This is a genomic window from Sphingobacterium sp. HJSM2_6, from assembly GCF_049316305.1.
In the GTDB taxonomy this organism is placed as follows: domain Bacteria; phylum Bacteroidota; class Bacteroidia; order Sphingobacteriales; family Sphingobacteriaceae; genus Sphingobacterium.
In genome coordinates, this window is record NZ_JBMOXB010000003.1 from 115,344 (window position 1) to 173,014 (window position 57,671).

Genomic DNA, 57,671 nt, shown 5'->3' on the forward strand with positions numbered 1-57,671 from the left:
CACTTTAGAAACTAATCCTTTAACCCCGAACATATCAAATAAATTCAGTATAAAATAATTAAGATCTTCTTCTGTTAAGATTTCAAAACTATTATAAAATTTAAAATGACCATTAATAAATAAAAAGAGGTCTGTAGAATGCTCATTGACAAGCACGCCTAACACTTCCCCTTGCAATGGAATATGTGGTCTAGCTAATTGGAAGTTTAGTTTAAACTCAGGAATAAATTGAGCTTCAGGGAATAAAGACCTCCACTGCTGTTCCAAAAGTGCATCGTATTGAAATAAAGCCTTAATTCCTAAAAAATCAATAGAGGTAACTTTGGCTGGTAAAACCGGATTACTCATAAAGTCCTGGTATTCAATTAGGTCATCAGCATTGTATAATTCATCGGGTATAAATGTCAGGTTTTGATAGGGAATACTGATGTATACTTGCTGAAAAGGAAGACTTAATAATTTTAAAGCGGCATCGGAAGGATTCGCTTGATCATAATTCATATACAGCAAGACTTGTTTATCCTCTGATAATACATAAATGATGTCATTTTGGTAACTAGCCTTGATAACTAACTTGTACTGAGCGATATAGTGTAAATGAAATTGTGTTGATGTAAAATCCATGCTTTGCAGATGCTTTTATGACAAAATTAGTTTTAAAAATTGGATTGACCAACCTTTTGGATAACTTTGAATTGTGCAGGTTAAAAATATACTATTACAACAGTTTTCTCACCAGGCTACCAAACAACAGGAAGAAGTTTTTGGTCTATTATCTGATTTTCTGCTTACATTTTCGCACTTTTCCTGTTTTATATTGAAAGGTTATGCGGGTACCGGAAAAACAACGATCATTGCTGCTTTAGTCAATAGTTTAGGTCGATTGCAAAAAAAAACGGTCTTGCTAGCTCCTACAGGAAGAGCTGCTAAAGTAATGAGCTCCTATTCAGGAAGGAAAGCAATGACCATACATAAAAAAATATACCGCAAGAAAAATGCGGCTAGTATAGACCTGCAATTTAGCTTAGCTGATAATACACATGAAAACACCTTATTCATTATCGATGAATCATCTATGGTAAGTAATGAAGGGCATAGCATGTTTTCTCATGGACTCTTACAAGACTTAATAACCTATGTCCAGTCGGGGGAAAATTGTTGTTTAATGTTTGTAGGAGATATTGCGCAATTACCTCCCGTGGGTATGGAAGAGAGTCCAGCATTGAATCCCGAATATATAGCGCAAGAGTTTGGTTTAGATGTTGCTCATTACGAATTGACTGATGTTGTAAGACAGGATAAGGGTTCGGGGATATTATTTAATGCGACCAAAATCCGAAATGAAATCCGATTGGATGAAGATTTTTCGGAATACAGTTATCCGCAATTTAAGACGAATGGCTTTAAAGACATCTATCGAATGAATGGCGACCGTTTAATAGAAGGTTTACATTATGCCTACGATAAGTATGGTATACAGCAAGCTATGGTCATTTGTCGATCGAACAAATCTGCAAATTTATACAATAAACATATTCGAAATCAAATATTATTTAGAGAGGAAGAAATCACTGGAGGAGATCTGATCATGGTAGTTCGAAACAACTATTTCTGGCTACAAGATAATGATGAGAAAAGTCAAGGCTTTATTGCCAATGGCGATATGGCGGTGATCAAAAAAGTAAGTAATGTTCATGAAATGCACGGATTTCGTTATGCAGACTTGTATTTAGAATTTATGGATAATAATGAGGGTGATGCCATTCGTTGCCGAGTCTTATTGGATAGTTTATATGTGGATGCACCTAACCTGCCGTATGAACAACAAAAACAGCTCTACGAAAGTATTTCAAAGGATTATGAAGATATTCCTGACCGGAAGCATCGGCAAGAGGCGATCAAGAAAGATCCTTATTACAATGCCCTTCAAATAAAATTTGCCTACGCGATCACTTGTCATAAAGCTCAGGGTGGTCAATGGCCCCTAGTTTTTGTAGATCAAGGCTATATGACTGATGAAATGCTCAATACAGAATTTATGCGTTGGCTGTATACCGCCATCACTCGAGCGACCAAAGAATTGTTTTTAGTTAATTTTAGCGAAAAGTTCTACGAAGGCTAATCCTATCAAAAATAATACAGAAACAATTTTCAAAATTATACGGAATAGGATACTTTCGTGTGAACTAATTTAATTAATAACAATTACATGAGACATGTTATTTTAAGCATTACCATTTTATTTTCGGTAATGGCATTTGCTCAAGAAAAAGGCACATTAGCAAAGCCAAACTATGCCCTTGCAGCAAAATTTTCTCCAAGTAAATTGGGAAACATGATTTATTCTACCGAAGTAAATCCCAATTGGATAAATTATAGTGACCGTTTTTGGTATGAATATCGTACATCAGCTGGAAGAAAATGGTATGTAGTAGACCCTAAGCTTCGCAAAAAAGAAGAAATATTTGACCATACAGATATTGCTGCTAAAATAACTAAGTATGTTAAAAATCCTTTTGATGCCCAACATTTAGAAATTAGGAATATCAATTTCCAGAAGGATGAGAATTTGGTTCGATTTGAGGTGCAAAGCACGAAAGATACCCTCAAATCTAAAGAGGAAATTCATAAACTAACAAATAAAAGCGATACGCTGAAAAAGAAGTTATTCTATTTCGAGTATAATCGATTGAATAAGGATTTAAAAGAGTTAAGCGACAGTACCAAGGAAAAAAGCAAACCTTTTTGGGCCAATTTCAACCCGGATACGAGCAGAGTATATTTTGCGAAAAATTACAATTTATACTGGATGGATTATCCAAATTACTTGAAAGCACAAAAAGATGAGAAAGACAGTACGATTGTAGAACATCAAATTACTACTGATGGCGTACAATATTTTGCTTGGGGCGGGGATGAATATAGTGTCACATCTGGGGATATTAAAACAGAACAAGAAGAGAAGAAAAAAAGAAAACCAGTCTGGTTAAATTGGTCACCAAATGGCCAATATTTTACGCTTACCCGCAAGGATAACAGAACTTTAAATCCATTATGGGTAATTAATAATGTAGGTGGTAAAAGACCGAGTTTAGAAACTTACAAATACCTAATGCCTGGAGAAGTCGATTCTACCGAAGTGGGTTTATATATTTTTCAAGTGAGCGATTTGAAACCAAGGCAAATCCCTGTAGCTGCATTTAAAAATCAAACGATCAGTTTATGGTCAAAAGACCGCAGTAAGGAAAATTATAAAGGAAAGCATTATATAAATTATTGGTTAGGAAATGACCAAGAATTCTATATTGCAAGATCCAGTCGTGATCTTAAGAAAATAGACATTCTATCGGTTTCCATAAATGGTGAAGTAAAGACACTGGTCGAGGAACGCTCTAATGTCTATCTGGATGTCAAAAAACCTTATTTCTTAAAAAACAGCAACCAATTCATTCATTGGTCACAACGTGATGGATGGGGCCATTTTTATCTTTATGATAAACAAGGTAAATTAATTAACCAAATTACAAAAGGTGCTTATCATTGTGATGATTTGAGTACCTTCCACGAAAGTACAGGAACGCTATTTTTCAAAGCAAATGGAGTAGATTCTCAAATTGACCCCTATTACACCTATTATTATTCGATTAATAAAAATGGTCAAGGGCTAAAGAATTTAAGTCCAGGAAATTTTGATCATCAAGTTATTTCAAGTGAAAGTGGTGATTTTTATATAGACAATTTCTCTAGAGTAAACACAGCTCCAATAAGCAATCTATACAATGCAGCAGGTCAGTTGATTCTGAAATTGGAGGAAGCTGATTTATCACAACTATTTGCTGCTGGATATAAATTTCCAGAACCCTTTAAAGTAAAAGCTGGAGATGGGATTACAGACCTTTATGGCGTGATGTATAAGCCTTTTGACTTTGACTCGACGAAGACCTACCCTATTGTTGAATATGTTTACCCAGGACCTCAAACAGAAGCGGTAAACAAAAGTTTTGGCCGAAGTATGGATCGGATAGATCGTTTAGCACAAATGGGTTTTATCGTAATCTCTGTGGGTAATCGTGGAGGTCATCCTTCTCGTTCTAAATGGTACCATACCTATGGCTATGGAAATTTACGTGACTATGGTCTGGAAGACAAAAAGGTTGCAGCAGAGCAATTAGCGAATATTCATCCCTATATAGATATCAATCGAGTAGGAATTACGGGGCACTCCGGTGGCGGGTTTATGTCTACAGCAGCCATGCTTGTATATCCAGACTTCTTTAAAGTGGCTGTATCTGGTGCGGGAAACCATGAAAACAACATTTATAACAGGTGGTGGAGTGAAAGACATCATGGGGTAAATGAAATGGTTAGCAGCAAAGGAGACACAACCTTTAACTATCAAATAGACCGTAATTCGGACTTGGCTAAAAATTTAAAAGGAAAACTATTGATTGTCACGGGAGATATTGATAATAACGTGCATCCTGCAAATTCAATTCGTATGGTAGATGCCTTAATAAAAGCAAATAAACGATTTGATTTTGTGTTGCTTCCAGGTCAACGCCATGGATTTGGGGATATGACAGAATATTTCTTCTGGAAAATGGCCGACTACTTCAGTGAGCACTTATTGGGTGAATCTAAACGGGATGAAGTGGATATGGTAGAAATAAATCGGGAACGTCCAGTCAAGCGTTAATGAAATTAAATCAAGAAAAAACTAACCAAGAGGCACTATTAACATCTAGTGCCTCTGATTTTAATACCAAACTTTTGGAGTTGGTGTCGCTAAATGAATTGTTAGCCTGGAGTCTTCAGGAAGAAAATCCACGATTGGCATTTCGTAGTTCTTGGGCATTAGAACACCTATTATTGAAAAATGTACAGCTATTTGATGGTATTCATGCGCAGGTTATTGATGGATACAATAATTTAAAAAATTGGAGTGCCCTTAGAAGTTATAGTAAATTGCTCATGTGGTTATGCTCCAAAAAGAACCAGCAGTATACCCTATCCGATGTACAAGAAATAGCCCTAATCGAAAAATCATTCTTTCTATTGGATCAACCCAACTGCCCAGTAGCTGTGAAGGTCAATGTCATGGATATTTTGCACCTCCAGATCGAGAAGCACGATTGGATACGTAATGAATTGAAATTATTGATTGAATTGGAATTGGAAAAAGGAGCCACCCCTGCTTTGAGAAGCAGAGGAGCTTATATTTTAAAACGTATACTTAAGGCCTAAGTAAGTAAAGTTATACATATCATTGTATTTACTGGTAGGTTCTCCAGTATCAATATCGATCGGATTATAACCATCTAAATCCTCTCCTCTAGAGAAATTAAATTGACTATTTGCAACAAAACTGAAATACCCATTTCTATAATAGCTGGAATACTTATTCAGTGGAATGGATATTCCGACATTCGCAACAGGTAGTAACCAATCATTTCCTCCATCTACAGGTCCATTCATCGCACCTTCTGGAAAGGTCCGAGTGACAGAATTCCCTTGGTTATTGGTATATGTAAATGTATTGCCACGAACGACATCACTATAATTATTGAAAATACCACCAAAGCCTACTCCGACATATAAACCATTTAACACAAATTTCTCAAATCCACTTTCTCTAAATAGCATTCGCTCGTTAATAAAAAAACGATATGGATATACCGTTAGATTAACCATACCAGCAATATAAGGTCTATTGATCACGCCTCTAGGATCCCATCCGGCTTCTAGTGGATTATTTTCTCCTACAGCTCTCAATTGGCCAATTTGCCCTTCTAGGCCTGCATAAAGTCCTTTATACACGCGATAATCTGCCTTTAAGACTGTTCCCCAACCTAAGTTATTATCGTGTCTAATATCACCATAAAGTAACGTGACACCAGCACCAGCTGTAATATCTATTTTTTGTGCTGTATTTCCCATGGCATCCACTGGAGGACAACGGAGCATTTGTGCTTCTACCAAAAACGGTAGACAAAATAGTGTTAGATTGCAGATTTTTTTTGAAAGCATAATTAAAACAATGTATTTCCTTTAATATGATGTATTTTTCCCAAGTGTTTGTATGCAAATTCAGTACATTCTCTTCCTCGCGAGGTGCGCATTAAAAAACCTTCTTGAATTAAAAAAGGCTCATAAACTTCCTCAATCGTGCCTTCATCTTCACCTACTGCAGTAGCAATAGTCTTCAATCCCACAGGCCCACCTTTAAACTTATCAATAATTGTGCTCAAAATTTTATTATCCATTTCGTCCAAGCCATTTTCATCGACATTCAATGCATTTAAGGCAAATTGAGCGATGGCAATATCTATTGTACCATTGCCTTTTATTTGGGCAAAATCTCGTGTTCTACGTAATAAAGCATTAGCTATTCGGGGGGTTCCTCTACTCCTTCTCGCAATTTCATAAGCACCTTCTTCGGAAATTGGCACTTTTAAAATGGTGGAAGACCGCATAACAATATCAGTAAGCAATTTAGAATCGTAATATTGCAGTCTGGAATTGATCCCAAAACGTGCTCGTAATGGTGCTGTCAATAAGCCTGATCGAGTGGTGGCCCCTACTAAAGTAAATGGACTTAATGAAATTTGTACAGACCTTGCATTAGGGCCTGTCTCTAACATGATATCTATTTTAAAGTCCTCCATTGCTGAGTAGAGATATTCTTCCACCAAAGGACTTAAACGGTGTATCTCATCAATAAATAAGATATCACCCTCATCTAGATTCGTCAACAGTCCGGCAAGATCTCCAGGTTTATCTAAAACGGGTCCTGATGTAATTTTTATTCCAACCCCCATCTCATTCGCGATGATATGGGATAAGGTGGTTTTTCCTAGTCCTGGAGGGCCATGCAATAACACATGGTCTAATGCTTCTCCGCGTAATTTGGCTGCTTTAACAAAAATGGATAGGTTTTCTAGTATTTTCGCTTGACCAGTAAAATCTTCAAATGTTTGAGGGCGTAACACACGCTCCAAATCTTTTTCAGTCTGGCTCAATCGTTCAGGATTAGGATCTAGGTTTTCGTTCATCGCATCAAATACTATTAGTATAAACTTCTTTTTATGTTATTTATTGTATTTCTTGAAAAGACTGGAAATTTTCATTTGAATCACTCCAAAGAAGGCCTCTTTGAAAATCTTGGTGCTCATCTTGGAGGTTCCTAAGGTGCGATCTGTAAAAATGATAGGTACTTCAACCACATTAAAGCCATATTGAATAGCGGTAAATTTCATTTCAATCTGGAAAGCATATCCTACAAACTTAATTTGATGTAATGGAATGGTTTCTAAAACTTGCCTTTTGAAACAAACAAATCCTGCAGTAGCATCTTGGATATTAATTCTAGTGATTAAGCGTACATAAGCAGAAGCAAAATAGGACATTAACACGCGATTCATAGGCCAATTTACTACATTGACACCTTTAATGTATCTTGAGCCTATGGCCATATCTGCTCCATCTTGTAAACAAGCTTCACGTAATCGAATTAAATCATCGGGATTATGGCTAAAATCTGCATCCATTTCAAATATAAACTGATAGGAATGATTTAAAGCCCAACGAAATCCATGTATATAGGCAGTTCCTAAGCCTAATTTTCCGGAACGTTCTTCTATAAATAAGCAATCTGCAAATTCACCTTGTTGAAGCTGCTTAACAATTGCAGCGGTTCCATCTGGGGATCCATCATCTACGATTAGAATATGAAAGCTGATCGATAAACTAAACACCTTCCGAATGATGGCTTCTATATTTTCCTTTTCATTATATGTAGGAATAATTACTAAACTATCTGACACAGTATAAATTTTGAATCGTAAAGTTAGCAATTTAACATGAATCCTTAGAAAGTATGGATTCAATAATCGACGATCTCTTGGAATTCCCAAGAAGAATAATTCAGTTTGGCTGAAAAACAAAACTGAGCTTAATCGATGATCAAGCTCAGCTTCAATGAAGTTATCCTACACTTAGTTTACTCCATGCATTAATTTTTTGATGAATGGTGATATTGCTATTAATAATAATCCAGCAATTAAGGAATATATACCTAATTGTTTATAACCTTCGGTATATGTGATTAATTTTTCAACAAGCGTATCTCCTTCTCTAGCCTCCGCCATATTTGCACCAATTAATCCAGCGACGTATTGGCCATAAGCACTGGCTAAAAACCATAATCCCATCATAATTCCTTGCAACCTAGCTGGAGATAACTTGGTCATAATCGATAAGCCAATAGGCGACAAACATAACTCACCAACTGTAATAATCAATAAGGCTAAAGTAAATATATCTAAAGAAGTGATTCCCTCTATTGCAAAAAATCGAGTTGCGAATAAAGCATAAAAACCTAAGCCTAAAAATATAAATCCTAAACCAAACTTGATGATGGTGTTAGGTTCTATTTTACGTTTAGCTAACCATAGCCAAAAGAGTCCAAATAATGGTGCTAATATGATAATGAAAAAAGCTCCGCCTGAATTATTAACTCCATTAGGATCCAAAGTTAATGTTCCGCCTAATACAGAATCATTTAAATTCTTCGCTGCGAAAATACTCAATGAACCTCCACTCTGCTCGTAAATACCCCAAAATATGATGGAGAATAAAATAAATACTAAAGCAGCGATTAATTTATGCCTTTCCTTTTTCTCTACTTTAGACATTTCGTAGAATAAGTAGATTAAGGTCAATGGACCTATACTGTACATGAAATAATCGGTGTATTCGGTTTTAGAAACCATGATTTGTATAACAGGAATTAACAAAATGGTCCCGACATAGACTGCATATTCTGCCCATTTTGGCAATGCTTTGGTTTTAATAATGGCATCAGGATGACCTGGCTGTAATCCAATAGGACCCAATTCATGTTTTGTAAAATGGAAATTGATTAAACTAATAAGCATACCTACAGCTGCTAATCCAAATGCTACATTCCAACGGTAAGCTTCATCAATCACTGAACTCAACATATATCCTTTTCCTATGGCAACACAGATATAACCGCCTAAGAAGGCACCCAGATTTATTCCCGCATAGAAAAGGGAAAAACCAGCATCTCGACGATTATCCCCATCCTTGTATAACTCCCCTACCATAGTGGATATATTAGGCTTGAAGAAACCTGTACCGATAATGATAAATGCCAAGCCGAAAAAGAAAAATTGATGGGTGTCGATCGCTAATAACAATGACCCTACGATCATCAATAGAGCCCCGAAAAATAAAGATTTTCGGAAACCTAAAATTTTATCCGCAAATAATCCTCCGATAAATGTAAAGGCATAAACGAATGCTTGAGTTGCACCATATTGCAAGTTTGCTTCTTTCTCTCCAAAATTTAACTGTGTGATCATGAAGAAGACTAACATGCCTCTCATTCCATAAAAACAAAACCTTTCCCACATCTCGGAGAAAAACAATCTCCAAATTTGTTTTGGATATTTACCTTGAAAATTCTGAATAGCTTCGAGTGATTTTTGTGAATCCATTGTCCTGATTAATAATTATTCAATTGATTTTGAGGGGTTAAGAAAAAGATGTTTACTACTATTACAGCATGTATTTTTGAAGCTACATTAAACACATCCAACATCCTACCCATATTTATTTAATTTGAGACGCAAAATTAATAATTAACAATAAATATTAAAATATCGTTTTGGTTTTAACCAAAATAATTGACTTAATAATTGAATAGTATTCAAATTAAGCCTTAAATACAAAAATAAAAGCCGCTCTAAAGGTTAGAGCGGCTTTCAAATGTTTTAAAAATATATTAATTTATTCCATGCATCATTTTTTTCAATTTGCCATTAAACAATAGCAATAACAAGGCAACGGCAATAGGTAAAGCTGCAATGATTAAGAAAAAGGTTGACATTGAATATTCTTCTACGATTTTATCAATATAAGACCCCGTTTTACCAGCTAAGAAATTGGCGATGGCTGAAGCTGTGAACCATAAACCAAATAGTAGGCCAGCAAACTTTTTAGGCGACAACTTACTTACATATGATAGTCCAACTGGGGATACGCAAAGTTCACCAGTAGTATGGAAGAAGTAAGCTAATATTAACCATACCATACTCACCGTTGCTGTTTTTGCACCCTGAGGTATAGTTGATGATCCATAGGCTAAAGCTAAAAACCCTACAGCCACTAAAATTAAACCAAAGGCAAATTTAACTGGTCCAGAAGGATTCCATACTTTTTCCCACATCTTACTAAAAGCTGATGCTAGGGTAATGATAAAGAATGAATTTAAAATTTGAAACCAAGAAACGGTTACCTCTGTTTGTTCTAAATTAAATTCACGATTTACTTTCCAAATCCCTAAAACCCATATGATTGCAAAAGATACTGCTGTAGCAATAATAGTTAAAGGATATTTACTATAAATTTTTTGCGATAATTTAAACAGAACCCACGTTACAATGATAATGGGGAAAATGGTCAAAATTGCATCAACCCATTTGAATATTTCTCCTGAATTTCCTGACAATAACCTTTGCGTATAATCTTTGGCAAAAATAGTCATCGACCCTCCAGCTTGCTCAAATGCAAAGAAAAAGAAAATACTAGAGATCATTAATACAGCCACAACAATCAAACGGTCCTTAACCACATTCGGAGGTGTTTTATCTTCCTCAACTATAGAATGTAAATTTTCTTCATCCTTATGCACCGTACCAGGCTTTTCACCAATAATTCCAAATATTTTTTGACCAAAATAGAATTGAATCATACCGAAAAACATAAACACTCCGGCTAATCCAAATCCATAATGCCATCCAATTTTCTCCCCGATGTATCCACAAAGCAACATTCCTAAAAATGCTCCTGAATTAATACCCATATAGAAAATAGTATATCCTGCATCTTTTTTGGTACTAGAATCTGGGTATAATTGTCCAACCATCGAAGATATATTTGGTTTAAACATACCATTACCAAGAATCATTAATACCAATCCTATATAAAAAAACATTTTAGACGATTCCTCAAAGGCCATAGACGCATGACCTAAAGTCATAATTAAGGCACCAATAAGAATAGCTTTGCGATAACCTGTTAATTTATCAGCAATGAAACCTCCTATTAATGGTGTAAGGTAAACTAATCCTGTATACCATCCATATAATTCCATGGCTTCTTTATTGCTCCATCCCCAACCGTTTTTGGTAACTTCAGTAATTAGGAATACGGTTAATAAGGCCCGCATACCATAATAACTAAAACGTTCCCACATTTCGGTGAAGAAGAGGACAAATAAGCTGGCTGGATGTCCCATCACCATTTTATCGTCTATACCTTGCTTGGCAAGATGCTGGACTAGTTCTCCATTATTCTCTTGGTTCATTCTAATAGCTATTTATGTTAATTTGATATTAATTTCAAAACAATATTCTATTCAATCAGCAAATAAACAAATTTTTATTCAAAAATTATAGCTCATTAAAAACCGCTATCCTTTTTGATATCTTTCCTATTCGGTGATAAAAACCGATCTTCATCTCCTCTTACAGGATTTAATACTTCAATATTTGACTGAAAAATAAGGCGTCCATCTTCAATACGATAAGCATCATAAGATAAATCTGGCCCATAATATTTATAATTGGATTTTAATTTAGGATCAGCGGGTACCAAATGGTCAAATTCAATCCGCTTCAACTGGTTGTTATATTGCAAATACATACTCGCTTGCCTGGTATAACTAAATATTTTCCTCGCTAATTTTAAGTCTTCTGTAAAGATATTTTTACCTAAGGAAATATTATTGTTAGCTCCGATAGTTAATATTTCTATAACTTTTTGCGAATAATCGGCATGATGTCCTTTCCAGCCTAAAAGCAGGTAGGTATTATTACTTAATTTTTGAATTGCATAATATTGTGCCCCATACCAAAAAGTTGGTTGCGAAATTTCTGATTGAGGATCTTTAAATTCAAAGGTTTTATCCAATAACGGATACAGTTTTAAAGACCCGTCATCGGTTTTGATCTGAATGGATCCATAATATAGGTAGGAACCATCATCAAGGGGAACATTCCATGAAAATATTCGAAAATTATTATCCGGAGAATTTAATATTGAAATCATGGAGAGTTTCTTCAACGGATATCCAAAGGAATTCTTTTCTTTTAAAAGATGCACTAAGGATTTGACAAACTGAAAATTCTTTTGGATTCTTTCAGGTTCTGATATACGAGAGAAGATAGCCTTTCCTACAACAGAAAGACTATCTTCTAAAGTATTTATTTTAGAATTATTGGATTGGGCAACACTAAACGTACTGCTGATTACCAATAATAAAAAGGTATAAATAAGGTTTTTAAACACGCTTATTTAAATTTCTCCAACAATGCTTTCGATAATTTAATACCTTCGTCTTCACTCAATTTATCACCTTCAAATTCGATACCGATATATCCGGTGTATCCAGATGATTTAACAATATCCATCATTTTCTTATAGTCGATTCCTGTATCATAGCCTTGCTCATCAAAGAAATGAGCTTTTGCACTAACACCCTTAGCGTAAGGCATTAAATCTTTCACGCCTTGGTAACGATCATACTCATAGAAATTGCCGAAATCTGGCAAACTTCCACAATTTGGATGATTTACGGTTTTCAACACATCTGATAACCAATCTCCGTGGGAAGAAATTCCACCATGATTCTCTACAATAACACTAATCTTGCCCTTTTTACCATATTCTGCTAAGGAAGAAAGACTTTTAACCACTTGTTGCTTCACCTCATCCTTAGTTCCTGTTCCCGCTGCATTTACACGTATTGCATGACAGCCTAAGAAATTAGCCGCATCAATCCATTTATGGTGATTTTCGATAGCTTTCAAACGCTTGCTTTCATCCGCGTCGCCTAAATTACCTTCGCCATCAATCATGATTAATACATTTTTTACACCATTATCTTTTGCTCGATTTTTCAAATCCTTTAAATAAGTCATATCCTGAACTTTATCTTTAAAGAACTGATTTACATATTCAACGCCGTAGATACCGAAGTTTTTAGCCGTATATTCAGGGAAATCAATGTTTTTCAAATCTCCTTTAAATATTTTTTTATGTAAAGACCATTCCGCCAAAGAAATTTTGAACCATTCTTTTTTAGCTGCAAATAATTCCATAGATGGAGTCACAGCTAGTCCAGCTGATATCAATCCTAAATTTTTTAAAAATTCTCTTCTTGCATTCATATTAGTGACTATTATTTTTTTTAAATATTGGCCCATCCTGATGTTAACACATCAACCAAATGGATTGTTTTTATAGGTAACTGGTGCTTATCAATATAAGCTTGCAATTGCAATAAGCAGGATGAATCTGTAGAAATAATGTAATCAGCTTTTACAGCTAAAGCATTTTTAACCTTTTGTTCAGCCATAGCTGCAGAAATTCCTTCAAACTTTACAGCAAAAGTCCCTCCAAATCCGCAACAGGTTTCCTGGTCTCTCATCGGCAGTAATTCCAGACCTCCTACATGACTCAATAAACGTCTTGGTTCATCTTTAATTTGGCACTCCCGCAATGCTGAACATGAATCATGATATACCGCATTTCCGACTAATTCTGCTCCAAAATATTCTTTTTCAAGAACATTCACCAAGAAATCACTTATTTCAAAAATATTTTTTTGGATTGATCGGCAGCGATTATGCTCCATGGAATTTGTAAATAAATCATCGTAACCATTTCGCACCATACCAATACAGGATGCTGAAGGGGCTACAATAGGAAACTCATCTTGATAGTCATTCAGGAATTTTAACCCTATTGATTTTGCCTCATCCCAAAAACCTGCATTATATGCGGGCTGACCACAACATGTTTGCTCTGCATTATAAATCACCTCACATCCAGCACGTTCTAATAATTTGACCGTATTAAAAGCTGTTTCTGGATAAAGTTGATCTATAAAACAGGGAATAAATAATTCTACTTTATTCATCAATGATTTATTGAATAATCTGTAATTTATTAAATTTTAGTACACGAAACAACAATAAAAATCCTATAAAAAAGAAAACTGCCAAAAATAAAGCCGAATATCGAATATTATGTGTGATTTGCTCTATGATTCCAAAACTAAATAACCCGATGACAATAGCAACCTTTTCTGCAACATCATAAAAGCTGAAAAATGAAGTCGTATCTTCAATATCTGCAGGAATTAATTTTGAATAGGTAGATCGTGATAACGATTGGATCCCCCCCATTAATAAGCCTACACAGAAAGCCATGATATAAAAATGATATTCATTGCTCATAAAATACGATGAAATACAGATCATAATCCAAAAGAAAACCACCACCAGCAACACTTTAATATTTCCGAAGCGTTTAGCAAACAGAGACATGATAAATGCTCCTGCAATGGCAACAATTTGAATTAATAAAATGGAAGCTATTAATTTATCAGCTCCTAACTGTAGCTCCTTTTGACCAAAAGCTGCAGCTACGATAACCAAGGTTTGAATGCCCATCGCATAAAAAAAATAGGCCGGTAAAAAACGTTTGATGGCCTCAATCTTTTTAATGTGGGATAATACCGTATTGAATTCCAATTGTACTTTTTTGAAAAAAGGCAATTCTTGTTTTCCCAAACTAGGCTTATTTCGCGGAAGATAGCGAAAAGGGATTTGGGAAAAGGATATCCACCACACCCCTACCAATAAAAAGGAAAATCTTGCTGGGAATGAAGGATCTTCAATTCCGAACCATTCAGGTTTAAATATGAAAACGAAACAGATGATTTGTAGAGTCACACAACCGATATAACCGTAGGCGAATCCTTGTGCGCTGACACGGTCTTGTTGATCAGGGGTAGCGATTATTGGTAAATACGAATTATTAAAAGCTACTCCACCAATATACCCCATTGCGGCAATTGCAAAACAGAATATACCCCATTCCAAAGTATCCAGTTTAAAGAAAAACAACCCCATACATGCGGTTGCTCCTAAATAGGTAAAAAGTTTCATAAAAAACTTCCGTTTACCCGCAGCATCGGAATACGCAGATATAAAAGGTAATCCTATTGCCATTAACAAATATGAAATCGAAAGTGCAAAATTAGAAAGTGCGGTATTTACAATCTCATACCCAAAAAATGAAACCGTATCGCCAGTTTCCGCATTCCGTGTAATCGTAGTATAATAAACCGGGAAAATTGTAGAATTGATCACTAAATTATATGCGGAATTTGCCCAATCAAACATGGACCATGAGCGTATCAAACGCTTATCGTTCTTTTTAAAAATCTTCATAAAATATACTTACACGAATATAATAATTCTTACGAACGGATGAGGATTAAAAATTCTCGTAAATATAGGTGACTATTCGTACCATCTCCTTGCGAACTGGGTTAGCACTCCCTAAAAAATTATTATTTAAAAAAGAATATGCAAATCGCTTATTTTTCTTCGTCAAAATATAGCCGCTTTGACAATGCACACTATTAATAGTACCAGTCTTGGACCAAACAAACGCTTTTCCTTCTGGAGCATGAAAAATGTTTTTTAAAGTTCCCTCTAAACCTCCAGCAGGAAATAATCTTAATTTGGCAGCTTCGTCACCTACTTCATTTTGAACCAATAATAACAGTTCGACCATGCTTCTTGGAGTAACTTTATTATATACGGATAATCCACTACCATCACGCAATTCAATGGAATCTTGAAAGTTACGGTAAAAATTATCTTTCATGTATTTCCTTAAATCACCTGTATTGAAAGAGCCAAAATGCATAAAAGAGGCAACCATATTCAATTGTTCCGCCAAGAAATTATCACTCGGCAACATCATCTCCCTTACGACATCCTTGGTCGCTGTAGAATAAATATAATTTACCTCTTTAGGCAAACTATCCCTAGTCCAGAATACTTCTCTTTTTAACGTATCTTGTAACAAGCTAATCAATAGGGAATCGCTCGTTTTAAAAGGCTTTTCATTGACATATTGAGCTGGTAAAGGGAAATTATTTATTTCAAAATTATTGTTATCTAAAGGCCTATGAATCCTATACCTCGTGATCGTATCTGTCAAATATTTTACATATTTTTCAAAATACAAAGGCTCCAATCGTAAGCTTCCTTCAACTTCTTTAAACTGAACTACATTTCCATAAATAGGAAATTGGCTTAATTCAGGTTGATAATAAAACTCATAATCTTCAATCGACCAACCATCCCTATAAGATGGTTCCTGAGTTGGTTGAAAAGCTAAATATAATTTCTTGTTGCTATTTTTTAAAAAATCCAAGACCTTGCTATTTCCTAATCGACTATGTAGAAAGGTAGGATCTCCGGTCCCCCAAAACAGTAAAGAATCTCCACGTTCAATATAAGCGATCCCAGGAATTGAATCTCCAATTAATTTTAATGAGGTTAAGGTTGTAAATACTTTTGTATTGGAAGCTGGAGTAAAATGTTTATCCTCATTGATACCATAAACGTACTTTTGTTCATCGATATCAAATAAACTAAATCCAAAATAGTGTTTCTTTAGAACTTCGGAACTTTGTATTTGTTCCGTAATAGAACTAAAATCTTGTGCTGATAAGCTGAAACTTACATACAGCAAAAGAAAAGTGAGAAGGTTTTTCATAAAGTATATTTCAAAATAGCCATTCTATTTTGGTAGTATCAATCCCTATAGCAACTCGAAAAAACAATAATAAAGCAAACTGATGTTTTACTTTATTTTCATCACATATTTCAAACCACCAATAAGTTGTTTTTGGAAATTAATTTCATCAAAAGATTCTTTGGTGTGTCCAAGTCCTGTATAAAACATACGAAAAGTTTCAAACTCTTGATACCATGCTATGGGGTGAAATTCTCCCATCTTCCCATCTTTATAGGTCTTCTCATCCAGATTCATAAGTACATGTATTCCTGGCTTCACATCCTTGAAGTCATACCATTCATCTTTATGAATCCAAATGTCTTTCAAATGTTTAGTGGCAGGATGTTTACGATTTTTCACTTGTAAATGCGCGTCTTGAACCGCTGGATGACTCGCAAAATATGCTCCAATAACATTATGATACCAAGGCCATTCATATTCGGTATCTGTAGCTGCATGAATCCCCATAAATCCTTTTCCAGATTCAATAAATTTCTCAAAAGAAACTTTCTGTTCCTTATTTAAGATGGTTCCTGTAGTACTAAAAAATATTACAGCTTGAAATTGATATAAAGAATCAGATCTAAATACATCCGCATCTTCGGTATGAAAAGAGGATATACCCTCTTTAGTAAATATCTCCTTTAGAACATTAACTCCTTTTTCAATATTATCATGCCTAAATCCAGTCGTTTTTGTAAATATTAACACCTTCTTTGGAGCCTTATTGGCATATACCACTTGGGTGGTTGCAACTAGAAAACTAAACAAGAAAATCAAACCTAAGAATTTCTTCATTGGATAAATTATTTAATCAAATCGTTGTAATAATCTAAACTTTCAATAATGACATCCTCATCCACAAATTTATTAAAGTCACAAACCCCTATGCTCCTTAATAAAGCAAAGCCAACCTTATTATCCTCATTTTTCTTGTCATTTTTCATCAATTCAATTAACTGAGGATAAATACTTTGGAGGATAGGATATGAAGGATAAATGGACATCAAATAAGTGACGACCTTCTGCAACTCTACATCGTCAAAATTATTCAATTTCTTCGATATAAAACCTTCGCAAATCATACCGATAGCGATAGCTTCACCATGTAAAAGTGGATTTTGATCATGTAAAAGGGAATAACCTTCTATAGCATGACCGATAGTATGTCCAAAGTTTAAAATTTTTCTTAATCCCTTTTCAAACGGATCTGTGGTAATTACCTCATTTTTTATGGCAACTGATTGATATACTAAATCACTTGGTAAATTAGGTAATTCAATTTGAAGACATTTGTCGAATAAACTGCCATCCTTAATCAAACCATGTTTGATAACTTCAGCAAAACCAGACCTCAATTGTTTATCATCCAAGGTTTCTAAAAATCGATTGGAAATAAACACGGCTTGGGGCTGAGTAAATGTTCCTATAATATTTTTTACATGATCCAAGTCGATTCCAGTCTTTCCTCCTACCGATGCATCAACTTGGGATAGTAAGGTTGTAGGAACATGGATAAAGTCTATACCTCGCTTGAAAGTAGCAGCGGCAAAACCACCTAAATCCGTTACCACACCACCACCCAAATTTAACATAAGTGCTTTTCGGTCTGCTCCAAAATCGAGCATGGTCTTCCATACTCCAATACAAAAATCAATGTTTTTATTTTCTTCTCCTGGATCAATTTCAATAATATCGTAATCTACAATATCTGGAATGCAGGCTTGTAATTGGGGAAGGCAAAGATCGTTTGTATTTCTATCTACTAAGATAAGTAACTGGGAATAATCGTGGTCTATAAGAAATGATTGCAATTCATTTAACTCATCATCAAATATAACTTCGTATCCTAAACTTTTAATTTTTTTCATAATGATTTTACAGCTTAAAGATAGCGTTTTTTTTTGATTGTAATTCTTTTCGATTTACAGAATAACTTCATTGATTTTCTACTTACTACGCTTTAAGTACTTATCTTAAGCTTAAATCACGGTTACTTGATTTCCATCAAATTCAACGATATCACCAACTTTCACTTTTAATCGCTTTCGAAAATCGACAGTACCATTGTATTTAACATATCCTTCGGCTACTACTTCTTGAGCCATCGCACCATGTTCCACCCAGTTCATTACTTTCAATAATTGTATGAGTTGAATATATTCTCCTTTTAATGTAAACGTTTGCATAAACAAATTTAATCTATTCTGACGATTTCATTTATAAATATTTGACATTATATATAATTAATAACTAATTTTGTCAACTTAATTTTAAACATGATGGATATAACATCGCCCGTAACGTTAGATTTTAACAACACAGAAATTGCCTTTAAAAATAAAAGTGACAAGGATTTAAATAAAGCTTATTGGCTTTTCAAAATGGTTTCAAGTAATGCGCTTATAAAAATTGGAACACCTATCACAGAATTTTCTCTAAACATTGGTTTACCAATTCAAGGAATCATAAAAAATACAATCTACAAACAATTTTGTGGGGGTGAAAGTATACAAGATTGCTCTTCAGCAATTCAAGAATTAGGTAAAGGTAAAGTAACTACGATCCTGGACTATTCCGTAGAAGGGGAAGAATCTGAAGCTAGTTTCGATGCCACCTGTCAAGAAATATTAAATACTGTAGAAAGTGCTAAAAACAATTCCTTAATATCATTCTGCGTATTCAAACCAACTGGATTAGGAAGATTCGACTTATTCGCAAAAATTGATGCCAAAGAAGCCTTAACAGATCTTGAAAAAGAAGAATACCGAAGGGTATGGAATCGTTGCGATTTAATCTGTAAAGCTTGTTTCAATGCAGATATTAGGGTACTTATTGATGCTGAACATTCCTGGATACAAGAAACCATCGATGATATTGCTAGAGAGATGATGGAAAAATACAATTCCAACAAACCTATTGTTTATAATACCTACCAATTGTATCGCGCAGATAAGTTAGCCTCTCTTAAAGCAGATTTCGCCTATGCGCAAAACCAAAACTTTCACTTAGGGGCTAAAATCGTTCGTGGAGCCTATATGGAAATTGAGAGAGAAAGAGCTTTAAAATTAGGATACCCATCACCGATCCAAAAAGATAAACCATCCTCAGACGAAGATTACAATTTAGCAATCAATTTTTGCTTAGATCATATTGATCAGATAGGCCTAATGGCTGGAACCCATAATGAACAGAGCTGTCGTATTTTGGCTGAAGAACTGGAATCTAGAAATATCCCACATAATCATCCCAATATATTCTTCGCTCAATTATTAGGAATGTCTGATAATTTATCATTTAATCTAGCATCTGCAGGATATAATGTCGCTAAATACATGCCTTATGGCCCTGTAAAAGCTGTTATGCCCTACTTATTCCGACGCGCTCAAGAAAACACCTCTGTAGCTGGTCAAACAGGGCGAGAATTGGGCTTAATTATGAAAGAACTAAAAAGAAGAAAATCAAATCGATAAAAAGATATACAAAGTCTCCTTTTTCAGGAGACTTTTTTATTTTTGCCCAATGACTCCATTCGAATTTCAAAAATATCAGAAACTAAACTCACTAGTCCCTTCCTTCAAAGCATTATTATTTGATGTGGATGGCACACTAGCCGATAATATTCATGCGCACAAAGCTGCATATGTGGCTGTATCCAAAGAATATGGAATCGTTTTAGATCCTGATTTAATTGATGAAACGGCAGGTTGGCCCACGGTAGCCGTTGCTGATGAAATCTCCGTGCGTTACGGAGTCCCATTAAATCGTGAAGAATTCGCAAAAAGAAAATCTACTATTTTTATCGAACAGTTTATTGCTGAAACCCAACCTATTCACTATGTCAAACAAATCCTGTTGGATCATCAACATTCCCATAAAATAGGAATTGTATCCGGCGGATCTAGATCAACCCTAAATATCACCTTACAAGTTATTGGTGTACAAGACTGCTATGAAACCCTAGTTTGTGCTGGAGACACCCCTGAAGGAAAACCTTCCCCGCAACCCTTTTTACTTGCGGCAGATATGCTTCAAATCCATCCCAAAGATTGTTTAGTATTTGAAGATGGTGACCCTGGTGTTCAGGGTGCAATTTCAGCTGGTATGTCTTGGGTAAGAATTGATCAAATCTAACTTCAATTAAAAGTTTGTAATTATTCGAATACCGCCATGAGTATAATTCATATCTGCTGCTCTAAAATTACCAACAGGCAATTTCATATAGGGTTCTACGGATAATGACATGGTTTTGTTTACTTTCACTTCTTTACCTAAAGAGAAATTAACGAATCCTCCAAACCCTGAAGTTTTAATGTTTTTTTCAGACGTTTTGATTGATTTACTAACCGGTTTAATCTCTAATTCTTGGTTCAATCCATTACTTGGTAAGCCACCAGGAAATACTTCAGCATTGCTATTGTCAAAATAATGAATCATTCGGTCTTGATCTAATACCATGGCATAGGTAAGTCCTGATGTCGCATAAAAGCCCGATCTAGATGTTAATTTAAATTCTAGGGGTACTTCTAAAGACTGAATGTTACCTGTCACTGCATTCATATTTGGTAAAATCAATGCGTTTGTAGAAGCCCGTTGGATAAGACCATTTGTAACCACTTCCTGAATTGCGTCATTACTTAGCTCCACATGGCTCGCTTCATTAGATATTGGATCTTTTAATTTTCCAACTTCATATTTATTGAAAGACAAACCAGTTCGAACACTTAAGTGTTTATTTAATTTATATCCTAGCAACAACCCTCCACCAAAATTAAACTTATCGTTTGTGTTATTTGGGGCAACAAACATCCCCAAATCAAAATGCTCATTAAATTGAAATTTCTTATTGCTTAATTCTAAATCCTTCTTACCTACCTGCGCTAAGGTATTTTCTTGAGATAAGGCTAAACTATATGTAGACTTTACCTCTTTTGGATAATTTATATTAAGATTTTTAGATTCGATTAGGGCTATTTGTTTTATTGTTTGCAAAGGATGATAAGCCCTTACCATAGGCCTTTCCATAGCTGTATTTGCTCCTACAGAAGAATTTAAAGCATAACTTTCAGACAGCACTGAAATAGTACGGTTTTCCGTCAATGCAGCTGCTTGCGAACTTTCATCTTGAAAACCAATTCGTGTATCTTGCTCATGAGAACCTTCCCCTATCCTACCTTCAAGAAGGGGTAATGACTTGTTCTCCTCCATTGATTGGTTATTTTTTTCCTTGGAGCCTAATGTTGCATAAACAGGAACATCATTATCCTTTTGAAATTGTTGAATTCCAAAAAACGCAATAATTAGTACAGCAGCAGCACTAGCAATCCAATAAAAGGGCCTACTGCTCTTTTTTTGATCCACATGATGCTGCTGATGAAATTTCTCCCATGCACCATCCTTATAAGGTAGCTCTTCAACTTCCTTAAGGTGATCAACAATATAAGTGATTAACTCTTTTTTATTTTCTTTATCCATGTTCTATTGAATCATGATTGTATTCTTTCTAAATTAATTTGACGCTCATATAATTTGCGCAACTTTTGTTTTGCCCTTGTTAAATACGTCCTAGAAGTACTCTCAGGAATTTCTAATGTTTTAGAAATTTCATCATGAGAATATCCTTCGATTTCATACATATTAAATATGGTACGTTGAATTTCAGGCAATTCCCTTATCATAGCTATAATATCTTGATATTCTAAGCTACTATCGTTTGCTACTGAACAATGAATCAGTTCTGTGCTGGATAGATCGTCTATCCTATACAATTGCTTACGGACGCGTAAAGCGTCTATGGAGGTATTTACAGCAATCCTTCCAATCCAAGAACGAAACATTTTTTCCAATATTTCTGCATTTTCATGTACAGAAAAACTCGATAATTTATTAAAAATCTTGACAAAACACTCATTCGTTAGTTCTTCTGCCTCCATTTCATTTCGCATATATCGAATTACAATGGCCATTATATACCCGTAATATTTTTTATAGATAAAAGCTTTACTTTTCTCAGAATTCGACATAGAACATTGCTCCAAAGCAGTTTGCAAACTCAATGGAACTTGGTTCTTAAGATATTTATTAAATATTCCCACCTATGTCTTTACCTAATCTTTTTGCTTTAATCCTTATGATAGGTGAATTCGTTTACAACCATACATTTATTCATTTTATGCATTATTATCTTAAACGAGTATGCCTTTAGAAATGCTACAATTCAACTAAAATAATGACTAACATCATTAAATGTTTCAAAGTTATTTTGGTAAATTTAACAAACTCTAAATGAATAGCTATGAGAACTATCCTTTTTCCCACTGACTTTTCTGAAATTGCTAATAATGCTTTTGTTTATGCATTAAATATTGCAAAATCTATCGACGCAAAAATCTATGTCCTTTATAGTTTTCTAGAACCCGTATTATCTGCTACACATGCAGGACAACCTGAGTTATTAGGAGAGGTCTATCAATCTATTGAATTAGATCAATTTGAAGTCTTTAGAAAAAAAAGTCAAAGACTTCATGAAATTGCCGAACATGAAAACTTAAACGATGTAGAATTGATTTTTCTGTTTGAAGAAGGTCCCCTCCCATTTGTTGTTCAACGCTTGGTAAAAACCGAAAAATTTAATCTCATTGTGATGGGGACACATGGTGAATCAGGATTTCTATCAAAAGTTATCGGAACCAACACCGTAGATGTCATTAAGAATGTGCAAAATCCAGTCTTAGCGATTCCACCTCATGCCAAATTTCAAGGTCTTAATAAAGCAGCTTTTACTACCTTATTTAGAGATAAAGATAAATCTGCTCTCAAAGAAATGATTATGATGGCTAATGCAACAGGCTCCAAAATAGATTGTGTCCATGTTCTAAAAAATGAAACAGTAAATCAGGTTTTATTGCATACTGAAGCTTGGAAGCATGAATTTCCCAATGAAGAAATCAATTATGTCCTCTTAGATGAGGTAGAGAGTGTCGAAAACACCATCACGACCTATTTACTTGAAAACAATATTGATATTTTTGCAGTTGTTAAAAGGAATCGAAATTGGTTTGATCGATTATTTACAAATAGTGTAAGTAATAACCTAGCATTTCATTCAAAAGTGCCTATTTTAGTATTTCACGAAGAAAAATAAGGAATGTTGCAGGTAATCAAAAAACTAGAAGCATTGAACCGTTTAAATGAAAAAGCGGATAAATTTACCGAGTTAAATGACGAAAAATTCATCCATCACGGCGTATTATTTTTTATTCCTTTAGAACGCTTCGAAGTAAAAGTTTTGATTCCAGCGCCATACCATAAACAACTTTTTAGTCAAGGAAATCCGACTTATAAACAAATATTATCCCATAAAGAAGCGATGCTTCTGAAATAATTTTAAATTAAATGAATAAAAAAAATGCGACTTATTGTCGCATTTTTCATGAATTACAATTTTCTTCTTTTATAGATTCTACTCAATCCATCACTTATCAAAAAACTTACTATTGTGCCAGCACTTGCCATCGCTATAGTACTGACTATATCTGCCCAAGTGTAGGTAGCCCCTATTGTACAAAGTGTACCACCGATGGCGGCTATTTTCCCATTAGCTGGCCAAATCATGTTGATTGTTTTTTGTTTTGGAATTGATTTCTCGTTTTTCATCCAACTCTAACATATTTTTAATCATGGTCAAACTCATCGACACATAGGTTTTTAGTTTAGATAATTTTTGAGATATTGGAATAGGAGCATTCAATAGCATCTCCAAAAGCTCTATTAATTTCAAAATATTCTTTTTTTTCATAAAATAATCATTTTTATTAATGTAAAACAGACCCTATAAACCTGAATGCATACAACTATTGATTACCTCCAAACAAGTTTTTCTTTGCTGTATCAGGCTTGATAATTTTCTGTATAGACGCTTGTATGCTTGAGCGGATTGAAGAACTTGGTAATCCTCATTTTCGATTCGAAAATATTCACCGGTAAGCAAACATCCTTTGGTATCCAAATGTGTATTTCCAATATGAAAGAAAACCATAGAGAAATTAGGAACTCCACAAATCTCAACCATTCCATAATGATTTTTCCCTATTTTATTCCTATAATTTAAATTCATTCCAGCATCTACATTCAACGTCATTTCATAAATCCCATTTGGAATACATGTTCTCCCTGCTAGTTTAAGCGTTCGAATGGAATCTTCAAGAATGTAACAGAAAAACAATTGATCTATATATAAATGAGATAAGGTACTGTTTTTCCCTTCATACACGCGAATTAACTGAAGCATTATCTTTAAAAATTATTGAAGGGGCTATTAGCCCCTTCATCGTTTAAAATAATTTGGTAGATCCAAGAAATTGCGTTTTCGAAGCTTGTTTATTCTGTTTATTATAAGTAAATGCCCAAGTAACAACCTCCAATCCACTCAAATCTTTTGGAACTTGATATTCCACCAATTGATCTTGCCTTTTACTTGTATTCAAGAATTGAACCTCCTCGTTTTCAACAACGTAAATAATTAAAATCACCTGATCGTTACCTTGCCCGAAGAGTCCGCCATTTGTAAATTCCCAGGACAATTTTATAACACCGTCTGCATAAATTAACTTCGCTTGTTTTAAGGTAGCCAATGAACCTTTACTCAATTGTACTTCCTTAAAATCAACGCCAAATGTTGGAAATCGTCCAGTTATGGAATGTTGAATAAAATAACTACAAGCTTCATTCATAGGAGTTTCCGAAGCCTTTGCTGTCTTAGGAAAACCTAATTCCAAAACTGGTTTTACTTTTTTTAGAAATCCTACAGCTAAACCAAACTTAGCTCGTTGTTCCAATTGACTTAAACTTGGAATTCTGCTCACTTTTTTTGGAAGAGATCTGATATATTGAATTCCTCGCCAATTACCGCCTACTACATTACCAACTTTTCCACTAAAACCTCCTAAAATACCTTTTGAAATAATTGCCATTTTTTTTATTTTTTTAAATTAAACCTTCAGCCTGCATGCTAGGCTATTGTTGATATCGAGAACTAAACTATTGAACAAAAAAACAAGCTTATAAATTTGATTGAATTTGGAAGATATTGACAGTGTGTAATAGCAATTGACCTATAAAAATTTAAGAACTATTTAATTTTACTGCCTATAAATCGCATAAAAAAACCTAAGACTTGCTTAGGCTTTTTTTAATACTATTTATTGAAAATTAAAATAAAAAATGGAGCGTCTAGTAGATTATATAGAACTTATGTAATGATTTGAAGGTTCCCCGCCTACCTCCAGTTGACTAACAACAAATGTACATCCAGCCAACGGTTCTTCTGAAAATTCCTTTTCAGTATACCCTATACTTGCCGTAGTAATGAATAAATCTTTGAAATCCTTGCCTCCAAATGCGCAAGAGGTCACTAATTTTGATGGTACTTTAATTTCTCCAACTACCATCCTTTTTTTAGGATCGATTTTAATAACTTTTCCACCTCCCCATAAAGCAACCCAAAGCATACCTTGCTGATCGATTGTCATTCCGTCTGGAATACCATCTGTAGCAGGAACTAATAGAACCAGTTTTTTATTACTGATTAAGCCAAGTTGTTCATCAAAATCAAATTCGACAATGGATCTTGTAGAAGTATCGATATAATACATTTTCTGATAATCAGCAGTCCAGGCTATCCCGTTGGAACATGAGACATCCGCTAACATTTTTGAAAATTTACCTGAATGATCAAGTTTATACAATGCTGCTGCTTCTTTTACCCCATTTTCATTTAAAGTACCTGCCCAAAACCTACCTTTCCGATCACATTTACCATCATTAAATCGATTATGAACTAATTGTTCTTCTGGATTTCCAATAAAATGAATTTCACAGGATGGAATTTCTATGGTAGCAAATCCTTTTTCTGTTGCTGCAATAAATCCCGTATCGGATCTCTTAGCGATTGCTCCTATACGAACTGGAAATGAATAGGTGGTATGGACTTCTGTTTGGAAATCCCACTGATGAATCTCTGCTAGCTGAATATCTACCCAATATAATATGGATTTATCCTCATCCCATAGCGGTCCTTCTCCTAAAAGGTTTCGATGGGTCCCTAGTGGTTTACTTATAAATTCTTTTTCCATAAGTATCAATTATGCAAAGGCAATGTAAAATCCAATAACCACGATGTTAATAATGGCCCAATATATTACAGGATTTCTTAATCCTTTCTGCATATACCTTTCTTCTGGAAGTAACTTCATACTTTCCTTCGTCCAAATTAAGCCCACAAGCTCTTCATCAGATTTCGGTTTTGTCAATAAACTGACTATGGTACAGGTCGCCATACAGGTCCAAAATACAATTCCTGCTCGATTCATATAAGGTATAGAAGGAAATAAATACTCTAATGTTAAAGACAATGGAATTGTTAATATCCCTGCCACTAAAGCCCCTTTATTGGTAGTTCTCTTCCATAAAATCCCCATTAAAAACATGGTCGCAATTCCTGGGGTAAAATACCCGTATGCTTTCATTAAGAATAGAAATATAGGCTTATTAGAATGATTAATTAATAATGCAGTACATACCATACCTACTATAACAACAACAACACCTACAATTTTTCCGAATCTAACCGATTCTTTATCGGTAGCATCTTGTTTAATATAAGGTAAATAAACATCCATGGTTAAAATGGTTGTACAAGAATTTATGGCTCCTGATAAATGAGACATGATTGCTGCAATTAGTCCAGCCATCACTAAACCCACTAATCCTGGTGGCAATAAGTTTTCTACTAATGTAGCAAACAGTAAATCGGGTTTTTCTAGATCTGGAAACAACTTTGTCGCCACTAATGCCGGCATCACAATTAAAAATGGAACTAGAAATTTAAGATATCCAGCAAAAATAACCCCCATTCGAGCATGCCATTCATTTTTTGCCGCTAATACCCGTTGCACTACGAATTGGTTAGTTGCAAAATAAAAAATACTAACACACAAGGAACCTCCTAAATACATCGTCCATGGAAAATCAGGATCGTTTGCTGGCAATAATATATCCCAATTTTTGGACGTTTCTAAGACAGCTGGAAGACCTCCTGAAGCAGAAATCGTGACATACGACAATATGAGCATACCTGCTAATAGAACAACTAATTGCAACATCTCTGTCCATACCACCGCGCGCAATCCACCAAAAATAGTATATAATCCCGTTGCAACAGCTAAGACTACCACGCTGGTGAAAATGGGGATACCTAATAAGGAATGAAGAGATAATGCACCTAAAAATAACACCGAACCTATTTCTACAAATACATAGGTTAGTACGACTAAAATAGAATAAACGGTTCTTGCCGAACCATCGAATCTTTTCTTTAAGAATTCAGGCATGGTGAAAAAACCATTCCTTAAATAAAATGGCAGAAATATCCATAGTAATGCATTCAAACCTAATAAAATTGCCCCCCATTCTGAAACGACTGCAATAAAACCCCTATTATAGGCTACACCCATCGCACCTACCAAATGATGGCTACTTATATTTGCAGCGATGATACTTCCCCCAATCATCCACCAGGATAATTTATCTCCTGCCAAAAAATAATCCCTTTTTGTTTTCTTCCCTTCACGAGAAGCGTACATTCCTAATGCAAAAACTAGCAATAAATAAAAACTAAATATGCTAATATCTAAAACCGTAAGATCTAAATTCATAATAAAATTATAGGTTATAATTTGTGAAATTCAAGGAACCTCAACTATTTGATGGATAAACCTCCATCCATCAGTAACGTTGTACCAGTAATATGTTTATTCGTTGGATGACTTAAGTATACGATTTGGTCTGCCACCTCCTCTGCAGATATGACTGTTCTTGTTGGGACACGCTCCCTCGCTTTATCTTTTAGCTCTGGCTTTTCTTGCCAAAATTTCCCTGTCAGGCCAGCATCAACATATCCTGGAGCTATACTATTTACTATAATATTCTTTGGAGCCAATTCTAAAGCCATACATTTACATAACATAGTCAATGCTGCTTTACTTACCGAATAGGCAGGCATATGTAAATGCACATTTGTTGAAGCCCAGCTATTCACAAATACGACATACCCCCCCAAATTTTTATTTAACATGCTTTCCGTTGCCATTTGAGAAAGAAAAAATGAACCATTAAGATTCACTTGCATCTCATTCTCCCAATCTTCTGGACTTAATTGATATAAAGATTTCAAACTAGCGATAGCTGCATTACAAATAATAATTTGTGGAATAGAAAGTTGCTGTTCCACTTGATTCAGCCACTCCCTTACCTGTTCACTACTTCTTACATCTACTTGTTGGTAATGAACATGAACACCTAAACTGCTTAACGCTTTGGTTTTTTCTTGTACAATTGCTGACTGCTCCTCAAGCACATCTCCTATCGCTATATTAGCTCCTTGTACAGCAAAACGCATAGCTGTGGCATAACCAATATCCCCCATTCCCCCACTTATGATTACCACTTGATCTTTAAATATCTTCTCCATCCTATTTTATACTTGTTTGGCCAATACTATTTCCTTTTGTTCTGTTAATTTTGAAGATCTTTTTAAAGCTTCAAGTGCAACTCCCACATCCACGGCACCCATTCCTGCCGGGGTATAGACTATAATTTCCTCATCATTTTCTCGAGCTGGAATTTTACCTGCCATGACCTCACAGATATCACCAAATACATCTTCATCTTCACATTGTACTCCAGACATCATTCTTACTCGTTTAGTAGCGCATTCTTTATCATCCATATATAGCTTATCTGCTGCTTGGACAAATTCAGGATCTATATCGGCAAAACAAGAAATCGTACTTATATAATCTCCTGGCTTAGCCCATGCTACTTTCATTAAAGGAATCTGTGCTGTAGTAGTCAACAGAATTATATCAGACTCTCTTACTGCCTTTTCAACTGAATCGTACGCCAAAACAAGGGATTGAAGGTTTTCAGGTAATTTCATTTTCAGCTGATTTATCGCTTCAGGATTTATATCCACTAATCTAATTTCTTCGAAATCAAAATACGTACAGGTGGCTATTAAATTGGTTAAGCCTTCTGCTCCACAGCCAACCAAGGTTATAATTTTTGAATTTTTACGAGCAAATAGCTTGGCTCCAATTGCACTAGATGCTCCTGTTCGTATATGGGTTATCCAAGTTCCATCTACGATGGCTATAGGTAAACCTGTTATGGCATCATTAAGTAAAATTACACCCATCGTTACTGGCAAATTCCGTTGAATATTCTCAGATGTTACGTTTACCCACTTTATACCTACTATATCTTCGTATTTCAAAAATGCAGGCATGCTGTTTATCCAATGCATACCAGGCAATGATTTCTCTTGTAACGGTAATGATTCTTTTGCGGGTGAATAGATTTCACCATTCCCAAAGCGTTTAAAAACTTCCTCGGTGATGCTCAATATAGATTCAAGGTCTAGCAATTCGGCTACGTCCTCTTTAGATAGTACTTTTAATGATATTTGTGACATGGATGTTTAGGTTTTTTTTGAGTTATATAAGAAAGTTTTGAAGCTCTTTCTTTGTGGTTTCAATTAAATGTTCGAGAGAACCTTTTAGAAATGGACTGTTGATTACAGAATAAATCTGTTCATCGTAATATTCTTCATTAGCAATATATCCTCCAGGACCATTAACAAAATTTACTACAGCAATTTTATAATTAGGAAAACTTTTTCGTAATTCTTCTTGATATTTGGAATATGCTTCGAAAGATTGTCCAATAAAAATGAATTCTCCTATGACACAAATCCATACAGAAATTTCAATATGGCTTTGCTGATAATACATAGCTGAACTACCTTTTAATCGATTTAATTTTTCAATCTCATTTCTATCAGATGAAGCTTGTATCTTAAGTTCCAGTTCTTGAACTGATGGATATACCTTTATCGGTAATAAAACTTGAAATACCTTACTATGGACATGGTTAAGATTAATGGATTCTCTGGCTTTCCAGATTCCTAATGGTGCTCCAGATTCTTTTACCCCTTCAAAATAAAGTTTATGCGAACTTTGGGGCATATTCATGAGCACAGCTAATGCTGCATAACCTAATTGCTTTCCATGGCGCTCTACAATTTGAAGATCTCCAGTATATTGTTCTATAGGGGAAAGATCACCAGATGCACCTTGTAAAAACAAACAGGGCACCTTTAATTCTTCTTCTATTAATTTCCGCATTGGACCGATGAAATCCGGCGATAATAATTCATTCTCCCAAGCTAATGTAGTAGGATGACAGGCATAATTAATAATCAAACTTTTCAGTTGGCCTTTCAAATTACTGAGTCTTCCGACCAATATGGTTTTATCCGCATCCATTTCAGGATTGTATCCCACGACATACCTTGCTTCTTTTTGGTAATATAAATCTCTATTTCGAGCAAGAGAACAATCCCCGTACATCCAATCGATTATGGCATCCTCAGCTGTCACTAATGACTGCTTTATGGCTGTAATTGCCACTTGTTTCAATTGTGCCAAATAGGGCAATATGTATTCTCCCCCAGGTTTATTTTTGTTTTCCGACCAAATAGATGGTCCAGAATGCGTATGAGACAAACAACCAAAGATTTGATTAACAGGTATGCCTAATGCAGCTGCAATTCCTCCCCTAAAATTCATTTCGTCCTCTTTGCTTTTCCACCATCCAAGATCCATCCCTAAAAAAATGATAGGACTTGCATCCTTTCTAGATTGAATAGTCATGCAAGTTAACTCCAAAGGCATGTGTATGCCTTTGGAATTATCTTTAGTTGATGCACCCCAATTCCTAGAGTATATACCTAAGTCAGGAGTAATATCGGCTTTTGAAATTCCAATTACTCCACGTATTGTAGTCATGGAACGATTCGTATTTAACTCATTCATGGATAGCATATAATCGGTAAATCAGAATTATAATTTAAAAAACGGAACTTTCATTCGTTCTCCATTCTTCAAAGCAGATTGATGGGCTATAGTCCCTGGTACACTCATGTTTAAAGCCATTGCCACATCAACTAAAGGTTTTCTATTTTCCAAAATAGACGTAATGAACTCATTGGTTAGACGACCATGGGATCCTCCATGACTTCCTGCTTCCATACCTGGAGGTAGAGATGGACGTACAATATTTGGAAATTCTTTCATTGTACCTGTATACTTATCATAGTATGCCCCCTGTTGTCCTCTCACCGTTCCGCCCTCTCTTCCAGGTCCATAAGAATCAAAACTAATACAAGTCGTATTTACACCTCCTTTGTCGGTAGTAAATTGAGCTAAATGAGTTCTAAATGGATTTTTATACCGATTATTTTGCGGCTTACTATGTTCAATGATACTTTTTACACCTAAGCAAGAAACATCGGTAAAATGTCCATTGGTAACTCCTACATAATATGCAGTTGCATGGGTTGGGTACCATATTGGAGGTAATCCTTTTCTCCACTCCCCATAAGAAGGAGTGATTTTTTCACCTGTATAATGATAATAAGAATTTTCAGAATAGATAATTTCTCCAAATCCTCCAGCTCTATAAATTTGACGCATTGCCCACAATGGTTCATGGTACATCGATGTTTCAAACATCATATATACTTTACCACTTTTCTTCACAGTATCAAACAAATCGTATGCTTCTTCTACAGATCCAAAAATTGCAGGTACAGCTACTCCTACATGTTTTCCTTTTTTCAAAGCCATCATCGCATGTTTCGCATGGCTAGGTGCGTCGGTCGCAATCCATACCGCTTCAATCGAATCATCTTCTAATAATTTTTCTAATGAATCATATGTCTTACTACAACCAACTCGCTTGGCTAAATTATCTCTACGTTCTGGAATTAAATCACTAACCGCCACTATTTCTACATTTGGATGATTTTGAAATCCAAAACTGGAACCAAAATTAGAGGCCCCCTCCCCAATGATACCTACCTTAATTCTGCGATCAGATACCGCAACCCAGTCTTTATGGGTCATTGCTGAAGCTGCCTCTTTTTCAAATCCAGGTACTATTGCTGGTTTTGCTTGGCCTTGACCTGCAGCACTCATATTTTTACTTGTAGAACAACTCGCAGAAAAAATACTTATGGCTGGGATCGCAATTCCCATAGTTCTTAAAAATGATCTTCTGTCCACCGCGGACCCCTCATTATTTAACCCTGAATCGTTCGATTTTAATTGGCTTTGTGCTAAATCATTATCTTGCTTTTTCATATAAATAGATTTATTAATTTCTTATAAATTAGACCATAATTGCATTTTTTGAATGCAGATATATTGAACATTTCCCCAAATAGCTAATGTTTTTATCCGGATATATCGGTAGGAAGGCGTGCCTTCTTCAAAAATAAAATCTTCCCCTGCATTAATGTAATCTCTATCGGCTTGAGAAGTTTGGGTTAATGGTAAACCTGAAGGCTTTTTAGAGTTAAACGTTCCTATTTTGTTCCAGCTTTCCCATGTTCCATCTGGGTTTGGATCATTGCTACCATATACTTCAAACTGCTTCAGATTACCTAGATCATAAAGAAATCCTGCGCGATGCCAAATCTTCATTTTTGACAAACTTGCTGTCACCCCTAAATCAAAAGTAAACCATTGAGGTATAGGCGATAAGTTTGGAATTGTCAAAAATAGATTGGAATTTGTCGTAATATCATCATTCCACATTTTCCTCATATGGGCAGCAAGACTCACATGACCTTGGTAAGTATCAGTAGGCAATTGTACCTCCGAAAATTTATCCCAATCAAGTAACTCATCTACTTCTGGAATTAATGACTCCGTTTCCGAATAAAGCGTATCAACTGCATCAATTTTAGGCAAAAACGAAGATCTAAATCGAATTTCAGTATTCGGTTTATACCCTGTTAAAATAGCATTGTTTTCTGCTCTATTTAATCGAGTAGTATCAATATTTCCTTCATTATTCGTAAACCATATTTCAGTATTAATCATCACAGGAGATGATTCTCCCAACCAGTTTAATTGTAAATCCCCTTTTGTGTAGATTATACCTCTGATACTACGATTATGAACTTGCTGTTTAAATCGATTGCCATAAGCATTGCCAAAAGCTTGTACGGGTATCGAAGTATGATTGTTCTGATCCTTTGTAACAATGATAAAGGCATGGCTAGATTCCGATAAATTTGGAATAAAAACCTCCCAAGAAGTCAATTTGCTGGGATGGCTTACCACTAGAGAATCCTTTTTTTGATTCCAATATATGGTTGCTCCATTCACTAATGGATCATTTATCTCCCAAAATAATTTAACACGATTTTCGCCAGAGTAAACTTTTACACTATCCGCTTTTCCAGCATAATGACGAATCTTGCTGTCTACAAATTCTTTGTAAAAATGATCTTGTTTGGTACACGATATCTGGAAAAGCATAAATAAGATACTTATCTTAAATAGGCTATTATAATTTATATACTTTTTCATAAGATTATCCATGACTTAATTATTCTACTTCCTCGCCCCAAACCTTCATCATTTGAATGGAGATATATTGCACACCTCCCCAAACTTCCAACGTTTTCAATCTTAAATATCGATAAGGCTGATTGTCCAATCCAAAAACAAATTCTTCCCCAGCTCTGATGTATTCGTTATCTTCATTTGAGAGCTGTCCTCTTGGTAAACCAGAAGGTTTCTTCGATTCAAAAGATCCTATTAGATTCCAACTTTCCCAAGATCCGTCAGCTGCAGGATCATTACTTCCATACAATTCAAAGCGTTTTAAATTACCTCCTTCAAAGAAAAATGTGTTTCTATGCCAAATTCTCATCCTTGATAATTTTACTTTTTTCGACATATCAAAGGTGAACCATTGCGGTATTGGTGATGCATTAGGTAAAGTCAAGAATAAATTATCGCGATTGGTTATATCATCATTCCACATTCTATGCATCGGGGTATTGATGAGGTTATGGCCAATATAAGTATCTGTAGGAAGCCTAACTTCTAAAAATTTACTGCGATCTATTTCTTTTTCAAATAATGGCTTTAAATCTAAGAATAAAGTGTCACTACGATTTTCAAATTTATCACGAACATAAATACCAAATTTGGTGTTTTTAGCTTCATAGCCTCTTATTGAAAATTGAATGTCCTTTTGTTTGGTATAGTGAGCGTTTTCCGCTAATGGCTTTCCATCCGCTCCAACTTCAAATACAGAAAACATAAAATCATTTCCTCCATCATTCAAAGCATTGATAGTCAAACCTCCCCAATCTTCAAAAACTTGAATCGTACTAAACGTAGTCATGTAAGGCGGAGGCAAAGGGTTTACGGAAATTTTCAAAGGCGCTGATCGTTGCTCGTCCTTCCCGACCACATATAAGTTCACCTCATACTCTTGATCCTTATAAAATCCGTCTAACATTAATTCTTGTTTATAGACAGAGGATCTTGCTTCTCTCCTTACCCCTGGTTTGGGCTCATATTCTGCCAAAACATAAAATGCACCCTCATCCGGTAAATCGTACGTCAGCACGGCAACACCATTCTTATTTTCAATTTGTACATTTTTTAAAGGTTCAGGTTTTATTCCACCAACTAACGGTTGGTGCATATCTTCCTTACATGCTTGTAGGAAAACGGTAGTGGTTATCACATATCCAATCCACAAGATTGAAAATAGATATTTTTTAGTTTTAATATAGCTATTCATTGGATTACCATATTTTTGTTACCAACCTGGAGCTTGCTCCAAGTTTCCATTAATTTGTAAAGTACTCTCACTTAGGGGCCATAAATAATCTTTCTGTGTAAACTCTTGAGAAAAGATTACTCGATCTTTATAATAAGATATAGCCTCTGACTGATCCAAACTCCAACCGATAATATCTGAATTCAGCTCATCAACCGCAGTTTTCCATCTTCTTAAATCCCAAAATCTATGCGATTCGAACATTAGTTCTATCGTACGTTCGCGGTGTATAATGTCACGTAATCCATCTTTACTAGTATATTTTGTAGGATTTTTGGAGTAATTAGTCCAAGACTCTTGAACTGTTGGAAGTGCTGCACGGGCTCTCACTTTATTGATGTAGGTATAAACCTCTTCGGAAGGTCCTGAAGCTTCATTTAATGCTTCTGAGTACAACAAATATAAGTCTGCCAAGCGTAAAACAGGCCAAGGATACCAGGTTTGTGTATAGCCTGTTGCTGTAACAACATTCTCATAATGAACCATCTTTTTAGGCCAGTATCCTGTCGGACTATGAAATTCTCGATCTATAACGCCCGCTGCTTGATTGGCTTTACCCATCAAATAAAAGGCATCATTATCATTTGTCCTGCCTTGACCAAACCAAATTCCGCCATCAAAACCAATACTCGAATAAAATCTATTTTCTCGGTTGAAATGCAATTTTGCGGTAGTATACCCTTCTTTAATATTATATTTATCAGATGCTGTAGCTACTTGAAGATCATTTCTTCCTTCATAATCCCATTCCTTATCTTCATTAATTGGCACACCATGATCACTGTAATACATTTCAATCATTTTCTTTGGAGGACCATATCTTCCTGAAAGGTTATAATGACCATTTGCTGGATCCCAAGACCTAGGCGTGTAAATCACTTGCGATAAGGTATTATTCGGATCTCCCCATAGCAACTCCGAATTCCAACGCTTGGTTACACTCAATCGAAGTGCGAGTTGGATTTTAGTCGTATCCGATAAACTTGCTTGACCTACTGCATTAACCTGACTAGGATCTAATAAAGCTAATCCATTTTGCTGTGCAAAATCAATAGCCTCTTTTGCTGCATTTGCCGCCTTTTGCCATTTCTCTACACTGTAGTTTTGATTAAAATACGGTTTGCCATCTTTATCTATAAATTGTGCGTAATCCGTGTTCCCATTATAAAAAGGACTAGCAGCTGTAACTAATATTTTAGCCTTCATGGCCATCGCTGCAGCACGAGTAATACGCCCCATCTCCGTCGCTTCATTATAAATAATTTCTGGAAGTCCTTCAATCGCTTCATTCATGAGCTCCTCCATATAAGCGAAAGCATCATCCACTGGTTCTCTCCGAACACGAACTTCTTCTAATCCTGCATCGATAGGTATGTTTTCTCGCATGATAGGTACTGGCCCATACCGAAGAACTAACCAATATAAAAAATACGCTTTCAAGAATTTTACCTCTGCAGTCCAACGAATTAATTCGTGCGGTTCTATATCCGGTACTTTTCCTACATTTTCTAAAAAAATATTGCATTCCCGAAGACACACAAATAAATTCCTTCCACCTCGTGAACCTGTCCAATAATCTTGAAATGGACTTACTACATTTTGTTCTCCTCTTGAAATTCGCCAGGCCTCATTGGTATTATAAGGATAAACCCCCCACAATTCATCACCTAAATTTGTTGCATTACCTGTTCCATCCCCATGTCTAGGCAATAAGGAATATATGGTAAATAAATAACGCTCAGCTACATTACGCATAGCAAAAGCTTGATCTATGGTAGGTACGTTATCTGGTATTACATCCATAAATTTATTACAACTTATCGATGATAAAAGAAATACACTCATTAGTGCAATTCTAATTTTTTTCATACTTTTCATAATTAATAAGCTAATTGAACACCAAAATTAAATACTCGTTGTACAGGATAACCCAAGCCATTTCCTGCCATTTCTATATCCCATAATTTAAATTTACTCCAGGATAATAGATTCGTACCACTTGCATAAAACCTTACTTTACCAAGTTTAACTCGTTCAATTAGTTTATTTGGTAATGAATAGCCAATTTCAGCTTGTTTCAAACGAAGAAATGTTCCATCACGCATAAACCAGGTACTCGTTTGCAAATTATTATTCACATAATTTTCACTTAACCTTGGCCATAAAGCATAGATATCTTGATTAGATTCTGACCAATGACTATCAGCATAAGCTTGTAATAATTGATTTTGCATCAATTTTCCAGAATTCTCTCCGGAATAATAGGAATAACTTTCAAATGGTGCTGTTGCAGTAGGATCCATCCAAAATGATGATCTTGCTGATCCTTGAAAAAAGATGGATGCATCAAAACTCTTAATTCCGTATGAAAATCCAAACCCATAAATAACCTCAGGAATCGTAGGATAACCTATTGGAACACGATCCATATTGGTAATTTGACCATCATTGTTTACGTCAAGATATTTGATATCTCCACCTCGAACTTCTCCAAAATTTTGTACAGGAGAATTGTAAACATCTTCATCATCTATAAATAACCGCTCCGCAATAAATCCTCTATTAACACTTAATGGATATCCTGCTCGGTACAACCAAGGTTCCTTATATTGTGGTTCTTCATACACCTCATATTTACTCGTAGCATATGTAAAATTAACACGTGCTTGAAGCCAAGAACCATTCGAAAAAGTTTGGGTGTGGTCTATAGAAGCATCAACACCTTTTCCTGAAGCCTCACCAATATTAGCAGAAATCCCAGCAGCCAAACCCATAGATGATGGAATACTTGATCGAGCCATTAAGATATTTGTTCGTCGTTCCTTAAATAAATCTACTTGAATATTGGTTTTATTAAACAAACCCATTTCAATTGCTAAATTATATTTCTTGGATGTTTCCCAACTAATATCTGGATTGGCATAGCGTGTTAAAACTATTCCATTATGTGAGTAATTTCGATCTGTTCCAAAGGATGCTCCACGATCTCCAGAATTCATATTCACATTCGATAAATAGAAAAATCGATCTGCATCTCCTCCAATTGCATCGTTTCCTACTAAACCATAAGTTCCGCGTATTCTTAAGTTAGAAACTGTTTCTTTGATTGGAGCCCAAAATTTTTCATTGGAAACACTCCAAGCTAAACCAAAAGATGGGAAAAATCCGAATCGATGACTTTTATGAAACCGTTCAGAGCCATTATAACCAAAATTAAATTCAGCAAAATATCGACTATCATAAGAATAAGTGGTTCTTCCAGATAGACCAACATTTCTAAAAGGCAACGATAAAAGCAAATTTCCAGCATTACCCTGTAATTTATTACGAATAATAAATACCATTAAACCACTTAAATTATGTTTTGAATTAAAGGTCCTGTTATAATTCAATGCTGATTCCATATAAAATAAGGAACTTAATGTTTTTGCACCTTCACTATAATTTAAATATTCTGTTCCAGTATCTTCATTGATTAAATTATAGATATAGTCTGAAGGTCCATTTGGACCAATCCCTTGGTATGAATAGTAAAATGGAATATATTGTCTGGTAACATCAAAGTAGGAATTTCTAGTAGTATTGGCCATCGTCCTAAAGGACAATCCTTCGGTGATTTTTGATAAATCCTGACGAAGTTCTAATTGGGCTAGCATCATTGACCTAGAATATTCCTTATATCCTTTTACCATATCTGCATAAGGATTGAGGTAAAGTTGACTTCCACGATCTTCTGAATTTCCAAAAAGAATATGATTGATATAAGGGTACCGATCTCCAGTAGGATAAAATGGTGAAAACATTACTGGGTTTGTCCTCATAATATCTCGATACACTTGTTGGCCACCATTAATTGGACCTATGTAATCATCAAAAGATCCATTCAACCTTACCCACAATTGCGTGGAGGTAGTTAAATTAATATTTACATTTGCACGCAGGGTATACGTTTTCAGATCAACATTATTGTTAAAGTTACTTTTTCCATTAACTTTCAACACCCCATTATCTCTGCTAAATGCTCCAGAAACAAAATATTGAGCTACCTTACCACCTCCCGTGACACTGAGGTTTGCTCGTTGATTCATAGTTACATCTTTTAATAACTCCGATTGCCAATCTGTCGTCGGATATTTCATATCTCCCGATCCAATAACTGTATTGTCAATTTTTTCAAAGGAATAAGGCGTTATCCCTAAAGGATCCCTTGTCAAAACCGCTTCATTATGCAATTTCATATAAGTAATAGGATCTGCTAATTCAACATTACGCGTTGGAGACGAAAAAGAATTTTCCATTCTAAAATTTAATTTCGCAGGTCCTTCTTTACCTTGTTTAGTCGTCACTAAAATAACCCCATTCGCTCCTCGCGCTCCATAAATCGCTGTTGCTGTGGCATCCTTCATGATAGAAAAACTCTCAATATCATCCACTTGTAACCTAGCCAAATCGGTAGTAGTCACTTCCACATTATCTATTAAAATAAGCGGATCAACTTTATATCCGAAGGTTGTTACACCTCGAATAAAAAAATCAGCATTGTCTAAACCTGGTTCTCCACTTCGTTGGTACGCAATCATCCCTGCAACTCGGCCTGCCAGAGCCGTAGTCAAGTTACTAGATGGAACTTTCAACTCAGATGGTTTTACAGAAACCACTGACCCAATCATATCCGTCCTTTTTTGTTTACCAAATCCTACCACAACAAAATCATCCAATGTGTTTACTGATTCTATGAGCTTAACATTGAGCACACTTCCCTCAGGTAAACTGAGTTCTTGCGTTATAAACCCAATTAAACTAAAGGATATAATTGCATTACTTGGGACCTCCAAGGAATAACGGCCATTCAAATCAGTCGTTGTCCCGATTGATGATTTATCTTTTACGGATACAGTTACTCCTGCTAATGCAGTACCTAAAGAGTCGCTGACCAAGCCCGTAATGACACGTTGCTGATCCAATTCTTTAACTGAACCAATATGTGTTGGCCATTTTTCTTCAACTGCCAAAGCCCTTTCTCCCCAAAGGCTAGACAGTAGCCAAATAACTATAGCAACAGGTATTGCTAATGATTTAGGCTTTATCTTTTGCAGATAATTAATTTTCTCATTCATAATTTCATTTTATATTTTGGTTATTTTATGAGGGTAGTACCTTACTAGAAAGTATAATTGGTCTTAAGTCCTAGTTTGGTTTTTAAAGGTTATCCGATCATTTCTTGAAGGACAATTTTGGTTTTTGCTAAAGTTTCGGCTATATCATCTTCCGTATGTGCATATGAAATACTCCCCTGTTTCACCGGTAAAGGGAAATTAAATATGCCTTTTTGAATCAATCGTTTCCTATATTCCTTATCAAAATTCATGTTATTATTTTTAGCCAAATCATGAAAATCTTTAGGTTGATGATCCATAAAATAAGTGCAGAATGCGGATTTCATTCTTGACACATAAAACGGAATACCATATGGAGATAAGATATTGTTTAATCCTTCCTCCATCATTTTCCCAAGTTTGTCTACATGATTATATACATCATAACTTGGATCAGCTAGCTTCTTTAGGGTAGCAATAGCTGCAATGGTATTTAAAGGATGGGCATTGAAAGTGCCTGCAATTAGCACTCGTTTTGATTTTTCCGGATGAACAAATAAATCCATCAATTCTTTTTTACCAGCGATGACACCTAATGGATACCCATTGGCAACGGCTTTTCCGAAGGTACTGATGTCGGGTTGAATCCCGCAGATACTCTGATAACCTCCTATTGCATGGCGAAATCCAGATTTTACCTCATCAAAGATGAGTAGAAACCCATCCCGATCGGCACGATCTCGCAAACCTTGTAAGTAACCATCCAAGGGTAGTACAATACCAATATTCTGCAAAATAGGTTCAAGTATAATACATGCAATCGGGTACTTTGTCAATAAAAAGTCGATAGATTCTAAATCATTAAAATTTACTATATGCACTAATTTCTTGGTTGAATCTGGAACACCAGCGGATAATCCGTCGTAGGGATATTCTCCTGGGCTAACGCGTTCACCTACATCTTTCAGATCACTTATTACATTCGCTGCAACTTCATTAAACCAGCCATTATAGCCCCCTTGAATAATAATAACATGATCTCGCTCCGTAGCAGCTCGCGCCAATCTAATTGCATGATAGGTTGCTTCTGATCCCGATGTAGTGATTTGAATTTTTTCAGCAAATGGAACCGCTTTACAAAATAACTCCGCAAATTCTCCTTCTAATTCTGTTGGTCCAGCTCCCATTAATAACATATCTTCGTTCAAAGAATGTTTTACAGCTTCATTAACTTGCTCATCATTATGACCTAAGAATGCAGCTGCAAATCCTGCTTGATAATCGATATACTCATTCCCATCGATATCCCAAACACGGCTTCCCTTTCCTTTCACAAAGCATATATTAGGATCTGATTTTCTATTCAAAGAAACTACCCCACCCGGAATATAGATTTCATTATTTTTTAGTATTTCATTGGATTTATTCAAATAGTACATATGAAATTGATTATTATTTAAATTTAGGTTGTATTCAAAATTAAAGTAATTTTGTATACAATTATAACCAATTTTTATATACAATAAAAATATTTTTAAAATTTATATCTATACTGATATTAGAATTAAAACATACTAATCAAGAGCAAAAAACCACTTTAAAGACTGCTGTATACAAAAATTGGGTATTTTTAATACATTAAATCACAATTAATTAGCTAAATTTTATAAAATAAAATAAAAAAATAAGAGCCCAAGATGTTTAAATCTTGGGCTCTTATAAAAATTTTAGTATCTGATAGAATCGAAAAAAATTAAAAACTAATACTCCTCTATGATAGACTCCAATTCACCTCTTAATAAATGAGCAGACAATTTTGTTTCTGCTAAGGATGTGTTTTTTGCACGAATTGCCTCCAACACCTCTCGATGCTCTTTATCCGTGGTTTCATAATCATCCATTTGCGAACTGGATCTTCCTAGTTTAAAATGAAATAATGGAATATTACTCAGTACATAAATATTCTTTAATTTCTGATTACCAGCTATATCGAACAGCGTTTCATGAAATTTCACATCCGCTTCACAAGCTCCTCCGAAATATCCTTCTCGAACCATGGCCGTAAATGCATCACAAATTTTCTCTAATTTTTCTAAATCCGCTTGAGTTATTTTTTCACAAACTAAACGTAATGCCCCTAATTCCAACACTTCCCTGAGCTCACGCAACTCATGCAAATCCTCGACACCCATGGTTTTCACAAAATACCCACCTCGTTCACCTTTTTCCAACAAAGTTTCTCCTAACAACCTATTCAGTGCTTCTCGAACAGCAACTCGGCTTACATTCATTTTTTTTGCCCATAAATCTTCTTTCAACCTCCCACCTGCCGGTAATTGATTAGACAATATTTTACTCCGTATTTCTGTATACACTTTATCCGATAACGAATCTTCCTTCATAGTTAACAAATTAATGATAATCAACTCTAATTAAACAATAGGCTACTTTAATTGAGAAATAATTGTAAACAAAAATACAATTTATAATTTCAATTTTTGAACTAAAGGTAAAATACGCTCATTCCAAATAAAAAAAACAGGCCAATAAATTGACCTGTTTCGGTTTTACCCCCTATGATTAACCACAAATCATAAGTAATATTTGTTCCAATCCCTACCAATCACCCACGCTTCCATCTTTATAAAACGTTCGTTGCAATACTTCTTGTTTAAATGGATGTTTTAAAATTTCTTTCTCATTGATTTCAATTCCTAGTCCTGGTCTCGTATTCGGTAATACAGTCCTTCCCTGCTTTTTGATTTCATAATATTCATCGACAACATCTTGTCTCCATGGCACATCATTATGCACACTTTCACAAATAATATAGGAACTTGTCGAAAACCCAACCGCTAAAGAAGCGGCCGTACTGACTGGTCCTTGCGGATTATGTGGTGCAATGGAAACCCGATAAGCATCTGCTAAAGCTGCTATTTTCTTCGTTTCCGTAATCCCACCACAATGAGTAATATCAGGTTGAATAACACTAACTGCCCTTTTTTCTAATAAATCACGGAATGCATGTATGCCTACCAAACGTTCACCCGAAGCAATAGGAGTTGATACCGATCGTTGAATTAAAGCAATATCCTCGGCGGACTCCGGCCAACAAGGTTCTTCAAAGAAATACAAACCATAAGGTTCTAATGCTTTGGCAAATTGCATTCCCATTCGTGGACTTGGTCTGGCATGACAATCGACCATGATATCGATATGATCTCCAACCGCTTCCCGCATGGCACGAACACAAGATTCTGCATATTTTATAGGCTGCAATCCTTCTAAAGGCATGGTTTCAGGCACTGCCATCGATTTAAATGCTGTAAAACCCTCTTCCACCGCCTGTATGGCCAATTCGCCAAACCTACTCGCATCACTACAGTCTGTTTCATAAAAATCCTCCATCTTACCTCCCCCTAAATGACAATATAACCGCACATAATCACGTACTTTTCCACCCATCAACTCATAAGATGGTACATTATGAATCTTGCCAGCAATGTCCCACAATGCGATGTCTATCCCACTAATTGCTGTACCACGTACGATATTATCACCATGCCAAAAATGTTGCCTGTACATCATTTGCCATAAATGTTCGATACGTCTCGGATCTTCACCGATAAGTAATTGTGTCAAATCTTCTACGGCTCCTACCACAGAACGAGTATGCCATTCTAAAGTCGCCTCTCCCCAGCCCCACAATCCCGGTTGATCGGTCAGCACTTTCACAAAAATCCAATTTCGCATACGCGCATGGCAGACAAAAGTTTCAATAGCTGTAATTTTCATGTAGATTATTTAGGTTAACAATTTCATTGATTTAATGAAAGCAAACCTATAAAAAACTACAAATAGTCAAATTAAATGAATTAATAACTTATTAAACTATTTTAATCAAATTCAAACCAAACCGTATGAATGATTTAACCTAACACCTTACAAAATGATCCAACTATAGCTGAAAACAAAGCAATTCTTACCCTTATTATTCCACTGTGAATAACAAATTCACTATTTTACTAGCCCCATTCGACATTTTATATTTTGGAGCAACTATTCCATTACAGGAGCTTCATTAACTATTTATTAAGTTATTGCATTTACTAAAGAAAAACCGCTAATCCATTTTCAAGATCAGCGGTTTTATTTATTAATTTTTGGTTTCTAACAAACAAATTCACTCCATTAGGTAGCAAGCGCATCCCCCATCAATGGATCTGTGACACTGCTTTTTCCATTCTCTTGATGTCCTGCATAGGAATATTGAATTCCATTTTCTTCACAGGAAATCATAAACTCATACCATCCGTTACTACTAACTAGCGTATAGTTTACAGAGCCTTTTTTTCCACTTGAAATAATTTCACCTTTACGCTTATAAGATGGATCAGTAATTTGAATTGATTTCGAATATTTAGCCGTTTTTATAATGAGTCCTTTTTTTGGATTATTTACCTGCACAGAAACGTCTAATACCTCCTGTGCCAAGGATCCTTTAAATCGCCTATAAAATCCATTTGGTCCATATACGCGAATATCAAAATCAGCATGATTAAACAATGAAAATGGCCATTCATAGTACAATTCTTCCTTAGCCCTCACACCGAAGTTCCAAGTTTTCCATTCATGCTTGCCTTCTAAATTTTTCGTCCATGCATTTGCATATAGGGGTATACCAACACGCTTTTGACTTGCCAAATTACCTTTCAAATCGCAAACCAATCGAATCAATTGTTTTGAATTATCCACTTCTATATTAACATCCAAATCATAAGGTAAAGCACAGGCCAGCTTCGTTCCCTTCTCTTGCAAGTTTAAACCAGTTGAAATATTAGTTTGACCTAACTTTTTTTTCAGTTCTTCGATAGTGGCATAAGACTTAAAATTTCCTGGAAGCTCTTTCTGTCGCGATGAAAAAATCCTATCGACATAAGCATCCCTTTTCACAAATTCTAATTCAGGTTTTTTCAAATCAGGAATAGGCCGAAATACGGAGGTCAAATCGCCACAGACCAACCTACGCCATTCCGATATATTGGACTCATTCACGTCCTTTTTATATTTTTTCTGAATAAAATGTTCCAAAAATTGGAGCGTTGACGTATGGTCAAAAACCTCCGAATTTACCCAACCGCCCTTACTCCATGGAGATGCTATAACCAAAGGAACGCGATAACCTAAACCTATTGGGCTATCAATAGTTGCGGCAGGGTTTCCTGATCGCTTTTTTTCTTGTTCATTGGTTACGTAATCATCCTGTGTATCTACGCTTTTTGGAACTTTTCCTGATTCTTTTCTACTACTTAAGGGTGGAACAAATGGAGACACATGATCAAAATAGCCATCATTTTCGTCATATGTTAACACAAAAATAGTCTTTTTCCAGACCTCAGGATTAGCTGTTAATATATCTAAGGTTTCTGAAACATACCATGCCCCAAACCATGGTGAACTTGGATGATCGGAAAATCGGCATGGCGCTACCAACCAAGAAACAGTAGGGAGTTCATTATTTTTCACATCTTGACGAAATTGGTGAAAGACATCCCCTTTTGGAACTTTTACCAATTCTTCTGCCCCTTGTTTTCCGACAGCAATTTCAGCCAGCTGGTGATAGTCCGGATCTGTAGCATTTGTCGTAAATGCCCTTTGATGGATTTGTTGCTCTTGTAAACTTAATGCAGCAAATTTCGTTGCTGAAAAGTCTTCTATATCTTTTTTAAAAGCATTTAACTGATTCAAGACCTTTTGATAGGCTTCTTCGGAAGCAAATCGGCTCACCATCAATTGATGGTCAATTTCTTTCACTCTTTTTTGAGCAAACTGCTGATAAGCTGGATGAAATTTAACCTGATATTGCTTATGAAACTCTAAATTATTATCTGTAAAATTGGCCAACCAATCTTCTTCTTCCCCATCTAATCCTACGGGTAGGCTCAATTCATTTTGATATACTTTCCAAGAAACCCCTGCTTCTTGCAAACGCTCAGGATATGTTTTCCATGTAACGTCTTTATAATTTATCTGACCATTATCCGTATGCGCGATGGAATCACCTTGATGTGGTTCTTCACGAATGGTTCCAGACCAAAAGTAAGATCGATTTGCACTAGTTCCCGTCAATGAAGAACAGAAATGTTGATCGCAAACTGTAAATGCATCTGCAAATGCATAATAAAATGGGATATCTTTTCGTGTATAATAACCCATCGTCAACGGAATGTGTTGAAATTTTGGATTCCCTGCACGCTTAGCTTCCAACCAGGCATCCATTTTACCCTCATTTCTTGCTTGAACCATATCTCTCCAACCATGAGGTAAATCCCCCATCCAGGTCACTTGCGTATTTTCAATATCTAAATGGAAGGGCTCTCGATATTCGCCCAACTTGTTTTGTTGATACCAAACTGGTAATAAATCCGGTTTTATCATTGCACGAGGGTCATTGAAGCCCCTTACTCCCTTCAGCGTTCCATAGCAATGGTCAAAAGATCGATTTTCCTGCATCAGAAAAACGATATGTTCAGCATCTAAATAACTTGTGCCTGCAGCTGCTTCAATGGCTAAAGCACGTTGTATAGATGCTGGAATTAGTTGAAAAGCAGCACTTGCTCCAGCCAATAAGGAAGCTTGTTTAAGAAAATCTCTTCTCGTATTCATGATCTTTAATCAAATTTCGGACGAATGTAATTATTAGGTTTTAAGTAAAACAAGATAAGAATTATAAAAACAAAAACTTAATATTTAGTTCATCTAAAAACAACAATTAAATCAAATTGGGAGGATACCGAATCCCTTTGTACCCCTCCTTCACAAAGTCCGTGTATTTTTAAATATTATCGAAAAATTAAGCGTGTGAGTGAAAAACTTATTTCCCTTCGTTTTTAAGAAATTTATATTTAAAATCGAGCACACATGAAACTCAACAAATGGATAACATAAAATTGGCCGAATCTAAAGTCTACTTTTGATTCGGCCAATTTCATATTGAGGATCCTTTAGATTATTCGTATCCTGGATTTTGTATCAATTTTGTATTTCTGTTAATCTCATCACGATGAATGGAACTGAAGTACATTTTATCATTCCAGCTTCTATTTTCAATTCCTGTGCTTAATGCATTCACCGTATACGTATATAAATAACTATTCGTATCATATTTATACCTGGAAACAGAAGCTCCGGATTTCAATGTTCCAAAAACATCCATAATAGTCACTTTGCGACCTAAGGTGCTGGAGGCAATCATCCATCTTCGTGCATCAAAAAACCGATGTTCTTCATACGCAAGTTCAATCCTACGCTCGTTCCGGTACCTGTTTTTTAGGGCAGCCCCCGAATCAGTAATTGCAGGCATACCTGATCTAAATCGAATCCTATTCAACCAATTTCTCGCCTCTGCATCCTCACCCAATTCAATACAAGCCTCAATATAATTCAAAACTGTTTCGGTATACCGCAATAAAGGCCAAGGAATTCGTTGTCGGGTATTTTGATCTTCTATAGCTGGATCGGGATCTACAAACTTGCGATAATAATATCCCGTATAAGATCCATTCCAATCCTCTATAGGGCTATTTCTCGTATCAAGACCAAAATGTGTGCTTTTAGTACCTCCTACTATGACCTCATAACGGCCAGTTTGTATTTGACTCGCAGGATCTCTTTCCCGAACATCGGCAGTTCGAGGTTTCCAATTGGCTCCATCGTACAAGATCGTTGCATAAAACCGTGGGTCACGATTGCGATAAGGTGATGCTTTATGAGCGCTATTCGCCCAATTAAATGCGACTCCAGATTGCATTTCATAGTCATCCACGATCAATTGAATGGGCGAATTTCCAGACCAGTTATGGTATCCATTCGGACCATTATCACGACCTACCCATCCTCCTCGCTCATCTTTCAAATCCGTAAAAAAACGACCTAAAATCAGATCTCGCTTACCATCTACACTCACCACTTTACTGCCTCCAGCCATGGCAATACTCATGTAATTGGAAGTCCCTTCTGCAGCAGAAACTGGAGCAGATAAATCCAATTTATACCGATAGTTTACAGAATCTAGCAGCATCTTTGAAGCATCTTTTGCTTTTTGCCAACGAGCACGTCGGTCTCCGCTCACATAGCCTAGCAATTCAGGATTTGCAAAACCTCCTAGGATAGATGACTTAGATTTAGCGGTTGGGACATCGTGCAAATCACTTGCCGCATAGGTTAACACCCTAGATTTCAACGCTAATGCTGCTACTGCATTGGCACGACCATCCACTTTTTTAACACTTTTCATTAACAAAGCTGCAGAATCACAATCGCTAACAATAAAATCTACACAAGCCTCATAGCTGTCGCGTTCTTTGGTATAATCAGAATCTCCTAAAGCATAGACTTGTTTCACAAGAGGAACTGCACCATAAAAACGCAATAACTGTTGGTAAAAATATGCTCTTAGAAAATAGGCCTCACCCAAGAGTTCATTGGCTTTGGTTTCATCATTAAATTGCGGATTGCGCAATTGTTGTATAGCAATATTTGTAGCACGTATTCGAGCATACATATTGCCATAACTATAGGTATCCATCACGTAACCTTGATCAGCTGAGTTTGATCGACTTTCTGTGACGGTATTAATTCCTCTTCCGGGATGGGTAAATAAGGCCTCATCGGTCATCGATGCCATTTGTTGTTCATAAAATCCACCAACCCCAAATCCATTATAAATTTCAAAAACAAAGGCTTGAGCCAAAGCAGGATCAGTCCATACTGTTTCAGCGGGCACTTCCTCCAATGGTTTCGTATTTACAAAATCATCGTTACATGAAATCGTTAATCCCGATAGTGCAATCCCTATATATGTTATATTCTTATAAAATTTCATAGTAATTTGATTAAAAAGAGACCATAATACCTGAGTTAATTAAACGAGCTTGTGGGTAGTATTGGCCCAATTGATTGGTGGATTCTGGGTCATAAACCTTGACTTTACTCCAGGTGACTAAATTCATCCCACTTAAAAATAATCGAGCATTTCCAATCCCCACTTTTTTGATCCAATCTGCTGGTAAGTTATACCCTAACTCCACATTTTTTAAACGGATATAATCGGTACTTCTAAGCCAATACGTATTTCCGCTGGAGTAATACTGATCGCTACGATCCGTAATTCTTGGATGTTCGCTGCTCGGGTTTTCCAGACTCCAACGATTCTCATAGAAATCCAATAAATAGTTTCCTATTGCTCCCGATTCATCCGTTCCTACACGAAGCTCGCCACCGGTAGCCCCTTGAAATAAAATTGATAAATCAAATCCTTTGTAATTGAAACCTAAATTAAGTCCACCTTGAAAAGTTGGGGTCGTGTTCTTATCGCGTCGAACGCGGTCATCTGGCGTAATTTTTCCATCTCCATTGAAGTCTTTATACTTCATGTCGCCTGGTCTTAACCTACCCAAATCGTTGGGGTTGTTGGCATCATTCACCCCAGTGATTGCGCCATAATTAATGGTATTATTCGCTATATCATTGGCATCTTTAAATACCCCATCATAGATATAATACAATCCTGCATTAATTGCACGGCCAGTAGACTGTTGCCATTCTGGTGCTCCTGGGGCTTCATCCCAAAACACAATTTTATTCTTGGCATAACCTCCATTCACAGAAGCCGAAAAGCCTAAAGCACCAAATGTTTCTTTATAACCTACATTAAAATCAAAACCCGAGTTATCTACCTTACCAATATTCTCTGCAGGTAGACTCATTCCTGTACTTTGCGGTATGGAAGCATTTCTCCGCCACAAAATACTCGCTCTGCTGTTTTTAAAAATGTCAAATTCCGCATTAAATTTTCCTCCTAAAAACTGAAAATCGAATCCTAAATTATAATTATTAGCAACCTCCCAGGTAATGAACATATTGGGCACTCGACTTTCGGCTAAGGATTTCATGACCTCATTATTAATGATATAACTGCCGAATCCATAGGTTAAAAAGTATTGGTATTCCTGCAACTCATTGTCGTAATAAATATTATCATTACCCATTTGTCCATACGAAGCACGAATCTTGAAATAATTTACAGCAGGAACATGCTCTTTCCAAAAATTCTCTTCCGAAACCATCCAGCCTAACATCGCTCCTGGAAAGAATCCATACCGCGAATTTTCTGGAAACATATAGGATCCATCGTATCTCCAAAGTAATTCGGCGATATATTTCCCTTTGTAATTGTAGTTTGCACGTCCAAAATAATTCAATCGCGCACGTTCCCATGCCCCTCCATTATTATCTTTTTCTCCATCACCACCGGCAAACAAATAGTCTATATTATTCGAAAGGAAAAATCGTCTGAAAGCAGAAAAATTATCATTACGAATGGTTTCCCGATTCACCCCCGCTAAAATATTAAAGGTATGATCGCCGATGATTTTATCATAATTCGCCACGGCTCCTAATAAAACATTCATCTGATCTTCATTGCCTTGGTTTAGCCTTGGTTCTGCAGGACCTCTTTTTCCAGAAACTAACAAGGGCGTAGTCCCATCTGCTTCATAACCACCTTGCCAAGTATATAAAAACCAAGGAATCTCCCATCGCTTAGTTCCTCTGACATACTTGTCCACCGCGGCATTTCCAGTAATTTTTAACCCTTCTATACCTGGAATGGTGATATCAATTTGTCCATTGCTTTGAAAATAATACCGTTTGTCCCGATCATAACCTGTCGCATCGGTGGAAATAACCACAGGATTCTCTCCATATTCAATATCTGGACCCGGCATTCCATTTGGCCAATAAGCAGGCATCGTAGGATTTCCACGCATTAACATCCGGAAAATTGTAGACGCCCCTTTGGTAGGGAAATTTCTATTTTCTTGGCGGCCTAATACGCCAAATTGAGTTTTGACGTATTTATTGATTTTCGCATCTAAATTCAATCGGATATCGTACTGCTTATAGCCTGTGGCCGAATTTTTATAATAGCCATCTTGATTTTGATAACCAATGGACATGAGGTATTTGAATTCGTCAGAACCTCCATCCAATTGTACATTATGTTTGGATTGAGGAGACCAATTTTTCAGAGCTTCCTTATACCAATCGGTATTGGGATGTCCCCATTGGTCTGATCCATCCGCAAATAGTTTTTTATCTTCATTATCAAATGCTGCAGTGACCGTAGAGCCATCTGCTTTGGTATAGGTACCTGTCGTATTAAAGGCTTCGAATGCAGCAGTCCATTCTGCGACAGGGAGTTTGAAAATTTCCAATTCATTCCGGAGATCTGCATACTGCACAGCATCTGCTAATTTTGGAATTACAGTAGGTTGCGAAAATCCCTGATTAAAGGAATAAGATAACTGCGGTTTTCCAGTCTTTCCGCGTTTGGTGGTCACAAGGATAACACCATTCGCTGCTCTAGCACCATAAATTGCGGCAGAGGCATCCTTTAAAACCGATATGTTTTCTATATCAGCCGGATTTAATCGTTCGATACCTCCCGCACGCGCCGGAATTCCATCAATCACCACTAGCGGTCCACTATCACCTAATGAATTGGTTCCCCGGATACGAATTCCGGAGCCATCATAACCTGGTTCACCACTTCCATTTGTTGCAACCACTCCTGGCACGCGACCAGCAATCGCATTCGATAAATTGATTGCAGGAGATTTTTTAAGCTCCTCTCCTTTTACTGATGCTACTGCTCCTGTCACAGTAGCTTTCTTCTGGGTACCATAGCCAACCACGACAACCTCGTCAATATTAGCTTCAGAAGCATTTAATGTTACAGTCAAGTTACTTTGATTTGAAATGGGAACTTCTTTGGTTTCTACCCCTATTGAACTAAAGACTAAAGTTCCGGTACCAGAAACTTTTTCCAATACAAATTGCCCTTGTTCGTCAGTTTGGGTCCCCAAATTCGTTCCCTTTAATAATACAGAAACTCCTGAAATAGGTAATCCTGTACTACTACTTTTTACTGTACCTTTTACGGTGATTTCATTTTGCCAATGTAAGGTGGATACATCCACGTACTTAGCTGAATAGGCAAACAAAGAGGGAGTTAAAAGTGTCGAAATGACACATATTCCACTTGCTCCCAAAAGTTTTAACCCATTCTTTCCTGTGAGGAGGAAGCTGTGTTTCAGCATAGAATTGAATTAGTTAATTAGTTATAGATTTATGTTCAGTATTTCTAATATAATCAATTAATTTATTACTTAAAATCAACTATCATTAACTATTAACCAAACTACACTGAGTATTTTCGATAACATTGCTTAATTGCTTAAAATTAAGCATATAAAGCCTGTCATAATTAAAATTTTAAATTTATTATTTTAAAACCCTCAACACTTTGTAACAAGTTCTTAAATTATGTACACCAGAAGAATCATTTTTAAATCTTAAAAGCCATGAATTGAGCGTCCATTCCTTATTAAACATAGAATTATATACTAAAAGTTAAAATCAAAAGGAACTTGTTAGTCCATTATTGCCTCCTTTTATCAGAGAATCCTAGATTAAATTAAGTATACCGCTTTGTATTTGCTAAGGATCTCCTTCGGTTCTCATGCGGATCTCCTTCGGAACAACCACCGAAAGTTTCGAACAAGATGCTAAGATGATGCGGAAGAAATCCAAATCTGTATAAACTTGGCATGGAATTTTACAGCATTTACTTATAAGGATTAGAAATTCTAAAAATTAAACTTTCGATTGGAATTACGGTCATAGATGAAATGAAAATTAAAAACATGAATAAAAATTACTTTAGCAGAGCTTTACTACTATTTAACTTGTTCAAAAACAGAACGTTAAAACAAGATGATATTGCTCAGGCTGAAAATAAGGCATTGCACTTGGAGGGGAAATCCAATGATTTTAAGCTACTCATCGCGATGGTAAAAGACACCTTAGCTGGAAATTACAAGATGGACAAATGGAATATGTCTGTCATTATTGCCACCATTATTTATGTCATTTCTCCTATAGATGCTATTCCAGATATTGTACCTATCCTAGGATGGTTGGATGATGCTTCCATTGTTGGTTATGCCATTTCCAAATTGGCTGATGAAATCAGTAGGTACAAAAAATATAAAAGTCAATTCAGTAAAATCGATTTTTAACAAATCGTTAACTATAGAATAAAGGTTAGGCTATGGATTGCATATCGCCTAGCCTTTTTTTTTGAATCATCAATAAGAAGTTTTTTATTTACCCTGATTGTGATTAAATATTAAGATTTAACTACATATGCTATCCTAATTTTCAAATTCTAAATTATTTATGTAGCATTGGAGATGAAAAATTGGACAACGATCTTGATTCTATTGATGATTAATTTTGTAGAAACTGGAAATGCTCAGTCGCTAAATCAAAAACTAGATAATATAATTAAACAATATTATCCAAACGCAAATGAACCTGGTATAGTTCTAGGAATTCAGAGCAAAGCACATCAACTAAATTACACCCATCAGCAAGGCGTTTCTTCAGTAGCCACATTAAAACCCTTAACAGCAACTAGTAATTTTCGAATGGCTTCGGTAAGTAAACAATTTACTGCCATGGCTATTTACACATTATTAGTCGAAGGAAAAATCCAAATCAACCAACCAATCAAAGATTTTTTTCCAAAATTATCCTTAAAGGTGGGAAACATTACCATTCAACAATTATTAAATCATAGCTCGGGTATCTTAGATTACGAAAATTTAATCCCAAAAACGCAAAAAAAGCAATTAATGGATCAAGATGTATTGGATTTTATTAATCCTTTAGATAGTTTATATTTCGAACCAGGCAGTAAATTTCGATACAGCAATACGGGCTATTGCCTGTTAGCGTTAATAGTAGAAATGGCAAGTGGCAGAAGTTATCCAGAATATGTAAATGAGGTAATTTTTAGTCCCTTCAAAATGCACAATAGTTTGCTGTATACCACCAAGGCTAAAATCAAAAATAGAGCTTATGGTTTTCATCCTCAGGGTAGCCAATTTGTTTTTGCAGATCAAAGTTTGACCAGTGCGACTAAGGGAGATGGAGGTGTATATACTTCTGCAAACGATTATTTGAAATGGGCAATAGGTATCTCAAAAAGTGGAGCCAATAGAAAACTACGACTAGATATTGATTTACTCAGGTATAATCAATTTCCTATCAGCAATGCAATTAGATACAGCATGGGATGGTTTATTGTTTCCGACCTACAGCAAAATCAATATTTTGTACACTCTGGTGAAAGTACTGGATTTCACAACATCGTTTTACAACAACCAGATTTGGGAATTTACATCAATTTATTTAGTAACCGAGACGATTTAATCATTGCTGAATGCTTTGAAGCCATATTGCAAGAATTAGAGATTAAGATTCAAGGGAAAGCTGATTTAACACTCTTCGATTGGCTAAGCCGGATATATGCCAACAACTATTAGTCGTATTCCTTGACATCGCTTATTTTAAATTCACCATCTACTTTAACTAACGATATTTCGCGATGATAATCTATGGATAATCCACAATCTGATATTAATACTTTCAAGATAATTTCTGTATCTGTTTCCTTTACGATATCACAGGTAGACAATTTTATCTCTTTCCAGTCTTGCCCTGATATCAAAAAACCTGAGCCTATTCCTGCAAATTGAACATTGAAAAAAGGACTCCATTTTTTATTGAACTCCGTTAGACTTAAACTACCCGTTAGTCCCAGATCTACATTCATGGCATCCATTTTGTATTCATAATATTCTTTTGTGGTCATGGATTCCATGATGGATGATTCTTCTTGGTTAAAATAACTCTCCACTTGAATTTTCAGCCATGCACAAGCATTTGATTCCATTTCTTTTTGCGGAACATCCTTGTCGGCAATTAGTGTTGTATCAGCTATCGAATGGGCCGCATTTCCTTGGTTTGACTGACAGCCTATAAGTAGCAAACCATTTAGTATCATCGCTATATATTTCATATCCACCATTATTTTGTTGATAACGCTTAATTAGTAAAAATGTTTGATGGCGTATTTAAACCAACTTGATCTAGCAGATACCGGTAAAGTTTTTGTCTTATTTCTCCAATATGCCTTTTAACCTTTCCAGACCTTCCACAAAATCCTTATTCATATCATAAAATAAACTCATTATATTAAAAGGGTATGGAATTTTTCCATCAATCTCCCATTGCACTTGGGTATGCGTGCTATCAACTGGATGGACAGCTATAAAAGTTTTATTAGCATCCGTTGATCCGTTGAAATAGATGTCCATATCTATTCTTTTTCCTTCTACGATATGCCTAATAACCTGCTTCCCATCCCCTACCTTTTTACTTTTCCAAGTATAGGTAAAACCTTCAGTTCCATCCTCCCCTTCGTAATGCTTTTCAATTTGCGGGTCTTGACGAGACCAATTGTCATAAAAAGCTTGGTTCTTTAATAATTTGACATAGTCAAAAACTTCTTGACTTGGCCTATTAATTTCAATTTTACTTCCGGCATGAAACTCCTTAGGCAAAATAGCTGCTACTACAAGAATGATGGCCAACAGACCGACAAGGATTTTTAAAATAGTTTTAAGAATTTTCATAATATTTGGGGATTAAAACTAGTTATTAATTTGGATTAGTTCTTTCATTTTCAAAATCGTATTCAAGTTTCTTCCTGTTGCCACTGTATTCCATTTTTTTTCAAAAAACGCATTATTCAATACACTCCTCGCCATTCCTTCTGGAAGGTAAAAATAGACGACATGATCAATGAGGTAGAATTCTTCAGATCCAATGGGTATTAATTTACTTTTAACCAAATTTTCTTCCGAGGGTGGTTGCGATATAAAAGTATAAAAAACACGATTCCCAGGTAAGCTTGAATCAAAAGGGTTATTATTTATTGCACGAATCAATTCCTCTTCATTCAACACAAAAGCTTCTATAGTAAAAGAAAATTTTTTATGGATAAGGTCTTCAATTGCATATTTTATGTCCTGCTTATCCAGCTTACTTTTCAATAAAATATTTCCACTTTGGATATAGGTACGTACAGCATCAAAGCCTAAATGACTCAATTCATTCTTGAGTAAAGCCATAGGAAGTATATGCTTACCTGATACATTTACAGCTCTTAAAAAAATGACATAGCTTTTCATCTTATAAAACTAAAATTAATAAGAAAGGCAATCCAACATTTCCGATTGCAAGGTTAAAATTATCTATTATTGCATTAATTCCGCAATATTAATTTTCCTCATCTTCATTAATCGTTGGCCTGCATGCAGGTGATTCTCCATCAGAAAATCCATGTTTTCTGGAACTATTTGCCAATTGACCCCATAAACATCCTGACACCATCCACATTGACTTTCCTTGCCTTCTCTACAGATGGAATCCCAATAATAATCTATTTCTTCCTGATCTTTACAGGTAATTGTTAATGAAACGCCTTCATCAAAAGTAAAATCTTGGGGAACACCACTATCCATTGCAGCCATGGTTGTTCCCAAAATTCTAAATTGTGCATGTTGAATCTGACCTTGATACTGACCTTCTGTATACTTCAATATTCCTTGTAGTTCAAAATCCGAAAATAGTTTCTGGTAGAAATCCAGCGCCTCCTGACACTGACCTTGATGTTTGGATCCAAACATTAAGGTAGGAACTACAGCCTGATTATTGACATCAGCAAGTTTTCCTAAATAAAATTGCCAATTAATTTGAAAGCGATCCTCCAACCAACCATAATATGCTGAAAAAGGATATTGAGTTAAGGGCATTAATATGTTAGAGCCCTGAATCAATTGATCCCATGCTTGTTGTAGTGCTTCCTTACTTTCAAAAACAACCATGAACGATATACTGGGATTTGGCTTAAACATGGGGCCCCCATTGATACCAATAAAATCTAAGCCCGCAATACTTGCTTGGATAACCACAGGGTTAGATTTGTAAATATCAGAATTTGGAAAAACTGCGGTATAATAATCAAAAGCTTCCAATCCATTTTGATCATACCATATTGCAGGAATTAGTTTATTTTTCATGATTTTCTGTTTATAGAATTGATTGAGTTGAGCCTGAATAAATAGGTGTTGAAGAAATAGCATA

General features: G+C 35.6%; 49 protein-coding genes (1 of these 49 only partly in view). 9 read left to right on the forward strand and 40 right to left on the reverse strand.

Features of this window, described 5'->3' with window-relative positions; translation table 11 throughout:
* A protein-coding gene (locus tag ACFRAE_RS04270) for a DUF3822 family protein (RefSeq protein WP_422795883.1) crosses the window boundary here: on the reverse strand, positions 1-624 show its 5' portion. 165 nt of this gene lie to the left of the window's left edge; the window shows 624 of its 789 coding nt (coding positions 1-624); it begins with the start codon at positions 622-624; its stop codon lies off the left edge, out of view.
* A gap of 73 nt (positions 625-697) precedes the next feature.
* Here ACFRAE_RS04270 and ACFRAE_RS04275 point away from each other — a divergent pair, with 73 nt between their 5' ends.
* The 3 genes from ACFRAE_RS04275 to ACFRAE_RS04285 all read left to right on the forward strand — a co-directional run bounded on the left by ACFRAE_RS04275 (position 698) and on the right by ACFRAE_RS04285 (position 5,244).
* Positions 698-2,122 carry an ATP-dependent DNA helicase gene (locus ACFRAE_RS04275; protein ID WP_422795884.1) on the forward strand — a complete coding sequence of 475 codons (1,425 nt, stop codon included), beginning with the start codon at positions 698-700 and terminating at the stop codon, positions 2,120-2,122.
* An 87-nt stretch (positions 2,123-2,209) separates the two neighbouring features.
* Positions 2,210-4,696 (forward strand): DPP IV N-terminal domain-containing protein, encoded by a 2,487-nt coding sequence (locus tag ACFRAE_RS04280; protein ID WP_422795885.1) that lies wholly within the window; start codon positions 2,210-2,212, stop codon positions 4,694-4,696.
* Positions 4,696-5,244: a hypothetical protein gene (locus tag ACFRAE_RS04285; RefSeq protein ID WP_422795886.1), complete on the forward strand. Its 549-nt coding sequence runs from the start codon at positions 4,696-4,698 to the stop codon at positions 5,242-5,244. The genes ACFRAE_RS04280 and ACFRAE_RS04285 overlap by 1 nt, the downstream gene beginning before the upstream one ends.
* Here ACFRAE_RS04285 and ACFRAE_RS04290 read toward each other — a convergent pair.
* The 13 genes from ACFRAE_RS04290 to ACFRAE_RS04350 form a co-directional block, all read right to left on the reverse strand.
* Positions 5,221-6,027 (reverse strand): hypothetical protein, encoded by an 807-nt coding sequence (locus tag ACFRAE_RS04290; protein ID WP_422795887.1) that lies wholly within the window; start codon positions 6,025-6,027, stop codon positions 5,221-5,223. The two genes, ACFRAE_RS04285 and ACFRAE_RS04290, sit on opposite strands and share 24 nt — an antisense overlap.
* Before the next feature lie 2 nt (positions 6,028-6,029).
* Positions 6,030-7,052, reverse strand: coding sequence for a Holliday junction branch migration DNA helicase RuvB (gene ruvB / locus ACFRAE_RS04295; protein ID WP_422795888.1), 1,023 nt, complete (start codon positions 7,050-7,052; stop codon positions 6,030-6,032).
* 36 nt (positions 7,053-7,088) lie between these two features.
* Entirely contained in the window at positions 7,089-7,823 is a 735-nt protein-coding gene (locus ACFRAE_RS04300; RefSeq protein ID WP_422795889.1) for a polyprenol monophosphomannose synthase, read from the reverse strand.
* A gap of 171 nt (positions 7,824-7,994) precedes the next feature.
* The gene (locus ACFRAE_RS04305; protein ID WP_422795890.1) at positions 7,995-9,521 is read right to left on the reverse strand and encodes a peptide MFS transporter; all 1,527 of its coding nucleotides are present in this window, start codon (positions 9,519-9,521) and stop codon (positions 7,995-7,997) included.
* Positions 9,522-9,808: 287 nt separating this feature from the next.
* Positions 9,809-11,392 carry a peptide MFS transporter gene (locus ACFRAE_RS04310; protein ID WP_422795891.1) on the reverse strand — a complete coding sequence of 528 codons (1,584 nt, stop codon included), beginning with the start codon at positions 11,390-11,392 and terminating at the stop codon, positions 9,809-9,811.
* Positions 11,393-11,487: 95 nt separating this feature from the next.
* Positions 11,488-12,375 carry a hypothetical protein gene (locus ACFRAE_RS04315; protein ID WP_422795892.1) on the reverse strand — a complete coding sequence of 296 codons (888 nt, stop codon included), beginning with the start codon at positions 12,373-12,375 and terminating at the stop codon, positions 11,488-11,490.
* Between the two features lie 2 nt (positions 12,376-12,377).
* Positions 12,378-13,256, reverse strand: coding sequence for a sugar phosphate isomerase/epimerase family protein (locus ACFRAE_RS04320; protein ID WP_422795893.1), 879 nt, complete (start codon positions 13,254-13,256; stop codon positions 12,378-12,380).
* Between the two features lie 20 nt (positions 13,257-13,276).
* Positions 13,277-14,008, reverse strand: coding sequence for a (Fe-S)-binding protein (locus tag ACFRAE_RS04325; RefSeq protein ID WP_422795894.1), 732 nt, complete (start codon positions 14,006-14,008; stop codon positions 13,277-13,279).
* Positions 14,009-14,015: 7 nt separating this feature from the next.
* On the reverse strand, positions 14,016-15,326 hold the full coding sequence (locus ACFRAE_RS04330; protein ID WP_422795895.1) for an MFS transporter: 1,311 nt from the start codon (positions 15,324-15,326) through the stop codon (positions 14,016-14,018).
* A gap of 46 nt (positions 15,327-15,372) precedes the next feature.
* Positions 15,373-16,668 (reverse strand): D-alanyl-D-alanine carboxypeptidase, encoded by a 1,296-nt coding sequence (locus ACFRAE_RS04335; RefSeq protein ID WP_422795896.1) that lies wholly within the window; start codon positions 16,666-16,668, stop codon positions 15,373-15,375.
* Positions 16,669-16,755: 87 nt separating this feature from the next.
* A complete protein-coding gene (locus ACFRAE_RS04340; protein ID WP_422795897.1) occupies positions 16,756-17,487 on the reverse strand; it encodes a ThuA domain-containing protein in 732 nt (243 codons plus the stop codon).
* Between the two features lie 8 nt (positions 17,488-17,495).
* The gene (gene aroB / locus ACFRAE_RS04345) at positions 17,496-18,560 is read right to left on the reverse strand and encodes a 3-dehydroquinate synthase (RefSeq protein WP_422795898.1); all 1,065 of its coding nucleotides are present in this window, start codon (positions 18,558-18,560) and stop codon (positions 17,496-17,498) included.
* A 111-nt stretch (positions 18,561-18,671) separates the two neighbouring features.
* A complete protein-coding gene (locus tag ACFRAE_RS04350; RefSeq protein ID WP_422795899.1) occupies positions 18,672-18,878 on the reverse strand; it encodes an RNA-binding S4 domain-containing protein in 207 nt (68 codons plus the stop codon).
* Positions 18,879-18,971: 93 nt separating this feature from the next.
* On the opposite strand from ACFRAE_RS04350, the gene ACFRAE_RS04355 reads away from it, so the two are divergent.
* Positions 18,972-20,162, forward strand: coding sequence for a proline dehydrogenase family protein (locus ACFRAE_RS04355; protein ID WP_422796003.1), 1,191 nt, complete (start codon positions 18,972-18,974; stop codon positions 20,160-20,162).
* Between the two features lie 49 nt (positions 20,163-20,211).
* The gene (locus ACFRAE_RS04360; RefSeq protein WP_422795900.1) at positions 20,212-20,823 is read left to right on the forward strand and encodes an HAD family hydrolase; all 612 of its coding nucleotides are present in this window, start codon (positions 20,212-20,214) and stop codon (positions 20,821-20,823) included.
* A gap of 6 nt (positions 20,824-20,829) precedes the next feature.
* Here the strand turns inward: ACFRAE_RS04360 and ACFRAE_RS04365 are convergent, their stop codons facing one another.
* Both ACFRAE_RS04365 and ACFRAE_RS04370 read right to left on the reverse strand, forming a co-directional pair.
* A complete protein-coding gene (locus ACFRAE_RS04365) occupies positions 20,830-22,164 on the reverse strand; it encodes a hypothetical protein (protein ID WP_422795901.1) in 1,335 nt (444 codons plus the stop codon).
* Positions 22,165-22,175: 11 nt separating this feature from the next.
* Complete coding sequence (locus tag ACFRAE_RS04370) at positions 22,176-22,712, reverse strand: RNA polymerase sigma factor (protein ID WP_422795902.1); 537 nt, start codon at positions 22,710-22,712, stop codon at positions 22,176-22,178.
* Between the two features lie 272 nt (positions 22,713-22,984).
* Between ACFRAE_RS04370 and ACFRAE_RS04375 the strand changes: the two genes are divergently transcribed.
* Complete coding sequence (locus ACFRAE_RS04375; RefSeq protein WP_422795903.1) at positions 22,985-23,833, forward strand: universal stress protein; 849 nt, start codon at positions 22,985-22,987, stop codon at positions 23,831-23,833.
* A 3-nt stretch (positions 23,834-23,836) separates the two neighbouring features.
* Positions 23,837-24,073: a hypothetical protein gene (locus ACFRAE_RS04380; protein WP_422795904.1), complete on the forward strand. Its 237-nt coding sequence runs from the start codon at positions 23,837-23,839 to the stop codon at positions 24,071-24,073.
* 53 nt (positions 24,074-24,126) lie between these two features.
* On the opposite strand, the gene ACFRAE_RS04385 is transcribed toward ACFRAE_RS04380, so the two are convergent.
* The 20 genes from ACFRAE_RS04385 to ACFRAE_RS04480 form a co-directional block, all read right to left on the reverse strand.
* Positions 24,127-24,303, reverse strand: a complete 177-nt coding sequence (locus tag ACFRAE_RS04385; protein ID WP_422795905.1) for a hypothetical protein — start codon at positions 24,301-24,303, stop codon at positions 24,127-24,129.
* Positions 24,287-24,487, reverse strand: coding sequence for a hypothetical protein (locus tag ACFRAE_RS04390; RefSeq protein WP_422795906.1), 201 nt, complete (start codon positions 24,485-24,487; stop codon positions 24,287-24,289). Before ACFRAE_RS04390 ends, ACFRAE_RS04385 begins: the two co-directional genes overlap by 17 nt.
* A 33-nt stretch (positions 24,488-24,520) precedes the next feature.
* Positions 24,521-24,979, reverse strand: a complete 459-nt coding sequence (locus ACFRAE_RS04395; RefSeq protein ID WP_422795907.1) for a DUF5675 family protein — start codon at positions 24,977-24,979, stop codon at positions 24,521-24,523.
* 43 nt (positions 24,980-25,022) lie between these two features.
* Entirely contained in the window at positions 25,023-25,661 is a 639-nt protein-coding gene (locus ACFRAE_RS04400) for a DUF6266 family protein (protein WP_422795908.1), read from the reverse strand.
* Between the two features lie 267 nt (positions 25,662-25,928).
* Positions 25,929-26,822: an SMP-30/gluconolactonase/LRE family protein gene (locus ACFRAE_RS04405; RefSeq protein ID WP_422795909.1), complete on the reverse strand. Its 894-nt coding sequence runs from the start codon at positions 26,820-26,822 to the stop codon at positions 25,929-25,931.
* A gap of 9 nt (positions 26,823-26,831) precedes the next feature.
* Complete coding sequence (locus ACFRAE_RS04410) at positions 26,832-28,403, reverse strand: SLC5 family protein (RefSeq protein ID WP_422795910.1); 1,572 nt, start codon at positions 28,401-28,403, stop codon at positions 26,832-26,834.
* 44 nt (positions 28,404-28,447) lie between these two features.
* Positions 28,448-29,218, reverse strand: coding sequence for an SDR family NAD(P)-dependent oxidoreductase (locus ACFRAE_RS04415; protein WP_422795911.1), 771 nt, complete (start codon positions 29,216-29,218; stop codon positions 28,448-28,450).
* A gap of 6 nt (positions 29,219-29,224) precedes the next feature.
* The gene (locus tag ACFRAE_RS04420; RefSeq protein WP_422795912.1) at positions 29,225-30,220 is read right to left on the reverse strand and encodes an ornithine cyclodeaminase family protein; all 996 of its coding nucleotides are present in this window, start codon (positions 30,218-30,220) and stop codon (positions 29,225-29,227) included.
* A 22-nt stretch (positions 30,221-30,242) separates the two neighbouring features.
* On the reverse strand, positions 30,243-31,622 hold the full coding sequence (locus ACFRAE_RS04425; RefSeq protein WP_422795913.1) for a hypothetical protein: 1,380 nt from the start codon (positions 31,620-31,622) through the stop codon (positions 30,243-30,245).
* 27 nt (positions 31,623-31,649) lie between these two features.
* Positions 31,650-32,951 carry a Gfo/Idh/MocA family protein gene (locus ACFRAE_RS04430; RefSeq protein ID WP_422795914.1) on the reverse strand — a complete coding sequence of 434 codons (1,302 nt, stop codon included), beginning with the start codon at positions 32,949-32,951 and terminating at the stop codon, positions 31,650-31,652.
* 21 nt (positions 32,952-32,972) lie between these two features.
* A complete protein-coding gene (locus tag ACFRAE_RS04435) occupies positions 32,973-34,187 on the reverse strand; it encodes a DUF4998 domain-containing protein (protein ID WP_422795915.1) in 1,215 nt (404 codons plus the stop codon).
* A gap of 19 nt (positions 34,188-34,206) precedes the next feature.
* A complete protein-coding gene (locus tag ACFRAE_RS04440; RefSeq protein WP_422795916.1) occupies positions 34,207-35,418 on the reverse strand; it encodes a DUF5000 domain-containing lipoprotein in 1,212 nt (403 codons plus the stop codon).
* A gap of 18 nt (positions 35,419-35,436) precedes the next feature.
* Entirely contained in the window at positions 35,437-37,326 is a 1,890-nt protein-coding gene (locus ACFRAE_RS04445) for a RagB/SusD family nutrient uptake outer membrane protein (RefSeq protein ID WP_422795917.1), read from the reverse strand.
* An 11-nt stretch (positions 37,327-37,337) separates the two neighbouring features.
* Positions 37,338-40,574, reverse strand: a complete 3,237-nt coding sequence (locus ACFRAE_RS04450) for a SusC/RagA family TonB-linked outer membrane protein (RefSeq protein WP_422795918.1) — start codon at positions 40,572-40,574, stop codon at positions 37,338-37,340.
* A gap of 89 nt (positions 40,575-40,663) precedes the next feature.
* Complete coding sequence (locus ACFRAE_RS04455; protein ID WP_422795919.1) at positions 40,664-41,992, reverse strand: aspartate aminotransferase family protein; 1,329 nt, start codon at positions 41,990-41,992, stop codon at positions 40,664-40,666.
* A 321-nt stretch (positions 41,993-42,313) separates the two neighbouring features.
* Positions 42,314-42,955 carry a GntR family transcriptional regulator gene (locus ACFRAE_RS04460; protein ID WP_422795920.1) on the reverse strand — a complete coding sequence of 214 codons (642 nt, stop codon included), beginning with the start codon at positions 42,953-42,955 and terminating at the stop codon, positions 42,314-42,316.
* 214 nt (positions 42,956-43,169) lie between these two features.
* A complete protein-coding gene (dgoD, locus tag ACFRAE_RS04465; RefSeq protein WP_422795921.1) occupies positions 43,170-44,348 on the reverse strand; it encodes a galactonate dehydratase in 1,179 nt (392 codons plus the stop codon).
* Positions 44,349-44,744: 396 nt separating this feature from the next.
* Positions 44,745-47,219, reverse strand: a complete 2,475-nt coding sequence (locus ACFRAE_RS04470; RefSeq protein ID WP_422795922.1) for a phosphocholine-specific phospholipase C — start codon at positions 47,217-47,219, stop codon at positions 44,745-44,747.
* Positions 47,220-47,562: 343 nt separating this feature from the next.
* A complete protein-coding gene (locus ACFRAE_RS04475) occupies positions 47,563-49,437 on the reverse strand; it encodes a RagB/SusD family nutrient uptake outer membrane protein (RefSeq protein WP_422795923.1) in 1,875 nt (624 codons plus the stop codon).
* A 10-nt stretch (positions 49,438-49,447) separates the two neighbouring features.
* Positions 49,448-52,714 (reverse strand): SusC/RagA family TonB-linked outer membrane protein, encoded by a 3,267-nt coding sequence (locus ACFRAE_RS04480; protein ID WP_422795924.1) that lies wholly within the window; start codon positions 52,712-52,714, stop codon positions 49,448-49,450.
* A gap of 606 nt (positions 52,715-53,320) precedes the next feature.
* Between ACFRAE_RS04480 and ACFRAE_RS04485 the strand changes: the two genes are divergently transcribed.
* Together ACFRAE_RS04485 and ACFRAE_RS04490 are read left to right on the forward strand one after the other, a co-directional pair.
* Positions 53,321-53,695, forward strand: a complete 375-nt coding sequence (locus tag ACFRAE_RS04485) for a YkvA family protein (protein WP_422795925.1) — start codon at positions 53,321-53,323, stop codon at positions 53,693-53,695.
* A 174-nt stretch (positions 53,696-53,869) separates the two neighbouring features.
* The gene (locus ACFRAE_RS04490) at positions 53,870-55,006 is read left to right on the forward strand and encodes a serine hydrolase domain-containing protein (RefSeq protein WP_422795926.1); all 1,137 of its coding nucleotides are present in this window, start codon (positions 53,870-53,872) and stop codon (positions 55,004-55,006) included.
* Here ACFRAE_RS04490 and ACFRAE_RS04495 read toward each other — a convergent pair.
* The 4 genes from ACFRAE_RS04495 to ACFRAE_RS04510 all read right to left on the reverse strand — a co-directional run bounded on the left by ACFRAE_RS04495 (position 55,003) and on the right by ACFRAE_RS04510 (position 57,607).
* On the reverse strand, positions 55,003-55,542 hold the full coding sequence (locus ACFRAE_RS04495) for a hypothetical protein (protein WP_422795927.1): 540 nt from the start codon (positions 55,540-55,542) through the stop codon (positions 55,003-55,005). The two genes, ACFRAE_RS04490 and ACFRAE_RS04495, sit on opposite strands and share 4 nt — an antisense overlap.
* Positions 55,543-55,639: 97 nt before the next feature.
* Entirely contained in the window at positions 55,640-56,158 is a 519-nt protein-coding gene (locus ACFRAE_RS04500; RefSeq protein WP_422795928.1) for an SRPBCC family protein, read from the reverse strand.
* A gap of 18 nt (positions 56,159-56,176) precedes the next feature.
* The gene (locus ACFRAE_RS04505; protein WP_422795929.1) at positions 56,177-56,716 is read right to left on the reverse strand and encodes a DUF1697 domain-containing protein; all 540 of its coding nucleotides are present in this window, start codon (positions 56,714-56,716) and stop codon (positions 56,177-56,179) included.
* Positions 56,717-56,782: 66 nt separating this feature from the next.
* Entirely contained in the window at positions 56,783-57,607 is an 825-nt protein-coding gene (locus ACFRAE_RS04510) for a VOC family protein (RefSeq protein WP_422795930.1), read from the reverse strand.
* Positions 57,608-57,671: the final 64 nt, after the last annotated feature.

Coding starts and splice junctions, on each gene's coding strand:
- ACFRAE_RS04280 (WP_422795885.1), top strand. CDS start 2,210: ATGAGACATGTTATTTTAAGCATTACCATTTTATTTTCGGTAATGGCA.
- ACFRAE_RS04285 (WP_422795886.1), top strand. CDS start 4,696: ATGAAATTAAATCAAGAAAAAACTAACCAAGAGGCACTATTAACATCT.
- ACFRAE_RS04290 (WP_422795887.1), bottom strand. CDS start 6,027: ATGCTTTCAAAAAAAATCTGCAATCTAACACTATTTTGTCTACCGTTT.
- ruvB (WP_422795888.1), bottom strand. CDS start 7,052: ATGAACGAAAACCTAGATCCTAATCCTGAACGATTGAGCCAGACTGAA.
- ACFRAE_RS04305 (WP_422795890.1), bottom strand. CDS start 9,521: ATGGATTCACAAAAATCACTCGAAGCTATTCAGAATTTTCAAGGTAAA.
- ACFRAE_RS04310 (WP_422795891.1), bottom strand. CDS start 11,392: ATGAACCAAGAGAATAATGGAGAACTAGTCCAGCATCTTGCCAAGCAA.
- ACFRAE_RS04320 (WP_422795893.1), bottom strand. CDS start 13,256: ATGAATGCAAGAAGAGAATTTTTAAAAAATTTAGGATTGATATCAGCT.
- ACFRAE_RS04325 (WP_422795894.1), bottom strand. CDS start 14,008: ATGAATAAAGTAGAATTATTTATTCCCTGTTTTATAGATCAACTTTAT.
- ACFRAE_RS04330 (WP_422795895.1), bottom strand. CDS start 15,326: ATGAAGATTTTTAAAAAGAACGATAAGCGTTTGATACGCTCATGGTCC.
- ACFRAE_RS04335 (WP_422795896.1), bottom strand. CDS start 16,668: ATGAAAAACCTTCTCACTTTTCTTTTGCTGTATGTAAGTTTCAGCTTA.
- ACFRAE_RS04340 (WP_422795897.1), bottom strand. CDS start 17,487: ATGAAGAAATTCTTAGGTTTGATTTTCTTGTTTAGTTTTCTAGTTGCA.
- aroB (WP_422795898.1), bottom strand. CDS start 18,560: ATGAAAAAAATTAAAAGTTTAGGATACGAAGTTATATTTGATGATGAG.
- ACFRAE_RS04350 (WP_422795899.1), bottom strand. CDS start 18,878: ATGCAAACGTTTACATTAAAAGGAGAATATATTCAACTCATACAATTA.
- ACFRAE_RS04355 (WP_422796003.1), top strand. CDS start 18,972: ATGGATATAACATCGCCCGTAACGTTAGATTTTAACAACACAGAAATT.
- ACFRAE_RS04360 (WP_422795900.1), top strand. CDS start 20,212: ATGACTCCATTCGAATTTCAAAAATATCAGAAACTAAACTCACTAGTC.
- ACFRAE_RS04365 (WP_422795901.1), bottom strand. CDS start 22,164: ATGGATAAAGAAAATAAAAAAGAGTTAATCACTTATATTGTTGATCAC.
- ACFRAE_RS04370 (WP_422795902.1), bottom strand. CDS start 22,712: ATGTCGAATTCTGAGAAAAGTAAAGCTTTTATCTATAAAAAATATTAC.
- ACFRAE_RS04375 (WP_422795903.1), top strand. CDS start 22,985: ATGAGAACTATCCTTTTTCCCACTGACTTTTCTGAAATTGCTAATAAT.
- ACFRAE_RS04380 (WP_422795904.1), top strand. CDS start 23,837: ATGTTGCAGGTAATCAAAAAACTAGAAGCATTGAACCGTTTAAATGAA.
- ACFRAE_RS04385 (WP_422795905.1), bottom strand. CDS start 24,303: ATGATTTGGCCAGCTAATGGGAAAATAGCCGCCATCGGTGGTACACTT.
- ACFRAE_RS04390 (WP_422795906.1), bottom strand. CDS start 24,487: ATGAAAAAAAAGAATATTTTGAAATTAATAGAGCTTTTGGAGATGCTA.
- ACFRAE_RS04395 (WP_422795907.1), bottom strand. CDS start 24,979: ATGCTTCAGTTAATTCGCGTGTATGAAGGGAAAAACAGTACCTTATCT.
- ACFRAE_RS04400 (WP_422795908.1), bottom strand. CDS start 25,661: ATGGCAATTATTTCAAAAGGTATTTTAGGAGGTTTTAGTGGAAAAGTT.
- ACFRAE_RS04405 (WP_422795909.1), bottom strand. CDS start 26,822: ATGGAAAAAGAATTTATAAGTAAACCACTAGGGACCCATCGAAACCTT.
- ACFRAE_RS04410 (WP_422795910.1), bottom strand. CDS start 28,403: ATGAATTTAGATCTTACGGTTTTAGATATTAGCATATTTAGTTTTTAT.
- ACFRAE_RS04415 (WP_422795911.1), bottom strand. CDS start 29,218: ATGGAGAAGATATTTAAAGATCAAGTGGTAATCATAAGTGGGGGAATG.
- ACFRAE_RS04420 (WP_422795912.1), bottom strand. CDS start 30,220: ATGTCACAAATATCATTAAAAGTACTATCTAAAGAGGACGTAGCCGAA.
- ACFRAE_RS04425 (WP_422795913.1), bottom strand. CDS start 31,622: ATGAATGAGTTAAATACGAATCGTTCCATGACTACAATACGTGGAGTA.
- ACFRAE_RS04430 (WP_422795914.1), bottom strand. CDS start 32,951: ATGAAAAAGCAAGATAATGATTTAGCACAAAGCCAATTAAAATCGAAC.
- ACFRAE_RS04435 (WP_422795915.1), bottom strand. CDS start 34,187: ATGAAAAAGTATATAAATTATAATAGCCTATTTAAGATAAGTATCTTA.
- ACFRAE_RS04440 (WP_422795916.1), bottom strand. CDS start 35,418: ATGAATAGCTATATTAAAACTAAAAAATATCTATTTTCAATCTTGTGG.
- ACFRAE_RS04445 (WP_422795917.1), bottom strand. CDS start 37,326: ATGAAAAAAATTAGAATTGCACTAATGAGTGTATTTCTTTTATCATCG.
- ACFRAE_RS04450 (WP_422795918.1), bottom strand. CDS start 40,574: ATGAATGAGAAAATTAATTATCTGCAAAAGATAAAGCCTAAATCATTA.
- ACFRAE_RS04455 (WP_422795919.1), bottom strand. CDS start 41,992: ATGTACTATTTGAATAAATCCAATGAAATACTAAAAAATAATGAAATC.
- ACFRAE_RS04460 (WP_422795920.1), bottom strand. CDS start 42,955: ATGAAGGAAGATTCGTTATCGGATAAAGTGTATACAGAAATACGGAGT.
- dgoD (WP_422795921.1), bottom strand. CDS start 44,348: ATGAAAATTACAGCTATTGAAACTTTTGTCTGCCATGCGCGTATGCGA.
- ACFRAE_RS04470 (WP_422795922.1), bottom strand. CDS start 47,219: ATGAATACGAGAAGAGATTTTCTTAAACAAGCTTCCTTATTGGCTGGA.
- ACFRAE_RS04475 (WP_422795923.1), bottom strand. CDS start 49,437: ATGAAATTTTATAAGAATATAACATATATAGGGATTGCACTATCGGGA.
- ACFRAE_RS04480 (WP_422795924.1), bottom strand. CDS start 52,714: ATGCTGAAACACAGCTTCCTCCTCACAGGAAAGAATGGGTTAAAACTT.
- ACFRAE_RS04485 (WP_422795925.1), top strand. CDS start 53,321: ATGAATAAAAATTACTTTAGCAGAGCTTTACTACTATTTAACTTGTTC.
- ACFRAE_RS04490 (WP_422795926.1), top strand. CDS start 53,870: ATGAAAAATTGGACAACGATCTTGATTCTATTGATGATTAATTTTGTA.
- ACFRAE_RS04495 (WP_422795927.1), bottom strand. CDS start 55,542: ATGAAATATATAGCGATGATACTAAATGGTTTGCTACTTATAGGCTGT.
- ACFRAE_RS04500 (WP_422795928.1), bottom strand. CDS start 56,158: ATGAAAATTCTTAAAACTATTTTAAAAATCCTTGTCGGTCTGTTGGCC.
- ACFRAE_RS04505 (WP_422795929.1), bottom strand. CDS start 56,716: ATGAAAAGCTATGTCATTTTTTTAAGAGCTGTAAATGTATCAGGTAAG.
- ACFRAE_RS04510 (WP_422795930.1), bottom strand. CDS start 57,607: ATGAAAAATAAACTAATTCCTGCAATATGGTATGATCAAAATGGATTG.